62 protein-coding genes and 1 tRNA gene (2 of these 63 running past the window's edge) are annotated in these 53,933 nt (G+C 56.4%); 37 read left to right on the forward strand and 26 right to left on the reverse strand.

Annotation, left to right across the window (positions count from 1 at the left end; genetic code table 11):
* Positions 1-574, reverse strand: the 5' end (the start) of a protein-coding gene (gene glnA, locus MWU60_RS01300; RefSeq protein WP_247225240.1) for a type I glutamate--ammonia ligase. It extends 833 nt beyond the left edge of the window; 574 of the gene's 1,407 nt are visible here — the first part of the coding sequence; it begins with the start codon at positions 572-574; its stop codon lies beyond the left edge, outside the window.
* Between the two features lie 32 nt (positions 575-606).
* Positions 607-945: a P-II family nitrogen regulator gene (locus tag MWU60_RS01305; protein WP_247225241.1), complete on the reverse strand. Its 339-nt coding sequence runs from the start codon at positions 943-945 to the stop codon at positions 607-609.
* A gap of 173 nt (positions 946-1,118) precedes the next feature.
* Between MWU60_RS01305 and MWU60_RS01310 the strand changes: the two genes are divergently transcribed.
* From MWU60_RS01310 to tig, 3 genes are all read left to right on the forward strand, one after another.
* The gene (locus MWU60_RS01310; RefSeq protein ID WP_247225242.1) at positions 1,119-2,726 is read left to right on the forward strand and encodes an NAD(P)H-hydrate dehydratase; all 1,608 of its coding nucleotides are present in this window, start codon (positions 1,119-1,121) and stop codon (positions 2,724-2,726) included.
* Positions 2,727-2,824: 98 nt separating this feature from the next.
* Positions 2,825-2,909: transfer RNA gene (locus MWU60_RS01315), tRNA-Leu, on the forward strand.
* A 24-nt stretch (positions 2,910-2,933) separates the two neighbouring features.
* Entirely contained in the window at positions 2,934-4,265 is a 1,332-nt protein-coding gene (gene tig / locus MWU60_RS01320; protein WP_247225243.1) for a trigger factor, read from the forward strand.
* Positions 4,266-4,333: 68 nt separating this feature from the next.
* Here tig and MWU60_RS01325 read toward each other — a convergent pair whose 3' ends face one another.
* The 6 genes from MWU60_RS01325 to rpsF form a co-directional block, all read right to left on the reverse strand.
* A complete protein-coding gene (locus MWU60_RS01325) occupies positions 4,334-6,292 on the reverse strand; it encodes a bifunctional 2',3'-cyclic-nucleotide 2'-phosphodiesterase/3'-nucleotidase (protein ID WP_247225244.1) in 1,959 nt (652 codons plus the stop codon).
* A gap of 170 nt (positions 6,293-6,462) precedes the next feature.
* Positions 6,463-7,098, reverse strand: a complete 636-nt coding sequence (locus tag MWU60_RS01330; protein WP_247225245.1) for a pyridoxamine 5'-phosphate oxidase family protein — start codon at positions 7,096-7,098, stop codon at positions 6,463-6,465.
* A 73-nt stretch (positions 7,099-7,171) separates the two neighbouring features.
* On the reverse strand, positions 7,172-7,744 hold the full coding sequence (locus tag MWU60_RS01335) for a hypothetical protein (protein ID WP_247225246.1): 573 nt from the start codon (positions 7,742-7,744) through the stop codon (positions 7,172-7,174).
* Between the two features lie 150 nt (positions 7,745-7,894).
* Complete coding sequence (rplI, locus tag MWU60_RS01340; RefSeq protein WP_247225247.1) at positions 7,895-8,527, reverse strand: 50S ribosomal protein L9; 633 nt, start codon at positions 8,525-8,527, stop codon at positions 7,895-7,897.
* Between the two features lie 12 nt (positions 8,528-8,539).
* Positions 8,540-8,767, reverse strand: coding sequence for a 30S ribosomal protein S18 (rpsR, locus tag MWU60_RS01345; RefSeq protein WP_008235217.1), 228 nt, complete (start codon positions 8,765-8,767; stop codon positions 8,540-8,542).
* A 27-nt stretch (positions 8,768-8,794) separates the two neighbouring features.
* On the reverse strand, positions 8,795-9,148 hold the full coding sequence (gene rpsF / locus MWU60_RS01350; RefSeq protein ID WP_247225248.1) for a 30S ribosomal protein S6: 354 nt from the start codon (positions 9,146-9,148) through the stop codon (positions 8,795-8,797).
* Between the two features lie 269 nt (positions 9,149-9,417).
* On the opposite strand from rpsF, the gene MWU60_RS01355 reads away from it, so the two are divergent.
* Both MWU60_RS01355 and MWU60_RS01360 read left to right on the forward strand, forming a co-directional pair.
* Positions 9,418-10,008 carry a hypothetical protein gene (locus MWU60_RS01355; protein ID WP_247225249.1) on the forward strand — a complete coding sequence of 197 codons (591 nt, stop codon included), beginning with the start codon at positions 9,418-9,420 and terminating at the stop codon, positions 10,006-10,008.
* Between the two features lie 123 nt (positions 10,009-10,131).
* Entirely contained in the window at positions 10,132-10,710 is a 579-nt protein-coding gene (locus MWU60_RS01360) for a YceI family protein (RefSeq protein ID WP_247225250.1), read from the forward strand.
* A gap of 62 nt (positions 10,711-10,772) precedes the next feature.
* On the opposite strand, the gene MWU60_RS01365 is transcribed toward MWU60_RS01360, so the two are convergent.
* A complete protein-coding gene (locus tag MWU60_RS01365; protein WP_247225251.1) occupies positions 10,773-11,960 on the reverse strand; it encodes a cytochrome b/b6 domain-containing protein in 1,188 nt (395 codons plus the stop codon).
* A gap of 162 nt (positions 11,961-12,122) precedes the next feature.
* Between MWU60_RS01365 and fabD the strand changes: the two genes are divergently transcribed.
* From fabD to MWU60_RS01380, 3 genes are all read left to right on the forward strand, one after another.
* Positions 12,123-13,061, forward strand: coding sequence for an ACP S-malonyltransferase (fabD, locus tag MWU60_RS01370; RefSeq protein ID WP_247225252.1), 939 nt, complete (start codon positions 12,123-12,125; stop codon positions 13,059-13,061).
* A 19-nt stretch (positions 13,062-13,080) separates the two neighbouring features.
* Complete coding sequence (fabG, locus tag MWU60_RS01375) at positions 13,081-13,818, forward strand: 3-oxoacyl-[acyl-carrier-protein] reductase (RefSeq protein WP_247225253.1); 738 nt, start codon at positions 13,081-13,083, stop codon at positions 13,816-13,818.
* A gap of 205 nt (positions 13,819-14,023) precedes the next feature.
* Positions 14,024-14,257 (forward strand): acyl carrier protein, encoded by a 234-nt coding sequence (locus MWU60_RS01380; RefSeq protein WP_100367011.1) that lies wholly within the window; start codon positions 14,024-14,026, stop codon positions 14,255-14,257.
* Between the two features lie 17 nt (positions 14,258-14,274).
* Here the strand turns inward: MWU60_RS01380 and MWU60_RS01385 are convergent, their stop codons facing one another.
* On the reverse strand, positions 14,275-15,018 hold the full coding sequence (locus MWU60_RS01385; RefSeq protein WP_247225254.1) for a hypothetical protein: 744 nt from the start codon (positions 15,016-15,018) through the stop codon (positions 14,275-14,277).
* Between the two features lie 339 nt (positions 15,019-15,357).
* Here MWU60_RS01385 and fabF point away from each other — a divergent pair, with 339 nt between their 5' ends.
* The 21 genes from fabF to cysE all read left to right on the forward strand — a co-directional run bounded on the left by fabF (position 15,358) and on the right by cysE (position 32,967).
* Positions 15,358-16,617, forward strand: coding sequence for a beta-ketoacyl-ACP synthase II (gene fabF / locus MWU60_RS01390; protein ID WP_247225255.1), 1,260 nt, complete (start codon positions 15,358-15,360; stop codon positions 16,615-16,617).
* Positions 16,617-17,774 carry an endolytic transglycosylase MltG gene (mltG, locus tag MWU60_RS01395; protein ID WP_247225256.1) on the forward strand — a complete coding sequence of 386 codons (1,158 nt, stop codon included), beginning with the start codon at positions 16,617-16,619 and terminating at the stop codon, positions 17,772-17,774. The genes fabF and mltG overlap by 1 nt, the downstream gene beginning before the upstream one ends.
* 115 nt (positions 17,775-17,889) lie before the next feature.
* Complete coding sequence (locus tag MWU60_RS01400; protein ID WP_247225257.1) at positions 17,890-18,354, forward strand: hypothetical protein; 465 nt, start codon at positions 17,890-17,892, stop codon at positions 18,352-18,354.
* The gene (locus MWU60_RS01405; RefSeq protein WP_247225258.1) at positions 18,284-19,564 is read left to right on the forward strand and encodes a terminase family protein; all 1,281 of its coding nucleotides are present in this window, start codon (positions 18,284-18,286) and stop codon (positions 19,562-19,564) included. The genes MWU60_RS01400 and MWU60_RS01405 overlap by 71 nt, the downstream gene beginning before the upstream one ends.
* 112 nt (positions 19,565-19,676) lie before the next feature.
* Complete coding sequence (locus MWU60_RS01410; RefSeq protein ID WP_247225259.1) at positions 19,677-20,858, forward strand: phage portal protein; 1,182 nt, start codon at positions 19,677-19,679, stop codon at positions 20,856-20,858.
* Entirely contained in the window at positions 20,848-21,060 is a 213-nt protein-coding gene (locus MWU60_RS01415) for a hypothetical protein (RefSeq protein WP_247225260.1), read from the forward strand. Before MWU60_RS01410 ends, MWU60_RS01415 begins: the two co-directional genes overlap by 11 nt.
* Positions 21,057-21,587, forward strand: a complete 531-nt coding sequence (locus MWU60_RS01420; RefSeq protein ID WP_247225261.1) for an HK97 family phage prohead protease — start codon at positions 21,057-21,059, stop codon at positions 21,585-21,587. Before MWU60_RS01415 ends, MWU60_RS01420 begins: the two co-directional genes overlap by 4 nt.
* A gap of 32 nt (positions 21,588-21,619) precedes the next feature.
* Complete coding sequence (locus MWU60_RS01425; RefSeq protein ID WP_247225262.1) at positions 21,620-22,801, forward strand: phage major capsid protein; 1,182 nt, start codon at positions 21,620-21,622, stop codon at positions 22,799-22,801.
* A gap of 171 nt (positions 22,802-22,972) precedes the next feature.
* A complete protein-coding gene (locus MWU60_RS01430; protein ID WP_247225263.1) occupies positions 22,973-23,572 on the forward strand; it encodes a hypothetical protein in 600 nt (199 codons plus the stop codon).
* Positions 23,569-23,907 (forward strand): head-tail adaptor protein, encoded by a 339-nt coding sequence (locus MWU60_RS01435; protein ID WP_247225264.1) that lies wholly within the window; start codon positions 23,569-23,571, stop codon positions 23,905-23,907. The genes MWU60_RS01430 and MWU60_RS01435 overlap by 4 nt, the downstream gene beginning before the upstream one ends.
* Positions 23,904-24,317 carry a DUF3168 domain-containing protein gene (locus MWU60_RS01440; RefSeq protein ID WP_247225265.1) on the forward strand — a complete coding sequence of 138 codons (414 nt, stop codon included), beginning with the start codon at positions 23,904-23,906 and terminating at the stop codon, positions 24,315-24,317. Before MWU60_RS01435 ends, MWU60_RS01440 begins: the two co-directional genes overlap by 4 nt.
* Positions 24,318-24,345: 28 nt before the next feature.
* On the forward strand, positions 24,346-24,762 hold the full coding sequence (locus MWU60_RS01445; protein ID WP_008235178.1) for a phage major tail protein, TP901-1 family: 417 nt from the start codon (positions 24,346-24,348) through the stop codon (positions 24,760-24,762).
* A complete protein-coding gene (locus MWU60_RS01450) occupies positions 24,762-25,076 on the forward strand; it encodes a gene transfer agent family protein (protein WP_247225266.1) in 315 nt (104 codons plus the stop codon). Before MWU60_RS01445 ends, MWU60_RS01450 begins: the two co-directional genes overlap by 1 nt.
* Before the next feature lie 3 nt (positions 25,077-25,079).
* The gene (locus MWU60_RS01455) at positions 25,080-25,274 is read left to right on the forward strand and encodes a rcc01693 family protein (protein WP_247225267.1); all 195 of its coding nucleotides are present in this window, start codon (positions 25,080-25,082) and stop codon (positions 25,272-25,274) included.
* A complete protein-coding gene (locus MWU60_RS01460) occupies positions 25,258-25,926 on the forward strand; it encodes a phage tail tape measure protein (protein ID WP_247225268.1) in 669 nt (222 codons plus the stop codon). The genes MWU60_RS01455 and MWU60_RS01460 overlap by 17 nt, the downstream gene beginning before the upstream one ends.
* Positions 25,927-25,934: 8 nt before the next feature.
* Positions 25,935-26,567 carry a DUF2460 domain-containing protein gene (locus tag MWU60_RS01465; RefSeq protein WP_247225269.1) on the forward strand — a complete coding sequence of 211 codons (633 nt, stop codon included), beginning with the start codon at positions 25,935-25,937 and terminating at the stop codon, positions 26,565-26,567.
* Positions 26,564-27,448 carry a DUF2163 domain-containing protein gene (locus MWU60_RS01470; RefSeq protein WP_247225270.1) on the forward strand — a complete coding sequence of 295 codons (885 nt, stop codon included), beginning with the start codon at positions 26,564-26,566 and terminating at the stop codon, positions 27,446-27,448. Before MWU60_RS01465 ends, MWU60_RS01470 begins: the two co-directional genes overlap by 4 nt.
* Positions 27,445-27,876 (forward strand): NlpC/P60 family protein, encoded by a 432-nt coding sequence (locus tag MWU60_RS01475; protein ID WP_247225271.1) that lies wholly within the window; start codon positions 27,445-27,447, stop codon positions 27,874-27,876. Before MWU60_RS01470 ends, MWU60_RS01475 begins: the two co-directional genes overlap by 4 nt.
* Before the next feature lie 6 nt (positions 27,877-27,882).
* Complete coding sequence (locus MWU60_RS01480) at positions 27,883-31,779, forward strand: glycoside hydrolase TIM-barrel-like domain-containing protein (protein ID WP_247225272.1); 3,897 nt, start codon at positions 27,883-27,885, stop codon at positions 31,777-31,779.
* A 2-nt stretch (positions 31,780-31,781) separates the two neighbouring features.
* Positions 31,782-32,075 carry a hypothetical protein gene (locus MWU60_RS01485; protein WP_247225273.1) on the forward strand — a complete coding sequence of 98 codons (294 nt, stop codon included), beginning with the start codon at positions 31,782-31,784 and terminating at the stop codon, positions 32,073-32,075.
* A gap of 82 nt (positions 32,076-32,157) precedes the next feature.
* Positions 32,158-32,967: a serine O-acetyltransferase gene (gene cysE / locus MWU60_RS01490; protein ID WP_247225274.1), complete on the forward strand. Its 810-nt coding sequence runs from the start codon at positions 32,158-32,160 to the stop codon at positions 32,965-32,967.
* Positions 32,968-33,018: 51 nt separating this feature from the next.
* Here cysE and MWU60_RS01495 read toward each other — a convergent pair whose 3' ends face one another.
* The 5 genes from MWU60_RS01495 to MWU60_RS01515 all read right to left on the reverse strand — a co-directional run bounded on the left by MWU60_RS01495 (position 33,019) and on the right by MWU60_RS01515 (position 37,403).
* A complete protein-coding gene (locus MWU60_RS01495) occupies positions 33,019-34,311 on the reverse strand; it encodes a pyruvate dehydrogenase complex dihydrolipoamide acetyltransferase (RefSeq protein WP_247225275.1) in 1,293 nt (430 codons plus the stop codon).
* Between the two features lie 12 nt (positions 34,312-34,323).
* Positions 34,324-34,602, reverse strand: coding sequence for a DUF5076 domain-containing protein (locus MWU60_RS01500; protein WP_247225276.1), 279 nt, complete (start codon positions 34,600-34,602; stop codon positions 34,324-34,326).
* Positions 34,603-34,610: 8 nt separating this feature from the next.
* Positions 34,611-35,975, reverse strand: coding sequence for a pyruvate dehydrogenase complex E1 component subunit beta (locus tag MWU60_RS01505; RefSeq protein WP_247225277.1), 1,365 nt, complete (start codon positions 35,973-35,975; stop codon positions 34,611-34,613).
* Between the two features lie 3 nt (positions 35,976-35,978).
* Positions 35,979-36,980, reverse strand: coding sequence for a pyruvate dehydrogenase (acetyl-transferring) E1 component subunit alpha (pdhA, locus tag MWU60_RS01510; protein ID WP_247225278.1), 1,002 nt, complete (start codon positions 36,978-36,980; stop codon positions 35,979-35,981).
* Positions 36,981-37,103: 123 nt separating this feature from the next.
* On the reverse strand, positions 37,104-37,403 hold the full coding sequence (locus tag MWU60_RS01515) for a septum formation initiator family protein (RefSeq protein ID WP_247225279.1): 300 nt from the start codon (positions 37,401-37,403) through the stop codon (positions 37,104-37,106).
* A 274-nt stretch (positions 37,404-37,677) separates the two neighbouring features.
* Here MWU60_RS01515 and MWU60_RS01520 point away from each other — a divergent pair, with 274 nt between their 5' ends.
* Complete coding sequence (locus MWU60_RS01520; RefSeq protein WP_247225280.1) at positions 37,678-38,064, forward strand: VOC family protein; 387 nt, start codon at positions 37,678-37,680, stop codon at positions 38,062-38,064.
* A 76-nt stretch (positions 38,065-38,140) separates the two neighbouring features.
* On the opposite strand, the gene MWU60_RS01525 is transcribed toward MWU60_RS01520, so the two are convergent.
* From MWU60_RS01525 to MWU60_RS01535, 3 genes are all read right to left on the reverse strand, one after another.
* Entirely contained in the window at positions 38,141-39,070 is a 930-nt protein-coding gene (locus MWU60_RS01525) for a class I fructose-bisphosphate aldolase (protein WP_247225281.1), read from the reverse strand.
* Between the two features lie 111 nt (positions 39,071-39,181).
* Positions 39,182-39,364, reverse strand: coding sequence for a hypothetical protein (locus MWU60_RS01530; protein ID WP_247225282.1), 183 nt, complete (start codon positions 39,362-39,364; stop codon positions 39,182-39,184).
* Between the two features lie 92 nt (positions 39,365-39,456).
* Positions 39,457-40,632 (reverse strand): phosphoglycerate kinase, encoded by a 1,176-nt coding sequence (locus MWU60_RS01535; protein WP_247225283.1) that lies wholly within the window; start codon positions 40,630-40,632, stop codon positions 39,457-39,459.
* Between the two features lie 132 nt (positions 40,633-40,764).
* On the opposite strand from MWU60_RS01535, the gene MWU60_RS01540 reads away from it, so the two are divergent.
* From MWU60_RS01540 to MWU60_RS01555, 4 genes are all read left to right on the forward strand, one after another.
* Complete coding sequence (locus MWU60_RS01540; RefSeq protein ID WP_247225284.1) at positions 40,765-41,271, forward strand: peptidylprolyl isomerase; 507 nt, start codon at positions 40,765-40,767, stop codon at positions 41,269-41,271.
* Positions 41,264-41,809 (forward strand): peptidylprolyl isomerase, encoded by a 546-nt coding sequence (locus MWU60_RS01545; protein ID WP_247225285.1) that lies wholly within the window; start codon positions 41,264-41,266, stop codon positions 41,807-41,809. Before MWU60_RS01540 ends, MWU60_RS01545 begins: the two co-directional genes overlap by 8 nt.
* A 91-nt stretch (positions 41,810-41,900) precedes the next feature.
* Positions 41,901-42,866, forward strand: a complete 966-nt coding sequence (locus MWU60_RS01550) for a DUF3179 domain-containing protein (protein ID WP_247225286.1) — start codon at positions 41,901-41,903, stop codon at positions 42,864-42,866.
* Between the two features lie 107 nt (positions 42,867-42,973).
* Entirely contained in the window at positions 42,974-43,873 is a 900-nt protein-coding gene (locus tag MWU60_RS01555; protein WP_247225287.1) for a DMT family transporter, read from the forward strand.
* Here the strand turns inward: MWU60_RS01555 and MWU60_RS01560 are convergent.
* From MWU60_RS01560 to MWU60_RS01575, 4 genes are read right to left on the reverse strand one after another with little or no spacing between them, the layout of a single operon-like run.
* Positions 43,848-45,251 carry a protein adenylyltransferase SelO gene (locus MWU60_RS01560; protein WP_247225288.1) on the reverse strand — a complete coding sequence of 468 codons (1,404 nt, stop codon included), beginning with the start codon at positions 45,249-45,251 and terminating at the stop codon, positions 43,848-43,850. The genes MWU60_RS01555 and MWU60_RS01560 overlap by 26 nt on opposite strands.
* Position 45,252: 1 nt before the next feature.
* Positions 45,253-46,194: a nucleoside hydrolase gene (locus MWU60_RS01565; protein WP_247225289.1), complete on the reverse strand. Its 942-nt coding sequence runs from the start codon at positions 46,192-46,194 to the stop codon at positions 45,253-45,255.
* A gap of 59 nt (positions 46,195-46,253) precedes the next feature.
* Positions 46,254-46,463 carry a hypothetical protein gene (locus tag MWU60_RS01570; RefSeq protein WP_247225290.1) on the reverse strand — a complete coding sequence of 70 codons (210 nt, stop codon included), beginning with the start codon at positions 46,461-46,463 and terminating at the stop codon, positions 46,254-46,256.
* The gene (locus tag MWU60_RS01575) at positions 46,460-47,614 is read right to left on the reverse strand and encodes an aromatic ring-hydroxylating dioxygenase subunit alpha (protein WP_247225291.1); all 1,155 of its coding nucleotides are present in this window, start codon (positions 47,612-47,614) and stop codon (positions 46,460-46,462) included. The genes MWU60_RS01570 and MWU60_RS01575 overlap by 4 nt, the downstream gene beginning before the upstream one ends.
* Positions 47,615-47,943: 329 nt before the next feature.
* Here MWU60_RS01575 and MWU60_RS01580 point away from each other — a divergent pair, with 329 nt between their 5' ends.
* Together MWU60_RS01580 and MWU60_RS01585 are read left to right on the forward strand one after the other, a co-directional pair.
* Complete coding sequence (locus MWU60_RS01580; RefSeq protein WP_247225292.1) at positions 47,944-48,186, forward strand: hypothetical protein; 243 nt, start codon at positions 47,944-47,946, stop codon at positions 48,184-48,186.
* A 240-nt stretch (positions 48,187-48,426) separates the two neighbouring features.
* On the forward strand, positions 48,427-48,666 hold the full coding sequence (locus tag MWU60_RS01585; protein WP_247225293.1) for a hypothetical protein: 240 nt from the start codon (positions 48,427-48,429) through the stop codon (positions 48,664-48,666).
* A 24-nt stretch (positions 48,667-48,690) separates the two neighbouring features.
* Here MWU60_RS01585 and ilvN read toward each other — a convergent pair whose 3' ends face one another.
* The 4 genes from ilvN to yghU all read right to left on the reverse strand — a co-directional run bounded on the left by ilvN (position 48,691) and on the right by yghU (position 53,072).
* A complete protein-coding gene (gene ilvN, locus MWU60_RS01590; protein WP_247225294.1) occupies positions 48,691-49,251 on the reverse strand; it encodes an acetolactate synthase small subunit in 561 nt (186 codons plus the stop codon).
* Positions 49,252-49,331: 80 nt separating this feature from the next.
* Complete coding sequence (locus MWU60_RS01595) at positions 49,332-51,086, reverse strand: acetolactate synthase 3 large subunit (protein WP_247225295.1); 1,755 nt, start codon at positions 51,084-51,086, stop codon at positions 49,332-49,334.
* Between the two features lie 294 nt (positions 51,087-51,380).
* A complete protein-coding gene (locus tag MWU60_RS01600) occupies positions 51,381-52,055 on the reverse strand; it encodes a hypothetical protein (RefSeq protein ID WP_247225296.1) in 675 nt (224 codons plus the stop codon).
* 171 nt (positions 52,056-52,226) lie between these two features.
* Entirely contained in the window at positions 52,227-53,072 is an 846-nt protein-coding gene (gene yghU / locus MWU60_RS01605; protein WP_247225297.1) for a glutathione-dependent disulfide-bond oxidoreductase, read from the reverse strand.
* A gap of 273 nt (positions 53,073-53,345) precedes the next feature.
* Here yghU and MWU60_RS01610 point away from each other — a divergent pair, with 273 nt between their 5' ends.
* A protein-coding gene (locus MWU60_RS01610; protein WP_247225298.1) for a LysM peptidoglycan-binding domain-containing protein crosses the window boundary here: on the forward strand, positions 53,346-53,933 show its 5' portion. Its footprint extends 495 nt past the window's final position; only the first 588 of its 1,083 coding nucleotides appear in the window; it begins with the start codon at positions 53,346-53,348; the stop codon falls past the right edge of the window.

Consider the following 53,933-nt stretch of genomic DNA (forward strand, 5'->3'; position numbering starts at 1 on the left):
TTTCCTGCGCGTCGTCGATCGGGTTGACGGGGAAGTAGCCGCCCTTGACGCCGGGACGGTGGCCAGTGTTGCCCATCTCGTATTCGGTGTCTGTGTTCCATGCACCGTCGATTGCGTCGACCTCATAGGACACTTTGTTCATTGAGACGCTGAAGCGCACATCGTCAAAGACGAAGAATTCGGCTTCGGGGCCGAAGTAGGCGACATCACCAATGCCGGAAGATTTGAGATATTCCTCTGCCTTTACAGCGGTACCACGTGGGTCGCGGTCGTAGGCTTCCATTGTGTCCGGCTCTACGATGTTACAGTTAATGCAAACTGTTTTTTCTGCATAGAACGGGTCGACATAAGCGCTTTCGGCCTGTGGCATCAGTTTCATGTCGGACTGGTCAATTGATTTCCAACCGGCAATTGATGATCCGTCGAACATGAAACCTTCTTCAAGGAAGTCTTCGTCAACCAGATCGGCCACAACAGTGACGTGTTGCAATTTGCCGCGCGGATCAGTGAAACGGATGTCGACGTAGTCGGCTTCCTCGTCTTTGATCAGTTTCAGAACAGCTTTGTTGTCCATCTATGATGTCCCTTTTTAGCGTAAGTTTTGGATTAAAGTGCGTCGTCGCCGGTTTCGCCGGTGCGAATGCGAATGGCTTGTTCGATGGTTGAAACAAAGATTTTACCGTCACCGATTTTATCAGTTTTGGCGGCTCCGATGATCGCCTCTATGGCTGCATCAACCTGGTCGTCCGCAAGGACAACCTCGATCTTTACTTTGGGTAGGAAGTCGACAACGTATTCAGCGCCGCGGTACAGTTCCGTATGGCCTTTCTGGCGGCCGAAACCTTTGACTTCCACGACGGACAGGCCCTGAACGCCAACCTCTTGCAAGGCTTCTTTCACTTCGTCGAGTTTGAACGGTTTGATGATCGCTTCGATCTTTTTCACGGCCGCGACTCCCCCTTTGGTGTTTCGTCAGTGGTCAGACCATTTCTCTTGCATCGGGACAATTCGTGGCGGAACCTGATCGCAAGCTGGCCGGGTGAAAGACTACACGTTGCACAAATTTTGTGCAATTTGTGCGTTTGGCGGGCATTTTGTGAACTTTGGATGCTGAAACCATGACCGAACTACTGACCGCTGCCCAAATGCGCGCCATCGAACAGGCCGCGATTGCCTCGGGTGAGGTAACTGGGCTGGAGTTGATGGAGCGCGCGGGGCGGGGTGTGGTCGAGGCCGTGTTTGAGGAGTGGACCGAGCTGGCGGAAGGGGCACATCGCGCTGTGGTGCTGTGCGGGCCGGGGAACAACGGGGGCGACGGGTTTGTCGTGGCCCGGTTGTTGAAAGAGGTAGGCTGGGAGGTTGAGGTGTTTCTTTATGGGGATGCCCAGAAGCTGCCGTCAGATGCGAAGGCGAATTATGAGCGGTGGGTGGATATGGGGGAAGTGGCCGCACTTGGTACGATCAAGCGTGATTACTATCACAATGCGGAACTAATAATTGATGCTTTCTTCGGGACTGGGCTATCACGCCCCCTCGAAAGCGAGTGCTTGATACCGTTGCGTGACGCGCGGATCAACAATGATGAGCCAAATGGTCCCCTTATTGTGGCGGTTGATGTGCCAAGCGGCTTATGCGCTGACAGCGGGCGCACCATCAAACTGCCTGACGATCACGGTTTATATCCTTTTGCGCATCTGACAGTTGCGTTCCACGGCTTTAAGAATGGTCACTATATGGCGCGAGGTGCTCGCCATTGCGGGAAACTGGTTCTTGTAGACATTGGACTGCCGTCGATTGAGCGGCGATGGGTCAGAGGTAAGGGGTTTCAACCGCCTAACGGCTCTGCATCGTTGTTGTCGCCCGACAATCGACGGTTCCGGCGCAATCAGCGTGGATTGAAGAAAATTGGTCTCGACACCCACAAATACTCACACGGCCATGCTCTTATCCAATCCGGCGGTGTCGGCAAAGGTGGAGCTGCCCGTCTTGCCGCGCGCGGTGCGCTGCGTGTCGGGGCAGGGGCTGTCACCCTTGGATGCCCGCCTGCCGCTTTGATCGAGAACGCGGCGCAGTTGAATGCGATCATGTTGCGTGCGGTGAAGGGTGTGGATGGGGTGGACAACATCCTAGAGGACGACCGCATCAACGCGCTTTGTATGGGGCCGGGGATGGGGGTGAGCGATGAAAGTCGTGGTCTTGTTGAGGTAGGCCTGCAGAGCGGGCGGGGGCTGGTTTTGGATGCGGATGCGTTGACGCTTATCGGGCACGATGCGCCTCTCTTTGGTTTGTTGCACAAGGAGTGCGTCCTGACCCCGCACGCCGGTGAGTTCGCGCGGTTGTTTCCTGATGTTGCTGAGAAGTTGGCGGCACCTGCAACCAAGGGGCCTGCTTACTCCAAGGTCGATGCGACGCGGGAGGCCGCCAAGCGGGCAGGGTGTGTTGTGTTGTTCAAAGGGCCGGATACCGTGATTGCTGATCCCTCTGGGCGGTGCAGTATCAATGGCTCGGTCTACGAGCGCAGCGCGCCGTGGCTGGCCACTGCCGGATCAGGCGATGTTTTGGCGGGATTCATCACGGGCCTTTTGGCGCGCGGTTTTGCCCCGATGCAGGCCGCTGAAACCGGCGCCTGGCTGCATACCGAATGCGCGCTTTCCTTTGGTCCGGGGCTGATCGCGGAGGACTTGCCCGAAGAATTGCCGAAAGTCTTTCGTGCATTGGGTATCTAGGGGGAATTTAGACGATTTTTCCTCTCGCATCCTGTCAATTCGTTTGCTAGACAGCGCGCAACCGGGGGCAGGCCCAAAACCTGCCCCTTTTTGATCATGCGGGTGTGGCGGAATTGGTAGACGCACCAGATTTAGGTTCTGGCGCCGCGAGGCGTGGGGGTTCGAGTCCCTTCACCCGCACCAAGTTTGAAAAAAGAAGGACAGCACATGCAGGTCACCGAGACCCTGAACGAAGGCCTTAAGCGCGGATACGCCATTACCGTGACCGCCGCCGAACTGGACGCCAAGGTTGAAGAAAAGCTGAAAGAGGCGCAACCGACGGTCGAGATGAAGGGTTTCCGCAAAGGCAAGGTGCCAATGGCGCTGCTGCGCAAGCAATTTGGTCAGCGCCTGATGGGCGAAAGCATGCAGGAAGCCATTGATGGTGCGTTGTCTTCGCATCTGGAAGAAACCGGTGATCGTCCGGCGGCCCAGCCTGAGATGAAGATGACCAACGAAGATTGGAAAGAGGGCGACGATGTCCAAGTGGACGTGTCCTATGAGAAGCTTCCAGAGATCGAAGACGTCGATTTCAGCAAGGTGAAACTAGAGCGTCTTGTGGTGAAGGCTGACAAGGATGCGGTGAAAGAAGCGCTCGATAATCTTGCTGAAAGCCCGCAAGCTGCAAGCTATGAACCCAAGAAAACCCAAGCCAAAGATGGCGATCAGGTTGTTCTGGATTTTGTTGGTAAAGTCGACGGCGAGCCGTTTGAAGGTGGCGCTGCCGAGGATTATCCGCTGGTGCTGGGGTCCAACTCTTTCATCCCCGGTTTCGAGGATGGCCTGCTGAAGGTTAAAGCGGGTGACGAAAAAGACGTCGAGGTGACTTTCCCCGAGGATTATCAGGCAGAGGCGCTTGCTGGTAAGAAAGCGGTCTTTTCCTGCACGATCAAGTCAGTAAACGGCCCTAAAAAGCCAAAGATGGACGATGAGCTGGCCAAGAAATTTGGCGCGGAAGATCTTGATGCGCTCAAGGCGCAGATTACTGAGCGTTTGGAAGCAGAGTACACCGGCGCTTCACGTGCCGTTGCCAAGCGCGGCCTGCTGGATGCCCTGGACAAGAAGGTGAAGTTTGATCTGCCCGCGTCCTTGGTTGAAGCTGAGGCTAACCAGATTGCCCACCAGCTGTGGCATGAAGAAAACCCTGAGGTCGAAGGCCATGACCACCCTGAGATCAAGCCAACGAAAGAACACACCAAACTGGCCGAGCGTCGGGTGAAGCTGGGTCTTTTACTGGCTGATATTGGTCAGAAAGCCAAGGTGCAGGTCACCGATCAGGAAATGACCCAAGCGATCATGAACCAAGCCCGCCAGTATCCCGGCCAAGAGCGTCAGTTCTTTGAGTTCGTGCAGCAGAACGCCCAGTTCCGCCAGCAAATGCAAGCGCCGCTCTTTGAAGACAAGGTCGTTGATCACATCTTTGAGCTGGCCGCGGTGAAGGACAAAGAAGTGTCTAAAGAAGACCTGCAAAAGGCTGTTGAGAAGCTCGAAGAAGAGTAGTTCTCAAATGAATTATGAATGAAAAGGCGCCCTTTCTGGGCGCCTTTTCTATGTTGACGGGTTTGCCGCTACATCTCGATACGGAACAGCGCGAAACCGCTATCGCTGGTCCCTGCTGGTGTGATGGCCATACCTTCAACGCTGTCGGCATAAGCCGCACCCGCCGGGCCGGTTTCAAACATCAGCGATGTGCCTGGCATTGGTGCGAATGACCAATTCGCATCCGCCTTTGGGTCAATCGTCCCTTGTTCCACAATGTAGCGCACAATGACATCGCGGTTCGTGTCAGGGCCTTCGAAGATGATCGTGTCACCCAACGCGCCGGGGAAGCTGCCACCGCCAGAGGCGCGGTAGTTGTTTGTTGCAACGATGAATTCCTGATCTGGATCAATGGGTTCCCCGTCAAACTGTAAGTTTACGATACGGTTGGCATCAGGGTTCACCACAGCCCCATCGCGGTCAAACTTTGATGGCTGAGTCAGGTCAATTTGGTACGTCACCCCGTCCATTACATCGAAGTTGTAGCTGGGGAAGTCAGGGTTCAACAGAATGGCGTCAGTTGCACCCGCGGCGACCTGATTGAACATACCAGCCGAGCGTTCCAGCCAATCCTTGACCTGTGCGCCGGTGATTTTCACAGCGCGAACCGTGTTAGGATAAAGGTAGAGGTCGGCCACGTTTTTGATTGCCACATCACCCACGGGGACATCGGTGAAATACTCCGGCCCGCCTCGACCGCCCGCCTTGAAGGGAGCGGCGGCCGAAAGGATGGGTAGCCCTTCGAAGTCTGTGCCGATCAGTTGGTCCGCAATGTACCAGCGTTGTGCGTTCGAGACGATTTGCACCGATGGATCGTCCGCGACCAGCGCGAAATAGCTATGCAGCGGCGCTGCGGTCTTGCCCACAGCGGTGCGTACATAGGCGAGCGTTTCATCATGCACGTCTTGCACTGATGCCAGCACGGGTGTGAAATCTTCGACCAGCGGTGTGATGCTGCGGTCTTCTTCGCGGCGCGAAATGGGCCGCGCTTCAGAAGTATGCGACAAGATATGCCAGCCTGATCCGTCCCGTTCAAGCAGCAGATCGACAAGGCCCATATGGCTGCCCCAAAAACCCGCCATGACGCCGGGTTTGCCGCCGATGGTGCCTGCGGCGACATCGACCCCAGCCCAATCGTCATAGTTGGAGGACGGGAAAACCAGATGGCTGTGACCTGTCAGGATAGCATCAATGCCATCGACCGCAGCGAGGGGGATAGATGCATTTTCCATACCGTCCTCGGCGTCTGCAGCACCGATCCCCGAGTGGGAAAGCGCGATAATGATATCGGCCCCTTCCTCTTTCATTTGTGGGACATAGGCGCGGGCGCTTTCGATGATGTCGCGCGCCTGCACATTTCCTTCCAGATGCTTGCGGTCCCAATTCATGATCTGTGGCGGCACAAAACCGATCAGGCCGATCTTGATGGGTGCAGCAGTGCCATCGCCATCCACGATCTCGCGTTCCAGGATCGTATAGGGTGGCAGTAGGGTGGTGTCGGCGGTGGGCGATGCGCCCATTTCTTTGACTACGTTCGCAGATACGACCGGGAAGGCGGCACCGGCTACGGATTTCATCAGGAAGGATATACCATAGTTGAATTCGTGGTTGCCCAGTGTGGACGCATCGAACCCCAGCGTGTTCATCGCTGTGATCACCGGGTGCATGTCGCCTTCTTTCATGCCCCGCTCATAGGCGATGTAGTCACCCATCGGGTTCCCTTGCAGGAAATCCCCGTTGTCGAGCAGCAGTGAATTGGTGGATTCGGCACGGACGCCTTCGATGATGCTGGCGGTGCGCGACAGCCCGACGGTATCGACCGGGCGGTCCGCATAGTAATCATATGGAAAGACGTGCACGTGCAGGTCTGTGGTTTCCATCAGCCGCAAATGCGCTTGCCCCGTGGCTGCGTTTACTGAAAACGGGTGCAGTGCGACAAGTCCAGCAGACCCTGCGATAAAGTGACGACGATTAAGACGTAGTGACATGTGAACCCCCAGTTTTGATTGATGATGTCAGTAAACCCCCCGGTCAGTGATGTGGCAAGGGTGGGTTAGGCCAAGATCTGCTGGTCGGCGGTTGGTTTCTGGTTTGGGGGCAGCGTGGATGTTGTGGAGGCGGACCGTGTGACGCGCGGATAGTCTAGGTCCCGCGCGCCTCACTCATCATAAAGCCGGTTTTCGTCGTTATGCTTTAAGCGCGCTGCGATCTCTTCATGGCTGAGGCCACTTTTGGCTTGCGCAAAAAGCGCTTCGCCATAGGTCGGCAGCCCATCTACTGTGGCCGCTTCGTCCGGTGACCAAAGTTTTGAGCGGATGATCGCTTTGCCACAGTGATAGAATGCCTCTTCAACATTCACGACAATCGCAAAGGCAGGGACGCGTCCCTTGATTGCCATGCTTTCGCGTAATGCAGTGTCGCGGACGATCTGCGCGCTGCCATTGACGCGCACAACTTCGTTTCTGTTTGGCACCATAAAAACCAATCCGATGCGACCAGTTTGCAGGATGTTTTGAAAGCTGTCGAACCGATGATTTCCGGGGCGGTCCGGGATGGCGAGGGTTTTTTGATCAACGATCTTCACAAAACCGGCGGGATCGCCCTTGGGGGACGCATCAAGGTTGCCCCGCGTATCGACGGTTGACATGACAATGAATGGGCTGCGTTCAATCCAGACGCGGCAGTATGTGTCGATATGGTCCAGCACCTTAAGCTGCTGCGCCTTATGGATACCGTCAATGACTGCCCTGACCTCTGCCATCGTTGTCAAAACAGTTTCCGGTTTGTAAGACATGCGGCCCCTCTGATGCTGTGTTCACGAAACATCAGGGGGGCACCATGCCCGATAGTCAAGAGGAGGGCGTTGGCTACATCAGGGCATTCAAGTTGATCCCAACTGTCAATGCGCCAATCGCAACGCCGGTGTCGTGGTTGACGATCGTCATGGAAACTTGTGCTTGTGCCTGCTGCGTTGATGCGTCCAATTCGACGTCGCCAAAATGTACGGCGGTTTCGCCAACCAAGAATGTCTGCTGGAACTTGGCTTCGTCTCCTTGCCAATAGTCGGACGTTGGCAGCGATGCTGCGACGTTCAGACCTCGGGCGTCCATCACGAAAGCCTCGGTGATGGCACCGCCTGATTGTTCGACCTGAGCACGTAAGAAATCTGCTGCTGGTGTCCTGATGACACTGGCGATTATTTCGGCATCATCAATGCCAAAAAAGCCGCGCCATAGTCTATCGAGCTCGTCGATTTTTGCCTGATCAAACCCAGAGGTTTCGATGTTCTGCGCTTCAATCGCGGCGATTATTGTGGGATCGGAGGCCCAGCTGACGATGTTATCTGTCAGGAAGGCCTGCATCGCTTGCTGCGTTTCATCGGCGTGGACTGGTTGCATGGCTGCGATTGCGATCGCAAGACCGGACATAAGTTTTTTCATCATCGCTCCTTTTTATGTTGCGTGCAGGAACATCGCGCATTGGAGCTAAAAAAAAGTGAATTTGGCTTGTTTCCATTCTATTACGAGCAAAAAACAAAAGGCCGTCCCCCGAAAGGGACGGCCTGATGCTTTGCAATTTTATCAGAAGGCTTAGTCTTCTTTGGTCTCTTCTGCAGGTGCGTCTGTTTCAACGCCGGCAGATTCTGCCAGATCATCGTCTTCAGATGCTGCTGCACCGATATCGTCAAACAGTTCCTGAATTTCGAATTCAGCGGCTGCTTCTTCTTCGGCGGCCAGTTCGGCGATGGATTTGCCGGCGGCTTGCAGTTCGGCTTCCTCGACTGAGCGTGCAACGTTCAGTGTGATTGTCGCAGCGACCTCTGGGTGCAGTTCGACGGAAACGTCGTGCAGGCCCAGTTCTTTGATCGTGCCCAGCAGAACAACCTGCTTTTTGTCGACAGAGAAGCCAGCTTCGGTTGCAGCTTCGGCGGCGTCACGTGTGGTGACAGAACCGTAAAGCGAACCCGCGTCAGATGCAGAGCGGATGATGATGAATGTTTCACCGTCCAGCTTTTCAGCCAGCGCTTCTGCTTCTTTCTTGGTTTCCAGGTTGCGTGCTTCCATCTGGGCCTTTTCAGCCTCGAAACGTGCCATGTTGGCTGCGTTCACCCGCAGAGCTTTGCCCTGTGGCAGAAGGAAGTTACGTGCATAACCTTGCTTGACGGACACAACTTCGCCCATCTGGCCAAGCTTTGCCACGCGCTCAAGTAGAATAACGTCCATGTGCTTTGCTCCTTACTTGACGGCGTATGGCAGCAGGGCAAGGAAACGGGCACGCTTGATCGCACGGGCGAGGGCGCGCTGGTTTTTTGCACCAACAGCAGTAATACGGGCGGGAACGATTTTGCCGCGCTCAGAGATGTAGCGCTGCAAAAGGCGGGTGTCTTTGTAGTCGATCTTGGGGGCGTTATCGCCCTCAAACGGATCGGACTTACGACGGCGGAAAAATGGTTTAGTAGCCATGATGGGTGTCCTTTCTTAGATCAACGATTAGCGGCGCTCGCGGCGGTCGCCACGTTCTTCGCGTTTTTGCATTTGCACGGAAGGGCCTTCCTGGTGTGCGTCGACTTTGATGGTCAGCACACGCATGACGTCTTCGTGCAGGCGCATCAGGCGTTCCATTTCCTGCACAGCAGGGGCGGGCGCGTCTGTGCGCATAAAGGCATAGTGCCCTTTGCGGTTCTTGTTGATCTTATAGGCCATCGTCTTGACGCCCCAGTATTCGTTTTCCAGCAGCTTGCCGCCGTTGTCGGCAAGAACGGTTCCGAAATGTTCGATAAGGCTTTCAGCTTGCGTGTTGGACAAATCCTGACGCGCAATCATGACATGCTCGTATAGCGGCATGCTTACTCCAGTTCATATATCGGCGCATTTCAAAGGATGGGCGGTTAACCTTGCGTGCGTCCCATCCACGAGAGGCTGCGCAGTTCATAAGTTGTGCAGCAAGGATGCGGCCTTATACAGGGGCGATAGTGTGATGCAAGCCTTGAAACACTGCGAAAAGAGTCCTTTGGGCAACAATCGCAGATTTCTTAACCACGCCTTGACCTTGCCCCTTTATTGCCCCCTTTGCCAGACAGTTTACTGCAAGACGACAAGACGGAGAGAGCCCTATGACCGATATGAATGCATCTACCGCGGATTTTGCTGGCAACATCGCCCGTAAAGCACCTTTCACGGTCGAAGATATCTTTTGGGGCTACAAAATACGCTCTGGCAGCGGTGTGCCGCTTGCGGTGATGCTCGGTCAGGCAGTTTGTTTCTTTTTCGGTGTTTGCCTGATGACCGCCAGTTTTGGCGTTCTGGTGCTGCCAACCCTGTTTTTTGATGGTGGTGCTGGCATCATGCGCATCGGTGCGGCCACTTTGATGGGGGCTGCGGCTTTTTATCTGCTGTGGTTTGCCAGCCGCGGGACCTTGGCTGAGGTGCATGTTGACACCAGCCTTGATGAAATCCGCGAAGTTGTGTGCAATCGCGCGGGCAAGCCAACGACTGTTGCAGCCTATGGCTTTGAAGAGATCGGCGGTGTTTTCATTGAGGAAAACGACGAAACCGGACGGTCACAGTTGATTATGCGGTACCGTAATACATCGCAGACCGTTTTGGTTGCCGAAGGCACGCAGGCACAGCTGATGCCACTGCGCGATCAGTTGGCCCACGATCTGTTGGGCACAACAATCCCGATGCATCGCGACGCCGCTTAAGCCTTGTCAACGCCGCACTACTATGTGTTGCTGAACAACTTGTGTTCATTTTTGAAGCTTTGATCTGCGACAATTTGCGCTATCTCCTGCGGTACATAAACTCACCCGCTTGGAGAATTGTTCATGAAAACGCTTATCGCTTCGGCAGCGCTTGTCGCCGCTACACTCACGACCCCCGCTTTCGCCGCATCGGAAAACTATGTGCTGGATGCCAGCCACAGCCAGATTGTGTTCACCTATGATCACCTTGGCTATTCCACGACATATGGCATGTTCTCTGGTTTCGAAGGCGAAATTGCATTTGATCAGGAAGATCCTGCTGCATCTTCAGTAAACGTCTCGTTCCCTGTCCGCAGCATGTTCACCGGTTGGGAAGCGCGCTTTGATCACTTCATGGGCGGCGACTTTTTCGGTGCCGATGAAGACGAGATGGTTACATTCGCGTCAACATCTATCGAAGTGACTGGCGAAGATACCGCCTTGATCACTGGCGATCTGACACTGAATGGCATTACAAAGCCAGTGGTTCTGGATGCTAAGCTCAACCAAGTTGGCATGCACCCGATGGCCGAAAAGCCTTGGGCTGGCTTTGATGCGACAACCACGGTTTTGCGGTCTGATTTCGAAGTAGGCGCGTTCGCCCCCTTCGTCAGTGATGAGGTTGAGATCCTGATTTCAATCGAGGCGATGCAGGCCGAATAAGCCTGACAAAAACCAAGTACTATTTTGGCCGCGCCCTTGCGAACAGGGCGCGGCCTTTTTCTTTAGCGCGTTGCTGTCAGTGCGATATCGACGGTGACGGCAAAGGCAAGGTTGCTTTCATCGCTCATGCTTTGGCCAATCTGGAACGTCCGTCGATCAATCACGACCGAACCCGCCATTTCTGCGGTGTCGCCGTCTAACGTCAAACTGAATGGCAGGCTGATCGGCGCTGAGATGTCTTTGATCGTCAGGGTCCCATCAGCGATGTAGTTGTCGCCATCCGCTGTGATCTCTCCGGCAAACACGGCTGTCGGGAAGTTGGCCGCGTTGAAAAAGTCGCTTCCAAGCGCGTCATTTGTTACTGATCCGATCTTCAGTGAACCAATGGAAATTGTGGTTTCGACGTTGCCCAGCACGCCGGTCGCATTTTCATCAAAAGTGATGGCGGAGGTCCATTCTTCGAATGCGCCGCTAACGGGGCTGTTGAACTGGGTGATTGTCAGGCCGATTTCACCAGTGGTGACCGTCCATTCCGAAGATACCTCGGCCAGATCTGCTTGGACGATGTCTGACTTCGCTGTGTAAAGGCCTGCTGCGGCGCCTGCGCCCGTCGCTGCGGCGTATATCACCAAAGCAGCGATTGGGGCGGCCAGATTGCCTTGATGTGACCCATCTGTGCCTGCATCTGATGTGCCAAACCACATGCGGCGCAGGGTGGCGTCTTTGTCGATGAAGTGGTGTTTCAGTGCGCCCGCGATGTGCAGTAGAATCGCCCCGACCATTATCTTGCTCCAGACCCAATGCAGACCGGCAAAGAGTTTTGCCACGCTTTCATCGTTTGGCACAAAAGGCAGATCTTGACCCATCGGCAGCAAGTGGGGCGCAAAACCTTCTGTCGCGGCGTGGTGAATCCAGCCGGTCAGGGGAACAGCAACCAACGAGATATAAAGCAGCCAATGCACCAGTTCGGCCAACATCGTCTCGGCCTTGCGGTCAGGGTGCAGCCCGGCTGGTTTTGTTTGCGTCAGCGCCCAAATGATCCGCGCCAGTGCTACCGCAAAAACAAGAAGCCCCAGCGTTTTATGAAACGAGAAAAGCTGCGCCTTGAAGGCAAGCTGTTCGTTGGTTTCATACGGCAGCCGGTTGGCAATCGCTCCCAGCGGAATCACTGTCAGAATGAAAAGCGCTGTCAGCCAGTGAAAGGTTTTGGTGACGGTGCCGTAGGTTGTGGATGAATGTGTAGTGGACATGCGGGTCTCCGAGATCTGCCTTGGTTTTGCTTAGCATCTTGCTAGGCTTACGCACAGGGTGTGGTTTTTCTTCTCTGATCCGCTCAGATTATGGGATTGCTTGTGCGTATTGCCTTGGCGCGGTAAGCCTCGGAGAACAAAAACAAAGTCGAGGGACGTGCCATGCACGCATTTGTATTTCCGGGCCAAGGGGCACAAACCATTGGAATGGGTAAGGCATTGGCTGATGCTTACCCGGCTGCAAAAGCCGTGTTTGATGAGGTCGATGCGGCCTTGGGCGAAAACCTGTCGGGTTTGATCTGGGAAGGCGCGATTGAAGATCTGACCCTGACCGCCAATGCACAACCTGCACTGATGGCGACCTCAATGGCCGTCATGCGTGCGCTTGAGGCAGAAGGTGTGGGCGTTGATGCTGCCTCTTTTGTGGCAGGTCATTCGCTGGGCGAGTATTCGGCTTTGGCTGCCGCTGGTGCTTTGTCTGTTGGTGATACCGCGCGGCTGCTGCGCGTCAGGGGCAATGCGATGCAAGAGGCCGTGCCCGTGGGCGTCGGCGCGATGGCGGCTGTGTTGGGGCTGGGGCTTGATGCCGTCAAGGAGGTGGCTGAAGAGGCCGCACAGGGTGAGGTATGTCAGGCCGCCAATGACAATGATCCTGCGCAAGTCGTGGTGTCCGGTCACAAGGGGGCCGTTGAACGTGCCGTCGACATTGCAAAGGCCAAGGGTGCCAAGCGTGCGCTTTTGCTGCCAGTGAGCGCACCGTTTCATTGCAGCCTGATGCAGCCAGCCGCTGATGCGATGGCGCGGGCGCTTGAGACGGTCGCGCTTATTGAACCGAAGGTGCCGCTTGTCGCCAATGTTCTGGCCGAGGCTGTGACTGATCCAGCGAAAATACGCAGCCTGCTGGTTGATCAGGTCACCGGTGCGGTTCGTTGGCGCGAAACCGTGATCTATATGGCGGCGCAGGGCGTCACCGAGATTTATGAAATTGGTGCAGGCAAGGCCCTGTCGGGTATGGTCAAACGGATTGATCGTGACGTGGCCGCTTCTGCTGTGGGTACACCGGATGATGTTGCTGCGTGTATCGCTGCTATTGCGAATTAGAATAAAGAAGGGCTTTTAAATGTTTGATCTAAATGGAAAGAATGCTTTGGTAACCGGGGCCTCTGGTGGTATTGGCGGCGCAATTGCGAAGGCCCTTTATGATGCGGGTGCAACGGTTGCCTTGTCCGGTACGCGTGTTGCTCCGTTGGAGGAGCTTGCCGCGTCATTGGGTGACCGCGCACATGTGTTGCCGTGCAACCTGAGCGATGCGGAGGCTGTGACGGCTTTGCCGAAACAGGCGGCTGACGCGATGGGATCGGTCGATGTGCTGGTGAATAACGCAGGCATCACCCGTGATAACCTGTTCATGCGGATGTCGGATGATGAATGGGCCTCGGTTTTGGAGGTGAACCTGACTTCGACGATGCGTTTGTGCAAAGGAGTGATCCGCGGGATGATGAAGGCGCGTTGGGGCCGGATCGTGAATATCTCATCCGTTGTTGGTGCGACAGGTAATCCCGGCCAGGCCAATTATGCGGCATCAAAGGCCGGTATGGTGGGGATGTCGAAGTCAATTGCCTATGAGGTGGCAAGCCGTGGGATTACTGTCAATTGCGTGGCCCCTGGTTTCATCACGACAGCGATGACCGACAAGCTGACTGATGATCAAAAGTCCGGTATTTTGACCCAAGTGCCTGCGGGTCGCATGGGTGACGCCGAAGAAATTGCTGCGGCGGTTTTGTATCTTTCCAGCCCAGAGGCTGCTTATGTCACCGGCACGACCTTGCATGTGAATGGCGGCATGGCCATGTTGTGATCAGTCGTTCGATTTGGACGGTGGAAAGCGTTTGCCATTATGGATTTCTCTGTTATAGGCCACGCAGATTTGCTGAAAGGCGCGTTTGACGTTACGTCAGATAATGTGCTTCGCAGATGAGACAGCGGCCCACATGGGACGTAAGAGTTTGGGCGCAAGCCTGAGGAACAACGGGTGTAAGCCCAGAAAGACATGAGGAATTAATATGAGCGACGTTGCAGACCGCGTACGCAAGATTGTTGTAGAGCATCTTGGTGTTGAAGAAGACAAAGTGACCGAAGCTGCGTCCTTTATTGATGATCTGGGCGCCGATAGCCTTGATACTGTTGAGCTTGTCATGGCTTTTGAAGAAGAGTTTGGGATCGAAATCCCTGATGACGCAGCCGAGACAATCCAGACATTTGGCGACGCTGTTAAGTTTATCGACGGCGCGAAGTAAACGCCTGATAGATTGCGTTAAGCGGCGTCCTTTGGGGCGCCGTTTTGCGTTTCCGCTGCTTGCGAGGACGCGCGTACCTGTTCGACGGCCGACAGCGATATTGATTTGCCGAACTGGACCCCGCTGTAATGCGCATTGCCCCACATAACGGTTCCGGCGATCCATTGGTTGCATATCGCAATCTCAATATCGCTGCCCTGGGGCAGAGGGGCACCTGTCGCATGCCGCAACTTGGTGCCAAAGCAATTGATGTCGATCAGCATGCCCCCGGTTTCGCGACCGTTCCATTTGTAGGGTGTTTCATAGGTGGTGTTGTGTCGCTTGGCACGGCGTCGCTGCAGTATCCGCCAACGGCGCAGGACGGGGAGTGCTGCCATCACTACCATGACGACGGCTGCTGCGATTGCCAGGGTACGCAGTTGAAATACCTCGTTCGCCAGCGTTTTCAGGTTTTCGGCGACTTCCGCCAGATCGTCTGCGTCGCTATCCCCGCCACGCCGGCGTTCTGCTGCGGCCCGCGTATCCACCGCGACTTGTTCGTCCGTGCATTGTAAGTCTCTGAGGTGTTGGCTGATCTCAGCAAGGTTATCACGCGTAGATTTGCCAAAATGCATGCGTATTGATTGTGGATCATCAAGGCTGGCACTTTGCAGCAGGGACCTTGTGTTTTGCAAGAATCGGATGAAGTCCGCGCCATGCCCGGTAAAGCGGTTTCCGTCGACCGCGTCCAAAGTCGCGCGGTCGCTTATCCCGCCGCTCATACCGCGTATTTGCCGGATGTCTGTGGCAAAGAGTGCTGAGCCAGGGTCCCGCGCCAGCCGAGATTGAATAGTATGCAGTTTGCCCAACGTGTCCATCAACACGCAATCTGCATGTGCGGGCGCTGCCACGCCCAGCATGCTGATGAGCAAGATAGAGACCAATCCAAACCGCCGCAAAACTGTGTCCTTTTCACAATTGCGATGGTCCTACGCCAAACGCCTTAAGCACTGGTGAAATGCCATCGTGCATTCCTTGCCGATCTGGATTGCTGCTCTTGCCCCTGTGGTGGTCGCTGCGCTATCAGTGACGCTAAACACGCCAAGAGGTGAGGGCAGAATATGCGTCGAGTTGTTGTGACAGGTCTGGGGTTGGTCACACCCCTTGCAGATGGTGTTGAAAATACGTGGGAGCGGATTTTGGACGGCCAGTCTGGCGCTGGCAAAATCACCGGTTTTGACCCCAGCCGATTGACAACCCAATACGCGTGTGAAGTGCCTTTGGGCGATGGTTCGGACGGGACGTTCAACGCGGACGCCTATATGGAACCCAAAGAGCAGCGTAAGGTCGATACCTTTATTTTGTTCGGCATGGCCGCAGCACAGCAGGCCGTTGAAGATGCCGGTTGGATGCCTGAGGACCGCGAAGCGCAGGAGCGGACCGGTGTTCTGATCGGTTCTGGTATTGGTGGGTTGAACTCAATCGCCGATACGGCGGTGATGATGGCCGACAAGGGTCCGCGTCGAGTGTCGCCATTTTTTGTGCCCGGTGCGTTGATCAACCTGATTTCTGGTCAGGTGTCGATTAGGTATGGGTTTCGCGGGCCTAACCATTCTGTTGTGACGGCCTGTTCGACAGGTGCGCATGCGATTGGTGATGCGTCCCGATTGATCCAGCATGGTGATGCGGATGTGATGATTGCCGGTGGTGCTGAGGCGGCTATTTGTGAATTGGGCATGGCCGGCTTTAATGCCTGTAAGGCATTGAGCACAAAGCATAATGATGATCCGACAGTGGCGAGTCGTCCGTGGGATGCGGATCGCGATGGGTTTGTCATGGGTGAGGGCGCGGGGATTGTTGTGCTTGAGGAGTATGAGCACGCTAAGGCGCGCGGTGCGAAGATTTACGCCGAAGTGCTGGGGTATGGTTTGAGTGGCGATGCGCACCATATTACGGCGCCGCCCCCTGATCACGAAGGGGCTGAGCGTGCGATGCGTGCAGCTTGCCGCAATGCCGGGATTGAGCCGAGCCAGATCAATTATGTCAATGCCCACGGTACATCGACGATGGCTGATACGATTGAATTGGGTGCTGTTGAGCGGTTGGTGGGGGATGCTGCCAAATCGTTGAAGATGTCTTCGACTAAGTCGATGACCGGGCATCTTTTGGGGGCTGCGGGTGCGATTGAGGCGATATTCTCGATCTTGGCTATTCGCGATCAGGTGGCTCCGCCTACCATCAACCTCGATACTTTGGATTGTGAGACGGTTGTCGATCTTTGCGCCAATGGGAAAGTTCCTGCGAAGATTGATGTGGCGTTGTCGAACTCCTTTGGTTTTGGCGGCACGAACGCTAGCGTTGTGTTTGGGAAACTGGACTGATGTGGCGTCATATTGCTGCGAATGCTTTTACGTTTTTGATTGTTGGCCTGTTTCTGATGGCTGGCGTCGTGGCGTGGGGCACGCGGCAATACAGTGCCGCTGGTCCATTGGATGCGGCGATATGCCTTGAGGTGCCGAGCGGCGGCACAATGCGCCGGTTGAGTGCTGATTTGGTTGAAAGGGACGCGATCTCTTCGGCCTTCATTTTTGAGACTGGTGCGGATTATACCGACAAATCTGGGTTGCTGAAGCAGGGGCGCTTTCGTGTCCCGGAGCAGGCTTCGATGGAGGAGATCATCGATATTGTGACTCGGGGTGGGCGCAATACCTGTGGCGCTGAGGTGATCTACCGTGTTGGTATTAACCGCACGATTGTGGATGTGCGTGAGCTTGATCCCGCAACGAATGAATTTATTGATCTGGCGAGCTTTCAAGCCGGAGAGGCCGAGGTGCCTGAAGCTTACACTGAAGTACGTGCCGATGGCGAAGCGACCTACCGCATTGTGATCGCTGAGGGTGCTACAAGCTGGCAGATTTTGAATGCCTTGGGCCAGATGGATATTCTGCAATCTGACATCACTGATGTACCCGCTGAGGGGTCTTTGGCCCCGCAGGATTATATTGTGCGAGAAGGGGATACGATTTCGTCTGTTTTGACCCGGATGCGCGATACGCAGGCCGCAATCATGACGACCGCTTGGGAAAATCGGGTGGAGGGTCTACCGCTGTTGTCCGCGGAAGAGGCGATGGTGTTGGCTAGTATTATCGAGAAAGAGACCAGCGTACCTGAAGAACGCAGACAGGTTGCAAGTGTTTTCGTGAACCGTTTGAACCGTGGTATGCGTCTGCAAACAGACCCGACAGTGATCTACGGTATCACCCGTGGCGAGGGTGTGCTGGGCCGTGGTCTGCGCCAAAGCGAGCTGCGCGGCGCGACCCCGTGGAACACTTATGTGATTGAGGGTTTGCCGCCGACGCCAATCGCCAACCCCGGCAAGGCCGCGATTGAAGCAGCACTGAACCCGGATACCACAGAGTATATTTTCTTTGTGGCTGACGGCACTGGCGGCCATGCGTTTGCAACCAATCTGGACGATCACAACCGCAATGTTGCGCGCTGGCGCGAGATAGAGGCCGAACGCGCGAGTGACGGGTAAGGTGTTGCTTTCGTTAATGAAAGCTTAATTATCCGCACTGGCGCGAGTATTGTCCAAATTGACTTTGGGCAGTGTCTGGCGTAGTTTACACATGCTAGAAGACCGGGATCAGTGAATGCGATCCTTGCCGCTCGACCGTAACGGAAGTTTCCTTACAGGTCTGAATTTTACAATGAATGAACAAAAAGATGCGGGGCTTAGTCCCGAATTCCTTGCTGCCGAAAGACTGGCTGAGGTTGATTTGCTATCACGCGATATTCGTAAGCTGCTGGAGCAAATGATTGCCGCTTTCAAGGCGGATGAGGATGTGGCCCTCAAAGACGTTCTGACCAAACTTAATCAATTACATGCGGCACACCTGCAGGTGGTGACCGCTGAGGAGCGTTTTCATGCAAAACTCGGAAGTGACCCAGATGAAGATGCCATCGACTATGACGCAGTCCGCTTTGATGTCGGGTGCCGACTTAATCGCCTCCGCCAAAGCCTCTTGGCAGACGGATTTCCTTGCGATGCTGACACCAGAGCAGCTTGTAACGCTGCCCTATCTGTTCGACTTCTGGGCGATGCCGCATCAGATTGAACCGAGCGGTGATTGGCGGACCTGGGTGATTTTGGGCGGTCGTGGTGCGGGGAAAACTCGTGCCGGTGCCGAATGGGTCCGCAAGATGGTGGAGGGCGCGTTGCCTCATGCGCCCGGTGCGGCCCGTCGTGTGGCCTTGGTCGGCGAAACCATGGATCAGGCCCGTGAGGTGATGGTGTTTGGTGACAGCGGGATTTTGTCTATCTGTCCCCCTGATCGCCGTCCTGAGTGGATTGCGGGTCGTCGCATGCTGGTTTGGCCGAACGGGGCCGAGGCGCAGGTGTTTTCGGCGCATGATCCGGATAGTTTGCGTGGTCCGCAATTTGATGCGGTTTGGGCGGATGAGTTGGCTAAGTGGCGCCGTGGCGACGAAGCGTGGGATATGTTGCAGTTTGCGCTGCGACTGGGCGATAGCCCGCGTGCTTGTGTCACCACCACGCCGCGCAAGTCGCAGATGCTGAGTGATTTATTGGAGCGGGATACGACTGTGGTGACCCATGCGGCGACGCAGGCGAACCGCGCGAATTTGGCAGATAGTTTTCTCAAAGAGATTGAGGGGCGCTACGGCGGCACGTCATTGGGGCGTCAGGAGATGGACGGCGTGATGCTGACCGAGGTCGAGGGCGCGCTGTGGACCTCTTCCGATCTTGCGCGGTGTCAGGTGGCTGAGGTTCCGGCCCTTGACCGGATTGTCGTGGCAATCGATCCGCCGGGAACGTCGCATGCGGGGTCTGATGAATGCGGGATCATTGTGGCCGGGGTGTCCATGAAGGGCGATGTGCATGATTGGCATGCTGTCGTGTTGGAAGATGCCAGTATGGCCGCTGCGCGTCCGACGGCTTGGGCAGAGGCTGCGATTGTGGCGATGCGCAGGCATGGGGCGGATCGTTTGGTGGCCGAGGTCAATCAGGGCGGTGACATGGTGGAGGCTGTCTTGCGCGGCGTTGATGCGATGGTGCCTTACCGGTCGGTGCATGCCAGCAAGGGCAAGGTCGCGCGGGCAGAGCCGATCGCGGCGCTTTATGAGCAAGGGCGCGTGAGCCATGTACGTGGGCTGTCAGAGCTAGAGGATCAGATGGCGCAGATGACCAGCCGTGGGTTTGACGGCAAGGGATCACCTGACCGTGTCGATGCCTTGGTCTGGGCCCTGTTTGATTTGATGATCGAACCTGCTGCAAAGTGGCGTAACCCCAGTATTCGTGGGCTTTGAGGGTGTTGCGCGTGCTGTCGCACGGTGCTGTCTCAATTTCCTAATCCCGCTGAGGCAAATTGTTTTTCGTGAACTGCAGATGGTCACCACCGGCCGGCACTAGGAGTTTTGAATGTTTGAATTTTTAAACCGTACCAAGCCAGATGCGGCACCTGTTGAGGCCAAGGCCTCGGCTACGGGTCGTGTGATGGCGATGTCTAGTGCCGGTCGTGTTGCCTGGTCGCCGCGCGATGTGGTGTCGCTGACGAAGGCTGGGTTCTCAGCTAACCCGATTGGGTTTCGTGCGGTGAAATTGATTGCGGAGGCGGCTGCGGCTTTGCCGGTGGTCGTGCAGGATGATGCGCGTCGCTATGAGGCGCATCCGGTGCAAGCGCTGTTGGCGCGTCCTAATGCGGGGCAGGGCCGGGCGGAACTGCTGGAGGCTTTGTTTGGCCAGCTGTTGTTGACCGGCAATGGCTATCTGGAGGCGGTCGCTGATGATGCGTTACCGGCTGAGATGCATGTGCTGCGCTCTGACCGGATGTCTGTTGTGCCCGGCGCCGATGGTTGGCCTGTGGGCTATGAGTATATGGTGAATGGGCGGAAGCATCGCTTCAACGTGAGCGAGGGCTTGAGCCCGATTTGCCATATCAAGAGCTTTCACCCCCAAGATGATCACTACGGGTTCTCGGCGCTTCAGGCGGCGGCCTCGGCCATTGATGTGCATAATGCGGCCTCGCGCTGGTCGAAGGCTTTGCTGGATAATGCGGCCCGTCCGTCTGGTGCGATTGTGTATCGCGGCGCGGATGGTCAGTCTTCGCTGAGCAATGATCAATATGATCGGTTGTTATGCGAGATGGAGACGCAGCATCAGGGTGCCAAGAATGCGGGTCGTCCGATGTTGTTAGAGGGCGGGCTTGATTGGAAACCGATGGGGTTCTCGCCGTCTGACATGGAGTTTCAGAAGACCAAAGAGGCTGCCGCACGTGAGATTGCGATTGCCTTTGGGGTGCCGCCGATGCTGTTGGGTATTCCCGGTGACGCGACCTACGCCAACTATCAGGAAGCCAACCGCGCGTTTTATCGTTTGACGGTCTTGCCGCTGGCGACCCGTGTGATGTCTGCGATTGCTGTTTGGTTGTCGGATTATGCAGGGGAGGACGTGATGTTGCGCCCTGATCTGGATCAGATTTCCGCTTTATCGGCCGAACGGGATGCCCAGTGGCGCCGTGTGAGTGAGGCTGCGTTTTTGACGGATGCAGAGAAACGTTCGTTGCTTGGATTGCCAGCGCTGGAGGTGGGTGATGGATCCTAAAGTTATTGAAATGGATGGCAAGCCGCGCCGGGATACACCGCCGCCTGTATCTGATTTCTGGTTTGCGCAGGTCGATGTTCGCTTGGGTCGGATTGAGTTCATGGTGACCCGGCTGGAATGGCAGATATGGATGATTGTCTGTGGCTGTGCTGGTTTGTTGGTTTTTGAAATTGTTAAAGCGCTGAGTGGAGCTGCATCATGAATTTAGAACATAAGTTTTGTGCGCTTGGCACTGAGGTGACCGTTACAGACGGCACGGTGATCAGCGGATATGCGTCCCTGTTTGGTAAGTCTGATCAAGGCGGCGATACGGTTGAGAAGGGCGCTTATGGCGTATCACTTGCCAAAGGGCGCGGTGTGAAAATGTTGTGGCAGCATGACCCGGCCCAGCCGATTGGTGTGTGGGACGAGGTGCGTGAAGATGCCACCGGATTATGGGTCAAGGGACGGTTGCTGACAGATGTGGCTAAGGGCCGTGAGGCGGCGTCTTTGATTGCTGCCAAGGCGATTGATGGCCTGTCCATCGGCTACCGGACCGTGAAGGCCCGCAAGGACGACAAAGGCGGACGCCTTTTGTCTGAGCTGGAGCTTTGGGAGGTGTCTTTGGTGACGTTCCCGATGCTTCCTGATGCGCGTGTGGGGGCGAAGGGCGATGATCCGGCAGCCGCTGCAATGCGCGAGATGGCTGCGGCATTCGAGGGTGCGCGCCAAATGATGGCGCGGGACTGAGCCCGCCCGAGCAACGATCAAAGGATTGATTGATGAGTAAGACTGAGACCACGTCTCGGGCCGGGGAAGATATGTCTCCTGCCCAGTCTCTGAATACGGCGATTGCCGGGTTCATGAGCGATTTCAAAGACTTTTCCCACGGCGTGAATGCCAAACTTCAAAAACAGGATGACCGGATGAACAAGCTGGACAGAAAGACAATGATGACCTCGCGCACGGCACTTGCCCATGCGGCATCTGAGGATGCACCACACCAGAAAGCCTTTGCCGCTTATCTGCGCTCTGGCGATGATGATGGCTTGCGTGGCCTTGAGATGGAAGGCAAGGCAATGGGCACGGCAGTGGCTGCTGATGGCGGTTATCTGGTTGATCCACAGACTGCGGATACTATTCAAAGCACCTTGTCTTCGACCGCTTCGATCCGGTCTATTGCTGCGGTTGTGAACGTGGATGCGACCTCTTACGACGTGCTGGTTGACCATTCTGAGATGGGCGCCGGATGGGCCACTGAGGCCACCGCTGTTGGCGAAACGGATACGCCGAAGATTGAGCGTATTTCAATTCCTTTGCATGAACTCTCTGCATTGCCAAAAGCCTCGCAGCGTTTGTTGGATGACAGCGCGTTTGACATCGAAGGTTGGTTGGCTGGCCGGATTGCGGATAAGTTTGCCCGCTCTGAGGCAATGGCATTCATCAGCGGTGATGGCGTGGACAAGCCAACGGGTATGCTGACTTATCCAACTGTCGACAATGACAGCTGGGCCTGGGGCAGCCTTGGTTATGTACCATCTGAGACAGCCGGTGGCATCACCCGCGCTGATCCGATCATTGATCTGGTCTATTCGCTGGGTGCTGAGTATCGCGCCAATGCGACTTTCGTCATGAACTCCAAAACCGCTGGTCATATTCGCAAGCTTAAGGACAATGACGGTCGCTTTGTCTGGGTTGATGGCATTGCGATGGGTGAGCCTGCGCGTCTGATGGGTTACCGCGTGCTGATTGCTGAAGACATGCCGGATATTGACGACAATTCGCTGTCGATTGCCTTTGGTGATTTTAATGCAGGCTACACTGTGGCTGAGCGTCCTGATCTGCGTGTTCTGCGTGATCCGTTCTCTGCCAAACCGCATGTGTTGTTCTATGCCACCAAGCGCGTTGGTGGTGCTGTGAGCGATTTTGCGGCGATCAAATTGCTGAAATTCGCGGCCAGCTAAACGCTGAGTTCGTGAGTGGGGTGCTGCGTGTTTCACGCGGTGCCCAGCCCGGGCGCACATTGAGACAATCCTCGCATTGTCTAGCAGTTCCCTTCCGTCCGAGCAATGCGGGGGGCGGGTGCGCCCGGGGTCTGTCGCCCGATGTGGTATAAGATTTTTCGGAGTAATTCCATGATGTTAGTCGAAGAGACCACCGTGCCCATGTCGGCGCTTCCGGTCGCCGCGTTTAAAGACCATTTGCGCCTCGGGTCGGGTTTTTCCGACGATGGAGTTCAGGATGCCGTGCTGGAAAGCTATCTGCGTGCGGCGATGGCCGCGATTGAGGCCCGTACGGGTAAGGTCTTGATTGAGCGCGAGTTTAGCTGGACTTTGACCGCTTGGCGTGACGCCCGCCGCCAGCCACTGCCCGTGGCTCCGGTGAATGCCATCAGTGATGTGACGCTGTTGGATATGCAGGGGCAAGAGACGGTTGTGGATGCGGGTAGCTGGTATCTGGAGCCTGATATGCAGCGTCCGAGTTTGCAGCCGGCTGGTACGTGTTTGCCAGCGCTTGCGACAGGTGGATCAGTACGTATTGGTATGTTGGCGGGTTTTGGTCCCGAGTGGACTGATTTGCCGAGCGATCTGGCACAGGCGGTCATGCTGCTGGGCGCTCACTTTTATGAGTATCGCCATGATGTATCCCGTAGCACCCCTGCGATGCCGATTGGCGTGCTGGCTTTGATTGAAAGCTATCGCACCGTTCGTTTGTTCATGGGTGGCCGCGTATGACCGCGCCGCAATTGAATCGCTCGCTCGTGCTGGAGGCCCCGTTGAAGGTCGCTGACGGTGCCGGTGGCTATACCCGCGATTGGGAGCCTTTGGGCGTGGTGTGGGCCGAGGTGAAGGCCGGGTCTGGACGTGAGAAGGCCGAGACAGCGGCGACTTTTTCCCGTGTGCCTTACCGGATTACCGTCCGTGCGGCCCCTTACGGTGCGCCTTCGCGCCCCGTGGCAGGCCAACGCTTTCGCGATGGGGCGCGGGTGTTTGAGATTTACGCTGTGGCCGAAGCTGGCGTGCAGGCCGCCTATCTGACTTGCCATGCGCAAGAGGAGGTGGCCCCATGAGTTATGGTGTTGCGGCGGCCTTGCAACGGGCCGTGTTTCAGCGGTTGCGCGCGGATAGTGCCTTGGATGCTTTGGTGGGTGTGCACATCTACGATGCATTGCCCACGGGGGCTTTGCCGCCGCTTTATGTGGTGCTGGGGGCCGAGGATGTGCGGGACGCGTCCGACAAGACCGGAGCCGGGGCCTGGCATCAGTTTACGGTCACTGTCGTGACCCAAAGTGCAGGCTTTGCCACTGCCAAGGCGGCTGCTGCTGCGGTGAGTGATGCGCTGATTGATGCGCCATTGGCGCTGGATCGTGGATCGCTGGTTTCCTTGCATTTTCTGAAGGCCAAGGCCGCCCGCGTGGGCAGTGGTGCTGTCCGCCAGATCAACCTGATTTTTCGTGCCCGCGTGGCGGATGACACGTAACCAATCCAATTCTTGAGGAGTACGCCAGATGGCTGCACAAAATGGTAAGGACCTGTTGGTCAAAATTGATATGACCGGCGGCGGTATGTTTGAAACGGCTGCCGGGCTGCGCGCAACACGGATCAGTTTGAACGCTGAAACGGTGGATGTGACCAGTCTGGAAAGCACAGGAGGTTGGCGCGAGTTGCTGGGTGGGGCTGGTGTGAAGACCGCCGCGATCTCGGGCTCTGGCGTCTTCAAGGACGAGGCGACGGATGAACGTGCGCGCCAGATTTTCTTTGATGGGGAAACGCCTGATTTTCAGGTGATTGTCCCAGGGTTTGGCACGCTGCAAGGGCCATTTCAGATCACGTCTGTCGAGTACGCGGGATCGCATAATGGGGAGGCGACTTATGAGTTGTCGCTGGCTTCCGCTGGTGCGCTGACCTTTGTGGCGTTGATCTGATGGCGAACCCTTGGACTGGTGAAGTGGCGATTGTGATTGATGGGGTGTCCCATGATTGCAAGCTGACGCTGGGTGCCCTTGCTGAATTGGAAGCGGCCCTTGGTGAGGGGTCATTGGTTGATCTTATTCGCCGGTTTGAGGGAGCGGCTTTTTCGGGTGCTGATGTGATGGCTGTTGTTGTTGCGGGTTTGCGTGGTGGCGGATGGACGGGCACCGCAGCAGATCTGATGACGGCTGAGATTGCGGGTGGTCCGGTCGGTGCGGCGCAGGCTGCCGCGTTGATGCTGGCGCGTGCGTTTGCGGTGCCGGAATAGCCGATGGACTGGGCAGGTTTGATGCAGAAGGGGTTGCACCAGTTGCGCCTCACCCCCCGTGATTTCTGGGCGCTGACCCCGGCAGAGTTGCAGATCATATCGGGTGCGACCGGTGCGCAGGCCCCGATGCGCCGCTCGCAGTTTGATGCTCTGCTGCGCGATTTTCCTGATGACGTGAAGGATGAAGATGATGGATGACATCGACAAGATTGATGCGCTTGAAAGCGATGTAGGTGGGTTGGGAGACACGCTTGCTGATACCGCGGCAATGACGGCTGCATTTGAGGATCAGTTACGCTCTGTCCAGGGATCTTTGGGTGATACGACGCGTGACCTTGGCAATCTGCAACGCGGGTTTAGCCAAGGGTTGCGATCGGCTTTCGATGGGCTGGTCTTGGATGGTCAAAGCCTGACAGATGTGTTGGGTGGCTTAGCTGCGAAGATGGCTGACACGGCCTATGCGGCGGCGGTGAACCCGGTGACGAACCATCTTGGCGGGTTGCTGGCAGGTGGATTGAATTCAGCGATATCAGGCCTAATGCCCTTTGCTGATGGCGGGGCGTTTACCCAAGGCAGGGTTATGCCATTTGCCAAGGGCGGTGTTGTCAGCAGCCCCACAAGTTTTCCGATGCGCGGCGGCACTGGTCTTATGGGTGAAGCAGGCCCAGAGGCGATTATGCCGCTTGCCCGTGGTCCTGACGGCCGCTTGGGCGTGCGTGGCGCGGGCGGCGGGGCAGTCACAGTGAACATGAATATCACCACCCCGGATGTGCAGGGGTTCCAGCGCAGTCGCGGCCAGATCGCCGCACAGATGTCCCGTGTCTTGGGCCGTAGCGAACGCCATAGGTAGGAGCCGATATGACTTTCCATGATGTGAGATTCCCCGCGTCCTTAAGCTTTGGCGCGCTGGGTGGGCCGGAACGCCGGACCGAGATTGTGACGCTGGCGAATGGCTTTGAAGAGCGCAACACGCCATGGGCGCATGCTCGCCGTCGCTATGACGCGGGGATGGGGCTGCGGTCCTTGGACGATGTTGAAACGCTGATTGCTTTCTTTGAGGCCTGTCAGGGCCAGTTAATCGGCTTTCGTTGGAAGGATTGGAGCGACTATCAATCATGCCGCCCATCCTGTGCGGTTGACGCGTCCGATCAGTTGGTTGCCGTCGGTGATGAGGTGACTTCGGTGTTTCAGCTTTGCAAGACCTATCGGTCAGGCAATGCTGCCTATACCCGCCCGATTGCCAAGCCTGTGCCGGGCTCTGTCCGTGTTGAGGTGGGCGGTGATGCCTTTCAGCAAGGCGTTGATTACGCGGTGGATTACGACAGTGGCCTGCTGACCTTCACGAACCCACCCGACGCAGGTGCTGAGGTGCGTGCAGGGTTTGAATTTGACGTGCCCGTGCGCTTTGACACTGATGTGATCATGACCTCGGTTTCGAGCTTTCAGGCCGGCGAAGTGCCCAATGTGCCAGTCGTGGAGATCCGGCTATGACCCAGTCTGCTTTGTTGGATCACCTGGGAACCGGAACCACACATGTCTGTCATTGCTGGTCTGTCAGACGGCGGGACGGGAGAGTGTTGGGATTTACCGACCATGACCGCCCGCTGGTCTTTGACGGGATCACATTTACGCCCGAAACCGGGCTGAGCGCCCGTGCGGTGGCAAGTGCCACCGGATTGTCTGTTGATAATACCGAAGCTGTTGGTGTGCTAAGCGCCGATGCCATCACGGAACCGGATATCCTGGCGGGGCGCTATGATGGCGCAACGGTGCTGACCTGGCTGGTGTGTTGGGATGACGTGGCGATCCGGCAGTTGCGCTTTCGCGGGACATTGGGTGAGATTACGCGTGCGGCAGGTGGGTTTCAGGCAGAATTGCTTGGCTTAACGGAAGCGCTGAACCAACCGCAGGGGCGTTCATACCTGAAGAAATGCAATGCGATACTGGGTGACCAGCGCTGTCGCTTTGTGACGGATCACCCATCTTATGTGTTCGAGTATAATGTGACGGCACCGACCGACGGTCAGCGCTTTGCTGTGACGGGCAGCGACAGTTTTAATGCCGGTTGGTTTGAGGGTGGACAGCTTGAGGTTTTGAGCGGAGATGCTGTCGGTCTTAGCGGACTTATCAAGGCGGATGTCGGCGGCACAGATGACCGTCAGGTGACGCTTTGGGTGCCGATTTCAGCGCCAATTGCTGTTGGTGATCGTCTGCGATTAACAGCAGGTTGCGACAAGCGTGCCGAAACCTGCCGCGAGAAGTTTGACAACTTTCTCAACTTTCAGGGGTTTCCCGACATTCCTGGCGATGACTGGCTGGTGAGTGTACCACGCTCGGACAAGCCCAGTAGCGGCGGGAGCCGGAGCCGATGAGCGCGGATGTCGTTGCACTTGCCCGCGGTTGGATTGGCACGCCGTATTTGCATCAGGCCTCGGTCAAGGGTGTGGGATGCGACTGTCTTGGTTTGCTGCGGGGTGTCTGGCGCGAGGTTCACGGCGCAGAACCCGAGCAGATCCCGGCCTATACCGCTGATTGGTCAGAGCCGCAGGGGCAGGAGCTGTTAATGGATGCCGCATTGCGACATTTGCACCCTGTCGGGGATGCTCCGCTGGTTGCGGGGCAGGTGCTTTTGTTCCGTATGCGCAAAGGTGCCGTGGCCAAGCATGTGGGTATTTTGGCCTCTGCTGATGCCACCCCGAGTTTCATTCACGCCTATTCCGGTCACGGTGTGGTGCAAAGCCCGCTGTCTGCCCCTTGGCGCAGGCGTATTACGGCACGTTTTGCTTTTCAAAAAGGATAGTTTCTGATGGCGACAATTGCACTTTCTGCGGCTGGAATGGCGTTTGGTGGGTCGATTGGTGGCTCGATCCTGGGGCTGTCGATGGCTACGATTGGCCGTGCGGCTGGTGCCGCTATCGGGCGCCGCATTGATCAGCAACTGATGGGGTCCGGCAGTGAACCGGTTGAAACTGGGCGCATTGATCGCTTTCGGGTCACCGGCGCGAATGAGGGCGCCGACATCCAGCAAGTCTATGGCCGGATGCGTGTGGCCGGGCAGGTGATCTGGGCGTCGCAGTTTCAGGAAAACAGCGCAACATCAGGCGGGGGCAAGGGCAGTTCGTCTGCGCAGCCGACCACGACGACTTACTCCTATTCGGTCAGCCTTGCCGTTGCCCTTTGCGAAGGCGTAATCAGTCGTGTTGGACGGGTTTGGGCCGATGGCGAGGAGATCTCGCCTGAAAACCTGAATATGCGTGTTTATGCTGGAACGGCAGACCAACTCCCCGATCCAAAGATTGCGGTGCTTGAGGGGGCAGAGAATACGCCTGCCTATCGCGGAACTGCTTATGTTGTATTAGAAGACTTGGCCTTGGGCCAGTTTGGCAATCGTATCCCGCAATTGACATTTGAGGTGATGCGCGCGGCACCTGATGTGGGCATGGAGCTGGCGCAGAGGATTACCGGAACGGCGCTGATGACCGGGACCGGTGAGTATGCTTTGGCCACGTCGCAGGTGTACCAGTCTAAGGGATTTGGCAGCCGTTCGGCTGTCAATACGAACTCGCCCGTGGGCGGCAGTGATTTCACCGCGTCCATGGATGCGATGCAGGGTGATTTGCCTGCCTGTGGGTCCGTTGTTTTGCCGGTGGCATGGTTTGGTGATGATCTGCGCTGCGGCGACTGCACTGTCATGCCCAAAGTCACCCAAGGGGGTGCCGATGCCCCCGCGATGCCGTGGCGTGTCTCAAGCGTGCTACGCAGCGTTGCGGACACCGTGGCGCAGATTGATGATGCGCCCGCCTATGACGGTACGCCCGCTGATGCCGCTGTGATCGAGGCGATTACAGATTTGCATGCGCGAGGGCTTGAGACTGTATTCTACCCGCTGATGTTGATGGAACAGATCGAGGGCAATGCGTTGCCTGATCCATGGATCGACGTGCAGGGTCAGCCCATCCTGCCGTGGCGCGGCAGGGTTACGACGTCGCGTGCGCCGGGGGTTGATGGCACGCCAGACGGCACATCTGTAGCCGCTGCAGAGGTTGCCGCGTTTTTGGGGTCCGCAGCGATTGCGGATTTTTCGATTTCTGGCAGCGTTGTGAGCTACAACGGACCGACAGATTGGGGCTATCGCCGCTTTATTCTGCACTATGCCAATGTTTGTGCGGCAGCCGGGGGGGTCTCGGCCTTTTGCCTTGGATCGCAAATGGTCGGGCTGACGCAGGTGCGCGGGCCTGGTAACAGCTTTCCTTTTGTCGATGCGCTGCGGGCCCTGGCGGGCGACGTACGCACGATCCTTGGACCGGATTGCAAGATCAGCTATGCGGCGGATTGGACCGAATACCACGGCCACACCCCGACGGGCACGCAGGACAAGTTCTTTCATCTTGATCCGCTTTGGGCGGATCCCGACATCGACTTTGTGGCGATTGACAACTTCATGCCGCTGGCTGACTGGCGCGACACTGATGACCACTTGGATGCGCAGGCCGGGTCGATCTACAGCGCGGCCTATCTGAAAGGAAACGTCGCGGGTGGCGAAGGCTTTGACTGGTACTATACCACGCCAGAGGCGCGGGCCGCGCAGCGGCGGACAGCGATTACCGATCCACATGATGAGCCTTGGCTGTGGCAGCAAAAGGCATTTGCCGATTGGTGGCGCAATCCGCATCACCAGCGCGTTGGCGGGGTTCGCGATGTGACAGCAACGGCTTGGGTGCCAGAAAGCAAGCCGCTTTGGTTCACGACCCTTGGATGTCCTGCCATTGATAAAGCGGCCAATCGGCCCGGGCGGATCCTTGATCCGCGCTCTGACGATGCTGTGCTGCCCGATCAGTCGACTGGCAATCGTGATGACATGATGCAAATGCAGTATCTGACGGCCGTTTTTGAGCACTTTGTTGAAAGCCAGAACAACCCGATGTCATCCCAATACGCAGGGCGCATGCTTGCCACCGATCGAATGCACGTTTGGGGGTGGGACGCGCGGCCCTATCCATTCTGGCCCGGCAATCGCAGCCTTTGGGCTGATGGTAGTGACTATGCGCTGGGCCATTGGCTTAATGGTCGGGCGACGAACCGGTCTTTGGCATCGGTGGTTGCAGAGATTTGCGAGCGATCTGGTGTGCAGGATTATGATGTTTCCGCTCTATTTGGCGTCGTGCGTGGCTACACCGTGAACGACGCAGGGACTGGGCGTGCGGCATTGCAGCCTTTGATGCTGGCCTATGGTTTTGACGCTGTCGAACGTGATGGCGTTCTGGTGTTTCGCGGACGCACAGGGGCCGTCGACCACCAATTGACCGACGACACGCTTGCCTTAAATACGGAAAGTGATCAGTCGCTCGCGCTGACCCGTGCTGCCGCAGCCGAGATAACGGGTCGTGTTCAACTGGCCCACGTCCATGCGGATGGTGACTATGATGCGATCGCAGCCGAGATCGCCTTGCCTGATGAGGTGAGTTTCGCCACCACGCGGAGCGAGGTACCTTTGGTCCTGACCCGCGGCGAAGGTGAAAGAATCATCGCGCGTTGGCTGCAAGAGGCACGGATTGGCCGTGATACAGCCAGCTTTGCCGTGCCGCCGTCGCATCTGGATGTGGGTGCAGGCGATGTGGTGGAACTGGACACCAAGGGGCACAAAGGAACCTATCGGGTGGACCGGGTTGAGGACGCAGGCTTGCGCTTGATCGAAGCGACCCGGATTGAGCCTGAGGTTTACCGCCAGCAGATTATGCCGGAAGAAGCCGTGGTGATGCAGCCTTTTGTAGGACCGGTGCCTGCCGAATTGGTCTTCATGGATTTGCCCTTGTTGACCGGCGATGAATTACCGCATGCGCCCTATGTTGCCGTCTCTGGCCGTCCGTGGCCAGGCAGCATCGCGGTCTACGGAGCACCTCAGGATAGTGATTATGCCCTGCACCAGACCTTGAATGAGGCAGCGACGCTTGGCATGACGCAGACAGCTTTAGCCCGTGGACCTGTGGGTGTCTGGGACAGGCAAGCGGCGCTTGAAGTGGCCTTGGTCAACGGTGCTCTCAGCTCAGCGACCCAGGATGCTTTGCTCGCAGGCGCGAATACCATCGCGATTGGTGACGGTTCTGTGGACCAATGGGAAATCATGCAGTTCCAGAACGCACTGCCGATTTCTGAACGTGGTTATGCGTTGACGGGGTTCTTGCGTGGGCAGGCAGGGACAGGGGGAATGATGCCTGATGTTTGGCCTGTCGGATCGCGTGTCGTGTTGATGAATACGGTGCCCACGCAGATCGTTCTACCGACAGCATCGCGTGGTAACCAGCGACACTTCCGTTTTGGCCCGGCCAAACAGCCGATCACCGACCCAAGTTACCGTTATGAAGCCCACGCTTTTCAGGGCAACGGGTTGCGGCCTTATCCGGTGGTGCATTTGCGAACCAAGAGTATCGGCGGAGATCTCGGCGTGTCGTGGATCAGGTCAAGCCGCATTGATGGCGGTCTTTGGGCGGATGGTGAAATTCCACTTGGCGAGGATAGTGAGGCTTATGTGCTGCGCATCAGGCAAGGAGCGGCGATACGCCGTGAGGTGAATCTGACCAGCACCAACTGGACATATTCTGCCGCGGATCGGACAGCTGATGTTGGCAATACACCTTACGTGCTTGAGGTCGCACAACTCTCTGATCGTTTTGGCGCCGGGCCGTTTGTCGGCGTGCAGCTTTAGCCATGCGCCCAGTGCAACTAGCGGATATCGAGATGGCCGCCCGGGTCTTGCTGGCGCATGATCCGGGTGACCGGGTGGGCATTATGGTAGGCTTGCTGCGCAAGGCCGATATCGCTGATCGCTATCGTAAGAAGACTGGGAAGCGACACCGAAGCTTTGGGTGCGGCACGCTGATGTCTGCGGCAGCAGGTTACCGCCAAGCGGGGCGACCGGCGCAAATCGGTCCCGAAACCCTATCTGCATTGCGCGTCGTTATCGAAGGCCTTCTTGCGGACCGCAGTGATCAAGATCTGTGAAATGAACCATCACAGGTTTGTTCTTGGCTTAGCGGCCCAATCTGATCTAAAGATAGGGTCCTAACCAAGCGAGGTACGTGTGATGGCACATCCACAACCAAGTCTGACAGAAATTGACCCGGTCTGGCATCGCATCTGCGAAGAGGCTGAAACAGCCATTGCGGATGAGCCTTTGATGGGGGGCTTGATCCATGCGGGCGTATTGCACCACCGGTCGTTCGAAAGGGCGCTGGCCTACCGGATTTCGATGAAACTGGCATCGCCCGAGATGTCAGAGCAGATTTTGCGCGAGATTGCGGATCAGGCCTATGTCGCGGCGCCAGAACTGGTGTCAGCGGCTCGCGCCGATCTTGTGGCAATCTTTGACCGTGACCCGGCTTGCCATCGGTTCATGCAGCCACTGATCTTCTTCAAAGGTTTTCAAGCTGTGCAGGCCTACCGTCTTGCTCATTGGCTTTTGAACAATGATCGTCGTGATCTGGCCTATTTCATCCAGATGCGCACAAGCGAGATGTTTGGCGTTGATATTCATCCCGCTGCGCGTATAGGGCAGGGGATTATGATTGACCATGCGCACTCGATTGTTGTGGGCGAGACTGCGGTTGTGGGCGATAATGTCTCGATGCTGCACTCGGTCACGTTGGGCGGCACTGGCAAAGAAGACGATGATCGCCACCCCAAGATCGGCGATGGCGTGTTGATCGGTGCCGGTGCAAAAGTGCTGGGCAACATCAAGGTTGGGCATTGCAGCCGGATCGCTGCGGGGTCTGTGGTTCTGGAAGAGGTGCCACCAATGAAGACCGTCGCGGGGGTGCCAGCCAAGATTGTCGGTGAGGCAGGGTGTTCGCAGCCTTCGATCTCAATGGATCAGATACTGAAGACGTCGAAATAGCAAAACGGCGGCTCAGTGATGCGCCGCCGTCCTTCGTTTCTGAAACCGTTTTTACGCCAGCATCGTCATCGGGTTCTCAAGGTTATCTTTGATTGCATTCAACAGGTTTGCACCCAGTGCGCCATCAATGACCCGGTGATCGACCGACAGCGTGGTCGACATGACCGTGCCTACTGTCAGCTCTCCATCCGCGCCAACAATTGGTTTCTTCGCACCAGCACCTACCGCAAGGATCGCGGCATGTGGTGGGTTGATGATCGCATCGAAGTTATCAATGCCGAACATGCCGAGGTTGGAAATTGCAAAGCTGCCGCCTTGGAATTCATGGGGTGCGAGTTTGCGTTCGCGGGCACGCCCGGCAAGATCCTTCATTTCGGATGACAGCGCAGAGAGTGATTTCATCTCAGCGTCGCGCAGCACTGGCGTGAACAAGCCGCCCTCAATCGCCACGGCAACGGCGACATCGGACTTTTCAAACCGCAACGTGCGATCACCGGCCCAGACGGCATTGGCTTCCGGCACTTGCTGCAGGGCAAGGGCACAGGCCTTGATGATGAAGTCATTGACCGACAGTTTCACACCGCGCGGTTCAAGCTGCTTGTTCAACTGGCTGCGGAACTTGAGCAGTGCATCCAACTGGATGTCGCGGCGCAGGTAGAAGTGCGGCACGGATTGCTTGGCCTCTGTCAGACGCGCTGCAATCGTCTTGCGCATTCCGTCCAGTTTGACCTCTTCGAATGGACGATCGGCGTAGGTCTTGAGCACAACATCCGTGTCCGGACCAGCGGCCATTGTCGCGGTGGACGCTGCTGCTTTTGGCGCAGGGGCTGCGGCTTTGGGCGCGGCAGTTGCGTTCTCAACATCAGCTTTGACGATGCGACCGTGGGGACCAGAGCCTGAGATTGCTGTCAGGTCCAATCCCTTATCAGCGGCAATCCGACGTGCGAGTGGCGTGGCAAAGATGCGCGTGCCATCCTTTATAGGGGCTGTCGGCGCGGGCTTCTCGGCCGCTGGCGCGGCACTCTGCGCAGGGTCAGGTGAAGACGGCGCGGCAGCGGCGGATGAACCGGCAGAGATATCACCGATATCGTCAGCGCTTTCGCCATCTTCCAGCAACACGGCGATCACATCGTTGACCTTCACGCCTTCGGTGCCTTCAGGCACGACGATCTTGCCCATCACGCCTTCATCGACGGCTTCAAACTCCATCGTGGCTTTGTCGGTCTCGATCTCAGCCATGATATCACCAGAGGAGACAGTATCACCCTCTTTGACGTGCCATTTGGCTAGCGTGCCTTCCTCCATCGTGGGGGACAGGGCAGGCATCAGGATTTCTGTGGGCATCTTATTGACCTTTCAACTTTCCATTTTGCCAGTTGGCGTATCTGTAGGATTATCTATTTCGGCTTGGTACATTGCTCGAATCTCTGCCAGCGCGCCATCCACGGATGAGGCCTTGCCAACATGCACCAATGCGTTCGCAAAATGCTGTTCAAAATCGGCTAATATAATTCCCGCCCAACCAGGGTTCTGGAGTTGATTTGCATCAATCCGGACGTTCAGTGAGCCGTCTTCCTCGAAAAACGCAACCATTAGCGGGTTCTCCAGCTCAATTTTCTTTTTCTTGCCAAACATCTTACACCTCAGCGGTAGGTTACTTTTTTGCAGGCCTCGACGACTTCGTCGGCGGTCAGCAAAGCGTGTTTTTCAAGGTTGGCGGCGTATGGCATCGGAACATCCTTGCCTGTGCAGGTGATGACCGGGGCATCCAGATAATCAAATGCCTCTTGCATGATCACACCGCTGATATAGCCACCGACGCTGCCTTGCGGCCAGCCTTCCTCAACGGTCACGCAGCGGTTGGTTTTGCGGACAGAGGCAAGGATCGTCGCCGTATCCATGGGACGGAGCGTGCGCAGGTTGATCACTTCGGCATTGATGCCTTCTTCCGCCAGCTTTTCAGCAGCAGCCAACGCATAAGTCATCCCGATCCCAAAGCTAACGATGGTCACATCATCGCCGGAACGCTCGATCTTTGCTTTCCCAAAAGGAATGGTGAAATCATCCATCACCGGCACATCGAAAGACTTGCCGTAAAGGATCTCATTCTCAAGGAAGATCACCGGGTTGGGGTCGCGGATCGCGGTTTTCATCAGGCCCTTGGCGTCAGCAGCGGAGTAGGGCATCACGACCTTCAGACCGGGAATCTGCATGTACCAGGCGGCATAGTCCTGGCTGTGCTGTGCGCCGACGCGCGCCGCGGCACCGTTTGGACCACGAAACACCATGGGTGCGCCCATCTGACCACCAGACATATAAAGGGTCTTGGCTGCAGAGTTGATAATATGATCAATGGCTTGCATGGCGAAGTTGAATGTCATGAATTCAACGATTGGCTTGAGACCGCCAAAGGCCGCACCCACACCGATGCCAGCAAAACCATGCTCGGTAATTGGTGTGTCGATGACGCGCTTTGCGCCAAACTCATCCAACAGACCTTGGGAAATCTTGTAAGCACCTTGGTACTCAGCCACTTCCTCACCCATAAGGAAAACATCCTCATCGCGGCGCATCTCTTCGGCCATCGCATCGCGCAGGGCTTCACGCACTGTCGTTTGCTTGACCTCAACATCTGCGTCCCAATCCGGGGTCGCATCTGCAACGGGAGCGGCAGGGGCCGCAGCAGCAGGGGCTGTGGCGGGTGCCTCTTGCGCAGCGGCTGCGGGTGCAGCAGCAGGTGCGGCACCGGCGGCAGGTACATCTTCACCTTCTTCAACAAGGATCGCGATGACCTCGTTGACCTTCACACCTTCGGTGCCTTCGGCGATGACAATCTTGCCAACGATGCCTTCATCGACGGCTTCAAACTCCATCGTGGCTTTATCGGTTTCAATCTCGGCCATGATGTCGCCGGACGATACGGTGTCGCCCTCTTTGACAAGCCATTTGGCCAATGTGCCTTCTTCCATTGTGGGAGAAAGGGCGGGCATAAGAATTTCAACGGCCATGTCTTACGCCTCCACTTCTGCGTAAATATCTGTCCAAAGCTCGTCCAAAGCTGGCTCTGGGCTTTCTTTCGAAAACTCGGCGGCTTCGTTCACAATGGCTTTGATTTCCTTGTCGATGGCCTTGAGGTCATCGTCGGTGGCATGTTTGCCAGTCAGCAGCATATCGCGGATCTGCTCAATCGGGTCACGCTCGTCGCGCATTTTCTGCACTTCTTCGCGGGTGCGATACTTGGCCGGGTCCGACATGGAGTGGCCACGGTAACGATATGTTTTCACTTCCAGAATGTAGGGCCCTTTGCCTGCACGGCAGTGCGCAACCGCACGCTCGCCAGCTTCCTTGACCGCTAGAACGGACATACCATCTACTTCTTCACCCGGAATGCCGTAAGCCGCACCGCGCTCCCACAGGGAAGGTGATTTCGTGGAACGCTGAACCGATGTCCCCATCGCATATTGGTTGTTCTCAATAACAAAAACGACGGGCAAGTCCCAAAGCTCAGCCATGTTGTACGTCTCGTAAACCTGACCTTGGTTCGCAGCACCATCACCGAAGTAGGTGAAAGTCACGCGGTCATTGCCTTTGTACTTGTCGGCAAAAGCAAGACCCGCACCCAATGGCACTTGAGCGGCCACAATCCCGTGGCCCCCATAGAAATGCTTCTCTTTCGAGAACATATGCATGGAGCCGCCTTTACCCTTCGAAAAACCACCTTCGCGGCCCGTCAGTTCGGCCATAATCCCCTTGGGGTCCATGCCACAGGCCAGCATATGACCGTGGTCGCGGTAGGATGTGACGCGCTTGTCGCCTTCTTCGGCTGCGGCCTCAAGGCCCACAACAACCGCTTCCTGTCCGATATAAAGGTGGCAGAAGCCGCCGATCAGGCCCATGCCGTAAAGCTGGCCTGCTTTCTCTTCAAATCGCCGGATCAGCAGCATTTCACGGTAATGTCCCAGCAGTTCCTCGGCTGAGACGTTGGGTTTCGCGGCGGCCTTCTTGGGCGGCATGTGCTATCCTCCAGCGTGTTCTTAAGTAGTTTAGTATTAAACTATCTTTTAGACCATGTGCAGAAAAAATGCGAGTGTGAAAGTGACCTACCGTCAAGTGCTGCCGGAATAGCCGCGTTGCGTTTAGCGAATAACGATTTCGTCCGCACGGATCATGCCCAGCACATCGCGCGCTTGTTGATCCAGCAGGTCCAGATCAAGGAAGTTATCAGACAGGCGCGATGTCAGGTTTTCCATCTGCGCTACCTCTTCCTGCAAGGCGGCAAGCTCAACAGCCAGGGCGTCACCTTCGGCCTTCACTTCGATCCGTTTGAACAGGCCATAGTCGCCCTGCACGGCAGCGAACGTGAAATAAAGCCCCAGCATGATCATGCCAAGGAAGTAGAAAAGAGCGCCAAGCTGTGGACGGCTGCGTCGGATCATTGATCTGCCTCAAGTGCCACCTCTGACGGGCGACTTCAGTCAGAATCGCACATCTGATTCGGAAAGGGAATCCCCTAAATGCGAAAGGTCAGTTTATGTTGGATCGGACTAGAATACCCTGTGAGAATGTCAGCTTTGAGCCCAAACCGACTGGGAAGGAGCTACAAGTTTAACTCGTATTCGCACTATCTCTCCCAATTTTTTAGCTCACGGCGTACGCTACCAAGACTACCGCATTTTGGCGGACTGTGAGGGGAATATTTTGATTGATCACATGGGAATTACGGTTAGTGGCCTGGCGAAAAGTAAGGAATTTTATTCGAAGACTTTGGCGGCTCTCGGCTATGTCCTTGTAAATGACAGCTCTAGTTCTGTTAGCCTTGCCGTTAAGGATGGGTACGGAAAAAGTGCCGATCCAGCGGGTGATATTTGGCTTTCCATGGGAAAACCGATGGTTCCGCGCCCTCATTTCGCGTTTAGCGCAGCTTCGCGAATGGCTGTCGATGCCTTCTTTGCAGCAGGCGTTGCAGCGGGCGGAACGGATAACGGTGCTCCGCGCATTCGCTCCCAATATCATTCAAATTATTATGCAGCGTTTCTGCTTGATCCAGACGGATATAACATTGAGGCGGTCTGCCATTCAGCCTCAGATCAAGTGTGATTGGCCCTATCCTGTCAATTGCGCGGAGGCAGGCAGTCTCAAACGTCGCTTTGTCCCGCAAAGCAGGCAAGCGGCTCTAGGCCTTCCCGCGATAAATCTCCACCAGTTTCCCCAACATCGCCAGCGCATCACCGCGTTCCCGCTGGAACGAGTTCCGTCCGATGATCGACCCATTGCCGCCGCCGTCACGAATGGCGCGGGCGTCGTCATACACCGCATCCGCACCTTTCGCAGCACCGCCCGAGAACACCATCAAACGGCGTCCGTCAAAGGCGCTTTGTACGCAGTGACGCACGCGGGCCGCTTGGGTGGCGATGTCGATCTCTTGAGACTCATAGACCTTCTTGGCCTCTGGCAGGCTCAGGTGGTCCGTGCTCAGCTTGATCTTGATGATATGCGCGCCCAGCAACGCCGCGATCTGCGCGGCATAAGCGCCGATATCAATGGCTGTTTCGCCGTCCTTGTCCAAAGCCTCGCCGCGGGGATAGGACCAGATGACCGTTGCAATGCCTTTGGCCGCAGCCTCTTTTCGCATCTCGGCGATATCACCAAACATATTCAGTGCGGCAGAAGAACCGGGATAGACCGTAAAGCCAATCGCGGAACAGCCAAGGCGCAGCGCGTCATCAACGGATGCGGTGATCGCCTGCGTCTTTGGGGCCTCATTCGGGATCAGTGAATTGGCCGAATTCACTTTCAGGATTGTCGGGATTTGCCCTGCAAAGGTATCCGCGCCAGCTTCGAGCATACCCAAAGGCGCAGCATAGGCATTTAGCCCGGCATCAATCGCCAGTTGGTAATGGTAGTGCGGGTCATAGCCGGGGGCATTGGGCGCAAACGACCGGGCCGGTCCATGTTCAAACCCCTGATCGACGGGCAGGATGATCATCTTGCCGGTGCCGCCCAATTTCCCGTTCATCAGGATGCTGGCCAGTTTGGCCTTCACACCGGGTGTTTCACCTTCGTAATTGGCTAGGATCTTCTGAACGGTTCTGGTGGTTTTCATCACTGGCCCCTTTTGGCGTCACTACATCTTAAAGCAGCGATAGGGGGCGATTGGCCCGGTTGCAAATGTGTTAGCGCAACCGGGCGCGATGTTATCGCAAACAGTGCGTGTTTAGTTCTGCGTCAGGTAACGACCGGGTAGATCGGCGTTGATCCAGTCGGTGATTGCGCGCTGCTGCATTTCGGCGGCAACGGCGTTCCAGGCCTGCGCCACCGCCACGCCGCGTGCGCCAAACCGTGCGTCGATGATAAGGGCGAGTGCGGTGGTTGCAGTCAGCTTCGAAATATGGGCCATGGTTCACTCCTTTGAATATGAACAGTGTTCAATTTACAAGAGATTTGAAAAATGACGCTGCTTATGCGTCTATTGCTTGAAAGCATTGTTGATTAGCCGAGTGCTGCGACGCCGGGCAATTCCTTGCCTTCCATCCACTCCAGAAAGGCACCACCAGCGGTCGAGATATAGGTGAAATCATCTGCCGCACCGGCTTGGTTCAGGGCGGCAACCGTATCACCGCCGCCCGCGACCGAGATCAGCTTGCCCGCTTTGGACAGTTCGGCAGCCTTTGCAGCCGCTGCATTTGTCGCCGCATCAAAAGGTTCAATCTCGAAGGCACCAAGTGGGCCATTCCAGACCAGTGTCTTGGCACCTTCCAGAGTCTCGTTGATGTAGGCGACGGTCGCAGGTCCCGCATCAAGGATCATCGCATCAGCAGGGCAGGCGTCAGGGGCAAGCGTTTCGCTTTCGGCACCTGCTTTGAATTCGCGCGCAACGACAATGTCGCGCGGCAGGATGATTTCGCAACCTGCGGTCTCGGCCTTGCCAAGAATTTCGCGGGCTGTTTCGGCCAGATCATGCTCGCACAGTGATTTGCCCACGTCGATACCTTGGGCGGCCAGAAACGTATTCGCCATGCCGCCACCGATCACCAAATGATCGACTTTGCCGACCAAGTTACCGAGCAGGTCCAGCTTGGTCGAAACCTTCGCCCCACCCACAACCGCAACGACAGGGCGTTCGGGCGTGCCAAGCGCTTTTTCCAAAGCACCCAGTTCTTCGGCCATCAAACGGCCCGCACAGGCGGGCAGCAAGCGGGCAATCGCTTCGGTGCTGGCATGGGCACGATGCGCGGCGGAAAAGGCATCATTCACATAGATATCGCCAAGCGTCGCAAGACGTTTGGCGAAGCCTGCGTCGTTCTTTTCCTCGCCGGGATTGAAGCGCAGGTTTTCCAGCAACAAGACCTCGTCGCCTTCCATCTCGGCTACGGCATCACCGTAGTCGGAATTGACCCAAGTGACTGGCAGGCCCAGCACATCAGCGACGGCAGGGGCGATGTGTTCCAACGACATCTCGGGCACAACTTGCCCTTTCGGACGGCCAAAGTGGGCCATCAGGATGACCTTGCCGCCTTTTTCCTGAATGTCGTCTACCGTAGGTATGATCCGCTCAATCCGGGTTGTGTCTGTGACCACACCATCTTCGACAGGCACATTGATATCCACGCGGACCAGCGCGCGCTTGCCTGCGAAATCCATATCATCAAGTGTTTTCCAAGCCATTTTCGTGCTCCTGTCGGTATCTGATTTCAGACTGGTGTTGCGGCAATCGCGCGCCCGCGTCAACCGGACCGGCTTGGCAATCGTGCAATTGGGCCATATGTGAGGGACAAACGCGAAATCAAGGAGTGCCCAATGGCCGATATCACAGACCCCGAGAACACAATCATCATGACGCTGAAAGACGGCGACGTTGTTATTCAGTTGTTGCCAGACGTGGCACCTGCACATGTGGCACGTATGAAAGAGCTCGCACGCGCGGGCAAGTACGACAACGTCTGCTTTCACCGGGTGATTGACGGGTTCATGGCCCAGACGGGCGATGTGGCCAACGGCAATATGGAAGACAACTTCAACATCGGGCGCGCGGGCACGGGTGGGTCAGATCTGCCCGACCTGCCAGCTGAATTCTCAAAAATTCCACATGCGCGTGGGTCTATTGGGGCGGCACGTTCGCAGAACCCGAACTCGGCCAACAGCCAGTTTTTCATCAACTTCAAAGACAATGATTTCCTGAACGGCCAGTATACCGTCTATGGGCAGGTCATGTCCGGCATGGAGCACGTCGATGCCATCATGCGGGGCGAACCACCAATGAACCCTGATCGCATGATCAGCGTGAAAGTGGCTGCCGATGTATAAGCTGGCCGCAGTTTTGGCCGTGCTGGCAGCGCCTGCTTTGGGTGCCGGTCTTGAGATCGACATCGAAGGCGAAGCCAACGGTACAATCGTCATTGATCTGTTTGAAGAGACAGCACCGCTACACGTTGCGCAAATCACGGCGATTGCAGAAGCGGGAAGCTATAACGGTGTGGTCTTTCACCGGGTGATTGATGGCTTCATGGCGCAAACCGGCGACGTCCAAAACGGCGTGATGGGCGGTGATCTGTCGCGCGCGGGCACCGGTGGGTCCGCGTTTGACGATATCCCGGCTGAGTTTTCCGACATCCCGTTTGAACGCGGTGTTATCGGTATGGCGCGTGCACAGAACCCGAATTCAGCCAACAGCCAGTTCTTTATCATGTTCGAACCGGGGTATTTCCTGAATGGGCAGTACACCGTCGTCGGTGAGGTGACCGAAGGCATGGAACTGGTCGATCAGATCAAACGCGGGACCGGTGCCAATGGCGCCGTGATCGGCAAGCCTGACATGATGGCAGCGGTCCGCGTCACCGACTAACGAAACAGTCCGGCCCCCTCACATATCCGCGAGGGGGCTAGGCGCACGGCACGCAATCGGACACCCTGCACCAAATTGTAAGGAGTGACCAATGCGCCTGATCCCCACAATCGCTGCATTTTGCACGGCGGCCAGCATGTCAGTGGCCAGCCCAGAGTTCTGGTCGTTCGAGTGGCCGAACACGGACTTTGAAAACACCAGCATCGACAACTGGGTGGAAATCATGTCCGGCGGCCCGCCCAAAGACGGGATCCCTGCGATTGATGATCCTTCCTTTGTGGCTGTCGCGGACAAACCCAACCTGGAGCCGCGCGAACCTGTCATCACGCTAGAAATCGAAGGGGAGGTCCCACGTGCCTATCCAATCCGATATCTGACATGGCATGAGATCGTGAATGACGAGGTCGGGGGTATTCCTGTCGCCGTCACCTTCTGCCCGTTGTGCAATTCAGGCATCACCTTTGATCGCCGGGTCGCGCAAGGCACGCTGAGCTTTGGTGTCTCGGGCAAGCTGCGCAACTCTGACATGATCATGTACGACCGCGAAACCGAAAGCTGGTGGCAGCAGGCCATTGGCGAGGCAATCGTGGGTGATCTGACCGGGACCGAATTGGTCAGCCTGCCAAGCTGGATGGAAAGCTGGGAGGCGTTTTCGACCCGCAATCCCGATGGGCTGGTGATGACGCAGCCAGCGTTCAACCGCAACTATGGGGCCAATCCCTATGTGCGCTATGACAGTTCCAACCGTCCGTTTCTTTATTCAGGTGAAATGCCACCTCATGACATTCCAGCACTCGCCCGTGTGGTGCGCGTGGGCGATCAGGCCTGGCCGCTGACGCGATTGGCTGAGGAGGGTGAACTGACTGAAGCGGGGGTCATGTTCAGCTGGACGCAAGGGCAGGCCTCGGCTTTGGACACAGCAAGTATTGGCGCGGGAAAAGAGGTTGGCAACGTGCGGGTGCGTGACGCGGCGGGCAACGATCTGCCGCATGACGTCATGTTTGCCTTTGCCTTCCATGCGTTCTGGCCTGAAGGCGAGTGGATGATTGGCAACTAGCGCCTGTCTGTGTTGAGGGGGGTGATGCCTCCGGCGGAAGTTTGAAGAGACGAAGAAAGTCAGGGGTTTGGCTTGACACTCTGACCTTGCGCGCATGATCTGCGCGGATGGAAAAGAAATCACAAATTGATCTGTTCGGGGCGGTGGCACTAACCAGCTTTGCACTTTTGTTGGCGTTTAATCAGGTCGTGATCAAAGTCACCAATGGTGGGTTACAACCGGTCTTTTTTGCAGGTCTCCGGTCGGCCGGGGCGGTGCTGTGTATCTGGCTTTGGCTGCGCTGGCGCGGCATTCCTTTGCGGTTTGAGAAGGGAACGCGCCTTGCGGGTTTCACGATGGGCGGCATTTTCGCGTTCGAGTTTCTGTGCCTGTTCGTAGCTCTTGATCTGACAGCTGTGAGCCGTGCGAGCGTGATCTTTTACTCAATGCCCGTATGGCTCGCGATCATGGCGCATTTTGTGATTCCTGATGACCGGGTGACACCGATAAAGGCGCTGGGTCTGGGGCTTGCGCTGGCTGGTGTGGCGCTCGCGATCCTGTCTCGGGACGACGGGGCAGGGAGTTTCTGGGGCGATCTGGCGGCTGTTGGTGCCGCTGTGGGTTGGGCGTTGACTGCACTTTTGGCCAAGGCTTCGTCACTGTCGCGGGTCCGTCCCGAGATACAGTTGATGTGGCAGGTGGGGGTGTCTGCGCCGATCTTGCTGATTGCAGCGCTGTTCTTTGGGCCATTTATCCGCGACCTTGAACCCATCCATATTGCCGGGTTGGTCTTTCAGATCGTGGTCGTGGTCAGTGCCGGTTTTATCTTCTGGCTTTGGCTGTTGTCGATCTATCCCGCCTCTGGTGTCGCGTCGTTCAGTTTCCTGTCACCTGTGCTGGCGGTTGGCCTGGGCTGGCTTTTGCTGGGCGAGGACATCGGGCCAAGCTTGATCGCCGCGCTTGTCTTGGTCGCATTGGGTATCTTGTTGATCAATCGTCCGCTTAAGTCCCGCAAAATGTTCGCGTAACCTGTTCATCTTTGCTGGGCGCACGCGCGAAGTGTGTCGTTTCATCTGTCAGCGGTGCATAAGGCGATGTGACAGCCGCCAAAAGCGCATGGAAAGGCGCAAAATCGCCATTGCGTCCTGCAACGATCACCTCCTCAACACGGTGATTGCGCGGGATAATCTGCGGGTTCGCCTGCGCCATGAGGTTTTCTGCATCCTCTGGCCTTCGCAGATGCCAACGGTCGGCCCAAACATCAAACGCGTCGCGGTTGATGAATTGGTCACGTGACAAGCTGGTGAAGGTGTTCGTAAAATCCGCCCCATCTTTGGTCATCAGATCCAACAGATCGGTGATAAGCGCACGGTCATCTTCGACCGGGTTTGCGATGCCCAGCTTTGCGCCAAAAACCTTCAGCCATTCCGCCTCGTAGAGCGCGGGCATTCGGTGCACGGCTGCCGTGAACTCCTCAATCGCGGCCTCACGATCGGGCATCAGCGGGATCAATGCGGTGGCGAACTGCGCCATGTTCCACGCCCCAATGCCGGGCTGGTTGGAATAGGCGTAGCGCCCGTATTGGTCGATGGCGCTGAAGACGCTGTCAGGGTGGAAGCCGTCAATGAAAGCGCAAGGGCCATAGTCGATGGTTTCACCGGCAATTGACACGTTGTCGGTGTTCATCACACCGTGGATAAAACCCAGCCCCATCCACTTGGCGATCAGTTTCGCATAGCGCGCGATCACCAGATCAAGCAGTTCTGCTGGGCCATTCGCCTGTGGATAGTGCCGCGCGATCACATGATCGGTCAGTGCGTGCAACGCCATCGTGTCGCCACGGCTGGCAAAGAACTGGAACGTGCCGACACGGATATGGCTTTGGGCGACGCGGGCGATGACGGCACCGGGCAGCCGTTCTTCGCGGTAAACATCCTCACCCGTCGTGACCGCAGCCAATGCACGCGTTGTTGGCACGCCCATTGCATGCATCGCCTCGCTGATCAGATATTCGCGCATCACCGGACCAAGCCACGCGCGACCATCGCCGCTGCGCGAATAGGGGGTTGGGCCAGAACCCTTGAGCTGGACATCGCGGCGGATGCCGTCCGCATCAATCACCTCGCCCAAAAGCACCGCACGACCGTCGCCCAGTTGTGGGTTCCAGTTGCCAAATTGATGGCCCGCATAGACCTGCGCAAGCGGGGCTGCCCCATCGGGGATGTGATTGCCGGCAAAGACCTGCGCGGCATCCGGTGCGGACAAATCGGCCGGATCAATCCCAAGGATCGCCGCAAGATCAGCATTGGCTACGATCATCTGCGGCGCTTTCACCGGCGTGGGCAGTTGCGCCGTGTACATCTGCGACGGCAGTTGCGCGTAGGAGTTATCGAACGGGATACGCATTCTAAAGCCGGGCCAGACGGGCGGCGAGCAGCGCGTAAAAACCGGAGGCATCAACGTCTTTGATAAACATCGCATTGGCCGGGCGGTCCGTGACGCGCCACCAGTCTGCAACTGTCATGCCGAGGGTCAGCTCGCTCTCGGTTTCGATTTCCACATTGATATGGCGGCCCTCGAACAATTGTGGTTCAATCAGGTAGGCAATGGTGCAGGGATCGTGCAGGGGCGCACCCTCAGAGCCGTATTTTTCCATATCGAAGCGTTCAAAGAAATCGGTCCATGCGGCGACCATGTCGCCCACTTTGGTATGCATGGAGCGGAACGCGTCAATGCGGTTGCGGGTGGTCAGCGCCTTGTGGGTGACGTCAAGTGGCATGACCACCAAAGGAACACCTGCGCCAAAGACGATCTTGGCGGCGTCAGGGTCCACGTAGATATTGAACTCGGCCGTCGGGGTGATGTTGCCCACCTCGAAATAGGCTCCCCCCATCAGCACGATCTCTTGCACGCGTGCAACGATGTCAGGGGCACGCTCGAATGCGGTTGCGATGTTGGTCAATGGGCCGATGGGGCAGAGGGTGACTGTGCCACATGGTTCATTTCGCAACGTTTCGATAATAAAGTCGACAGCGTGCTGGTCCTGCAGGGGCATCGTCGGGTCGGCCATTTGCGGGCCATCAAGGCCCGTCTTGCCGTGCACATGTTCTGCCGTGACCAGTTTGCGTTTCATCGGTGCATCACAACCCGCAAAGACCTTCGTCTCTGGCTTGCCCGCCAGTTCACACACAATCCGCGCGTTTTTCTGGGTCAGCGGCAGGGGCACATTGCCTGCAACAGCTGTAATCCCCAGCACCTCGATATCTTCGGGCGACGCAAGGGCGAGCAGGATCGCCACCGCGTCGTCTTGGCCGGGGTCAGTGTCGATGATGATCTTGCGGGGGGGCATCGCTGTGTCCTGTTCTGCTCATCTCTAAAGTGGGCCGAAGACAGGATGGGGGCAAGGGGTCAGACGCGTCCTTGGTCCTTCAGACGCCGATAAAGTGGCTGTTCGGCGGGATCGCCCAACTCAAGCGCGAAGATATAGGCGTGGGTGAGAAAGAAACACGCCGCGTCAACGTCACGGGTCGCATCCGCGGCTTCGGTGTACAGCCCAACCAACGCTGCGCGATCATTGCGGGCATGTGCGTCAAGCAACCGGTCTTGGAGTACGGTCATGGACCCGTCAGATGCGCCGCGATCTCGCCAGCCACCCAATCATGGAAGCAATGGGTGGGACCGTCCATTGCTGGGCTGAAGCGGCCACCGTCAAAATCGGGCGCATGGCGACCCTTTTGCATGCCTTCAACAACAAAGATGTCCTCTTCAAATATCTCGCGCCATTGCGCGGTGTTCTTGTGGCGCAGAACGTCGTCTGTTTTCGGGGCGGCATAGTAAAGGTGAACATGCTCGCGCGTCGTGTCATGGGTCACGGGCTCAAGCACAATCACGAAAGCATGGTCGCGCTGCACGCCAAGCAACACGTTGGGATAAACGGTGATGTATTCGCCGCCCTCTGTCCATTTGTCATCAAGATCCGCAAAATCAGGGAAGACAGCGCCATCGTTGCCCGTTAACTGGCGATAGACAAGCGTGCCCTGGCCCGAAAACTTGCCCGGCTCGTTGATATTATAGTGATCCTCCAACCGCGAATAGCTGTTCAGTCCGGGATGTATCCAAGGTAGGTGATAGCTTTCACAATAATTCTCGACGGCGAGCTTCCAGTTGGTTTTCACCTCAAGGACAAAGGTGCTGTCAGCACCACCATGATGCAGCGGCTGATCAAAGTCGGACCAGCGGGCGATTAAATCAGCGTGGACCTCCTCAAAGGGGGCGGCGTTGCCGTCGATGTTGATAAAGACTGTGTCAAACCAGATATGGCTGCGGACCTCGATCAAGCCCAGCAGGGATTTGTCGATAGCCTCATGCGTATTATGACCGGGGCCGCCGACGTGGGGCGTGCTGACCAGCTTGCCATCGGTTGAATAGCACCACGAATGATAAGGGCAGCGGATCGCGCCTTCGATCTTCTTGGGCTCGGAAACAAGGATCATCCCCCGATGACGGCAGATGTTCTGAAACACGCGTACCTGACCCTGACGGTCGCGGACAAGCAGCAAGGGTATCCCAAGAAATTCAATAGGTTTCGCATCGCCGGGCTCGGGCACATCGGCAGCCACCGCCAGCCCGGCCCAATTGGCGCAAAGAACAGCGTCTTTCTCAAGCGCAAAGATACCGGGATCAGTATAATGGGCATTCGGCAAGCCATTGGCCTGTTCAATGGGTTTGCGGACCGCATCAAGCGTGTTCAGGATCATATCCTTGGCCATTACATCCCTCCTTATGCTTGGGCTTTCATACCATTGCAGGACGGCGCCGGTCCGGTTCGGGCGCGACAGCAGCTTTTCTCACAGCGACATGAAACGGGGGCATGGGCCGTTTTTTGCCACTCGCCCCAAAGTGGCTAGGAAAAGAATTGCCTGTTGCGCGATTGCCGCAAATTGTCAGCGTGCTTTTGCGCATCACTGACACAGAATTTGGCGCAAGAGCGCCGCAAACCTTCTCTTTTCTCGGCAGCTATGGAAAGGTTGGGAAAGGACGACCAATTGTTTCGGTGAAGGCAACAAAGCCTTCTTCATGTCCTGATAGGAGAACTAAAATGACACGTACACTTAAGCTGATCGCACCAATTGCTGTTCTGACCGCGCTGGCTGTTCCCGGCTTTGCCCAAGACGCCGCGATCGATATCAACGGCGACGGTATGTACAGCTATCCTGAGCTTCAGGCAGTGATGCCTGAGATGACTGAAGATGATTTCACAGTACTCGACACATCAGGCGACGGCCTGCTGGATGCAGACGAGATCACTGTTGCGACAGAAGCTGGCCTTCTGCCAGCCTAAAGAGTGGTGCGCGGCTCAGATCAGCCTCTGATCTGAGCCGCATTCCGCGTCCCTCGCGTCACGCCCCAATCGGGCGCGGGGGGCTGCCAAGAGCCCATTCAACACCTCCCGTTGAATGGGCTTTGTCACGGGTTTGTGACCGACAAAAAACGATCCCCGAAACGTTGAATTTGTAGGTTCCGCAGGCGGCTTTATCGCCCCGGCGGTCCACTCACAACCAATGTCCGAAAGGGGCTTGATATGACTTTCTTCAAAATTGGTTCATTGATGATTTTGGGTGCTGTTGCGCTCGGTGGTTGCGGTACGAACGATTACTCATTCGACAACCCTTCAAGCGCGGAAGGCATGACCTATCAGGAAATGCGCTTCGCTTATGACGATTTGAGCCCGGTCGAGTTTTCAATCATCGACACCAACAACGATTACGTTGTCGATGCCGATGAGGAAGGACGGATCGACATTACCATCGACGATGACTGACCAGCGCGCTTGCCCGTTCTGGCGTCAGTTGCCGCGCGATAGGGCAGCGACGCCGGTGCGGGCAATTTCCTGCAGGCCCAAAGGCTGCATCAGTTCGGCGAAAGCGTCGATCTTTTCGGATGTACCTGTGATCTCAAAAACGAATGATTCCAAGGTGCTATCAACCACATTTGCCCTGAAAATGTCAGCCAGACGGATTGCTTCAATCCGGTGATCGCCGGTGCCCTGAACCTTGAAAAGTGCCAGTTCGCGTTCGACAGACGGGCCTTCGACGGTCAGATCATTGACCTTATGCACATCAACAATGCGGCCTAGCTGGGCCTTGATCTGCACGATGATCTGCGGCGTGCCGGTGGTGACAATCGTGATGCGGCTGCGATGGCCCAGATGATCCACCTCGGCCACGGTCAGGCTGTCGATGTTATAGCCGCGCCCTGCGAAAAGCCCGATGACGCGGGCCAGAACACCCGGTTCGTTTTCGACCAGAACAGCCAGCGTGTGTTGTTCTTCCTTGTCCGAAAACGAAGGCCGTAGGTCGTATGCAGAGTGGCTGGTGGCGCCTTTTTTGATTTTGAGCGGTGACATGTGCTGTCCCTTTTAAGCGTAATTTTCGTTGTGCAGATGGTGTACAGCACCTGTACAGATGCTGTACGTACAGTGTGGCATTACACCATCACCGCGCCATCGGACTTGATCGCATTCGCCACGTCCGCGTTCTCGCCCAACAGCATCTCATTGTGCGGCTTGCCTGATGGGATCATCGGGAAACAGTTTTCATGCTTTTCGACGAGACAATCAAACAGGACGGGGCCGTCATGGTTCAGCATCTCCATGATCGCGTCGTCCAGATCATCGGGATCGGAGCAGATGATGCCCTTCGCGCCAAATGCCTCGGCCAGTTTCACGAAATCAGGCAGGCTTTCTGACCAGCTGGATGAATAACGCTCACCATGCAGCAGTTCCTGCCATTGGCGCACCATGCCCAGACGTTCGTTGTTCAGGATGAACTGTTTGACGGGCAGGCCGTATTGCATCGCCGTGCCCAGTTCCTGCATGTTCATCAACCATGATGCCTCGCCTGCGACGTTGATGACCAGCGCATCAGGGTGGCCCATCTGCACACCGATGGAAGCGGGGAAACCGTAGCCCATCGTGCCCAGACCCCCGGAGGTCATCCAGCGGTTGGGGTCTTCGAACCCGAGGTATTGCGCGGCCCACATCTGGTGTTGGCCGACTTCGGTACAGATGTAGCGGTCGTGCTTTTTGGTCAGCTCTTCCAGTCTGGACAGGGCGTATTGCGGTTTGATCACCTTGCCTTTTTGTTCAAACGCCAGACAGTCGACTTTCTTCCAGTCGTTGATCTGGTGCCACCATTTCTGGACATTCTCTTTATCCGTCTTGCGGCCGCGCGCCTTCCAGACATTCAACAAATCCTCAAGCACATGGGCCACGTCGCCCAGAATCGGGATATCGACCTTGATCACCTTGTTGATGGATGACGCGTCGATGTCGATATGTGCTTTGGTTGAACTGGGGCTGAAGGCATCCAGACGACCCGTGATACGGTCATCAAACCGCGCGCCGATGTTGATCATCAGATCACAGTCGTGCATCGCCATGTTGGCCTCGTACAACCCGTGCATACCAAGCATACCCAGCCAGTTTTCGCCGGATGCAGGATAGCAGCCCAGACCCATCAGCGTAGATGTGATCGGGAAACCGGTTGCGGCCACCAGCTCGCGCAGCAACTGTGACGCTGCGGGGCCAGAGTTGATCACGCCACCGCCGGTGTAGAACAAGGGTCGCTTGGCCGTTTCCATCGCCGCCGCCAGTTCGGCGATCATTTCCATGTCACCTTTGACCTGCGGGTTGTAGTGCGTCTCGACCTGCCGTGCCTCGGTGTATTTGCCGGTGGCGAATTGCACATCCTTTGGAATGTCGATCACAACAGGGCCCGGACGACCGGATGTGGCGATATGGAACGCCTCGTGCATCACGGACGCCAGCTTATCAGTCTCTTTGACCAGCCAGTTGTGCTTGGTACAGGGGCGGGTGATGCCCACGGTATCGCATTCCTGAAACGCATCAGAGCCGATCATGAAGGTCGGCACCTGACCGGTCAGCACAACAATCGGAATGCTGTCCATCAAGGCGTCCGTCAGACCGGTCACGGCATTGGTTGCACCGGGGCCGGATGTCACCAGAGCAACACCGGGTTTGCCCGTGGACCGCGCATAACCTTCGGCGGCATGCACGGCCCCTTGTTCATGGCGGACCAGCACATGCTTGATGCTGTTTTGCTGAAAAATCTCGTCATAGATCGGTAGGACGGCACCACCGGGGTATCCAAAGACCGTGTCCACGCCCTGATCAATCAGTGCTTGAACAACCATTCTTGCGCCCGTCATGGCTTTTGTCATCTGTCTCGCGTCCTATCGCTTCTCTTTGCCGTAGTCATAAAAAAACCCCCGAGTGTGTCGGGGGCGCATGGGATCGTTATGGTCTTACCGTTACCGGCCCATGCGCGTTTTTCTCACAATTAGTACGACGTGTGTCATTGGGGTTCCTTCTCGTGAACAGACACTAATCCGGGCGCTGAGGGGGGTCAACAGTCCGAATGGAGAAAATGTCGTTTGAGGGCGGTTTTTTGCAACTTTGTTTCGGCTGGTGAGGCTCGGCTCTGGTCAAAGACTGCAAGGCAGCCGTGACTGCCTTTACACCACTGAGCTTGAGCGCTTCATATTCTTGCTGTGCCGGGGCGTTGGTTTGACGGGCTTTTCGACCGCTCTGGGCTGACTGATCCAGGCAAAAATATAGGCGGCGATAAGAATAGTCGCCAGTATGCCCGCATAGACCGCAAGGATCTGGAGCATCGGCACGCTGAAATTCAACTGCGGCAGGTTTGCGATCGCCAGCGGTCCATACCAGGACACAAAAGATACAGCGCCGACCGTAATCAGTGCCAGTTTGCGTTGCAGCGGAATACCGTCCATCAGCATATGACCGGTTCGATTGGTAATGAAGGGGCTGATAAACCGGTGCACGAAAACCCCATTCAGCGTCAGAATGCAGACAATCACCACCTTGGCCCAGACCTTCTCATTCATCAGCAGGTCGGGATCATAAAACTGATAGAACAGCAGGAAGCCAATGCCGGTGATCCACATCATTATGATGCCCACGAGCACCAAATTAGCGCAAAAGTGAAAAATTTCGCATCCGTTCGTCGATACCCGGCGCATCATGAAAAAGCGCAATACGATAAGATCAAGAACCGTCGCAGCACCAAGCCCAAGCGCGAGCCCTGCGAAATGAAACAGCCGTAATATGCTTTTCGCCATTTGCTGTGGATCGCTGGACAGGGCGTTGACGATTTCGGTGAATTGCATTCGGCAGGCCTTAGAAAAATATTACAGTAAAGCACCCGCTTGCAATGGCACCGGATCAAATGGTGCTAGGCGAACACTTGGAAATGCAACTCATCACGCTGAAAAAATCTTGACACATTTCAACCATAATTTGATTATCAAATTTCTGTCAACGATTAACGTCGAGTTAAGCTATGCGGTTTTGTCTTCAAAGTCAGAGGCTTCATGGCGTTCGTGCATTTGCTCGGACGGTTCGCCCCAGGCACGATTGACCTTCTTGCCACGCAAGTAAGCCGGGCGCGCCATTACCGTATCGGCCCAACGATTGACATGTTCATAGGACGCGACATCAAGGAATTCTGCTGCCTCATAGACCTGCCCCTTGACCAAGGCGCCATACCAAGGTGCCGTCGCCATATCAGCGATGGAATAGGCATCGCCGCCCAGGTATTCGCAGTCCTCAAGTCTTTGATCTAGCACATCAAGTTGACGCTTGGCTTCCATTGCAAAGCGGTTGATCGGGTATTCGAACTTTTCCGGGGCATAGGCGTAGAAATGGCCAAAACCGCCACCCAGATAAGGGGCGGAGCCTTGCAACCAAAAGAGCCAGTTCAATGTCTCGGTCCGTGCTGTGATTTCTGTGGGCAGGAAGGCTCCGTATTTTTCGGCCAGATACAACAGGATTGCGCCGCTTTCGAACACGCGCACGCCGGTGTCTTTGTCAAACAGGGCAGGGATCTTGGAATTCGGATTCACATCGACAAACCCACTGCTGAACTGATCGCCTTCCTGAATGTTGATCAACCAAGCGTCGTATTCAGCGGCGTGACCGGCGGCCAACAGCTCTTCCAGCATCACGGTGACTTTCACACCGTTGGGTGTGGCGAGCGAATGAAGCTGCAAGGGATGCTTGCCAACGGGAAGGTCTTTGTCGTGGGTGGACCCCGCTATAGGTCTGTTAATACTTGCAAATTTTCCGCCGCTTTCGGTGTCCCATGTCCAGACTGCAGGCGGGGTATAAGCGGGGGTTTCAGACATTATTCTTCCGATCTTGATATGGTTACTGGTTGCAATGTGGGACGGATTGTCGCGGGAGCAAGGCTCAAGCCTGAAACAATCACACCTAAGTGAAACGATTTAGAGGACGCGCACATGTGCAAGACACGCGGGTCGATTTGCATTAGCCGCGATTTCGTCAACATTTTGCCTTTTTCCGCCTGATAGTGCACGCTTATTAATAAGTGATGCGAGTATGGTCTGTTGATAATACAACCCGGCGCAGCTGCGCTTTGATTTCAAAAAGGAAAAATCATGACGAAAGGTTCGACTAGCGTCGCTATGGCTGTGACCGCGGCTGCAGGCTTTATGACATTCGGGGCCACGCAGATTCAGGCACAGGAACAATGTACAAACTACACTGTCGTGCGAGGCGACACGCTGAGCCGGATCGCGTCGGCTGCCGATGTTGAAGGCGGTTTTCAGTTTTTGTTCAACGCCAACACCAACGTCCTGGAAAACCCCAACCTGCTTGAGGTTGGTCAAGTGCTGCGCATTCCGTGTGCCGATGGTTCGCTACCAGACGCCACAACGACGACGGCTTCTTCTGTTGTAAGACCCGCCACACCTGCGCCGACCACCTCGACCCCCAGCCGCCCGCTGCGCATTACAACGGGCACCGGGTATGCGCCGTTCACGGATGAAGACCTGCCCGGTGGCGGGATGATTACGCGAATGGTGGAGCGGTCCATGGAACTGGGTAACCCTGATCAGGAGTACAACCTGATTTTCATCAACGACTGGGGCTCACATCTGGAAACGCTGCTGCCGACAGGTGCCATTGATATGGCGTTCCCGTGGTTCCTGCCAAACTGTGATCTGGTTGATAACCTCTCTGAGGCC

The sequence above is a fragment of the Yoonia sp. F2084L genome, from assembly GCF_023015625.1.
Taxonomy (GTDB): domain Bacteria; phylum Pseudomonadota; class Alphaproteobacteria; order Rhodobacterales; family Rhodobacteraceae; genus Yoonia.

What these genes read in the sequence shown, in the direction of transcription:
- MWU60_RS01525 (WP_247225281.1), bottom strand. Translation starts at nt 39,070, where the DNA reads ATGAAAACCACCAGAACCGTTCAGAAGATCCTAGCCAATTACGAAGGT.
- MWU60_RS01460 (WP_247225268.1), top strand. Translation starts at nt 25,258, where the DNA reads ATGAAGATGATGGATGACATCGACAAGATTGATGCGCTTGAAAGCGAT.
- rpsR (WP_008235217.1), bottom strand. Translation starts at nt 8,767, where the DNA reads ATGGCTACTAAACCATTTTTCCGCCGTCGTAAGTCCGATCCGTTTGAG.
- MWU60_RS01550 (WP_247225286.1), top strand. Translation starts at nt 41,901, where the DNA reads ATGCGCCTGATCCCCACAATCGCTGCATTTTGCACGGCGGCCAGCATG.
- MWU60_RS01565 (WP_247225289.1), bottom strand. Translation starts at nt 46,194, where the DNA reads ATGCCCCCCCGCAAGATCATCATCGACACTGACCCCGGCCAAGACGAC.
- MWU60_RS01535 (WP_247225283.1), bottom strand. Translation starts at nt 40,632, where the DNA reads ATGGCTTGGAAAACACTTGATGATATGGATTTCGCAGGCAAGCGCGCG.
- mltG (WP_247225256.1), top strand. Translation starts at nt 16,617, where the DNA reads ATGTGGCGTCATATTGCTGCGAATGCTTTTACGTTTTTGATTGTTGGC.
- MWU60_RS01425 (WP_247225262.1), top strand. Translation starts at nt 21,620, where the DNA reads ATGAGTAAGACTGAGACCACGTCTCGGGCCGGGGAAGATATGTCTCCT.
- fabG (WP_247225253.1), top strand. Translation starts at nt 13,081, where the DNA reads ATGTTTGATCTAAATGGAAAGAATGCTTTGGTAACCGGGGCCTCTGGT.
- MWU60_RS01560 (WP_247225288.1), bottom strand. Translation starts at nt 45,251, where the DNA reads ATGCGTATCCCGTTCGATAACTCCTACGCGCAACTGCCGTCGCAGATG.
- MWU60_RS01310 (WP_247225242.1), top strand. Translation starts at nt 1,119, where the DNA reads ATGACCGAACTACTGACCGCTGCCCAAATGCGCGCCATCGAACAGGCC.
- pdhA (WP_247225278.1), bottom strand. Translation starts at nt 36,980, where the DNA reads ATGCCGCCCAAGAAGGCCGCCGCGAAACCCAACGTCTCAGCCGAGGAA.
- MWU60_RS01555 (WP_247225287.1), top strand. Translation starts at nt 42,974, where the DNA reads ATGGAAAAGAAATCACAAATTGATCTGTTCGGGGCGGTGGCACTAACC.
- MWU60_RS01485 (WP_247225273.1), top strand. Translation starts at nt 31,782, where the DNA reads ATGCGCCCAGTGCAACTAGCGGATATCGAGATGGCCGCCCGGGTCTTG.
- fabD (WP_247225252.1), top strand. Translation starts at nt 12,123, where the DNA reads ATGCACGCATTTGTATTTCCGGGCCAAGGGGCACAAACCATTGGAATG.
- MWU60_RS01355 (WP_247225249.1), top strand. Translation starts at nt 9,418, where the DNA reads ATGACCGATATGAATGCATCTACCGCGGATTTTGCTGGCAACATCGCC.
- MWU60_RS01450 (WP_247225266.1), top strand. Translation starts at nt 24,762, where the DNA reads ATGGCGAACCCTTGGACTGGTGAAGTGGCGATTGTGATTGATGGGGTG.
- MWU60_RS01325 (WP_247225244.1), bottom strand. Translation starts at nt 6,292, where the DNA reads ATGTCACTACGTCTTAATCGTCGTCACTTTATCGCAGGGTCTGCTGGA.
- MWU60_RS01400 (WP_247225257.1), top strand. Translation starts at nt 17,890, where the DNA reads ATGCGATCCTTGCCGCTCGACCGTAACGGAAGTTTCCTTACAGGTCTG.
- MWU60_RS01470 (WP_247225270.1), top strand. Translation starts at nt 26,564, where the DNA reads ATGACCCAGTCTGCTTTGTTGGATCACCTGGGAACCGGAACCACACAT.
- MWU60_RS01545 (WP_247225285.1), top strand. Translation starts at nt 41,264, where the DNA reads ATGTATAAGCTGGCCGCAGTTTTGGCCGTGCTGGCAGCGCCTGCTTTG.
- ilvN (WP_247225294.1), bottom strand. Translation starts at nt 49,251, where the DNA reads ATGTCACCGCTCAAAATCAAAAAAGGCGCCACCAGCCACTCTGCATAC.
- rpsF (WP_247225248.1), bottom strand. Translation starts at nt 9,148, where the DNA reads ATGCCGCTATACGAGCATGTCATGATTGCGCGTCAGGATTTGTCCAAC.
- MWU60_RS01420 (WP_247225261.1), top strand. Translation starts at nt 21,057, where the DNA reads ATGAATTTAGAACATAAGTTTTGTGCGCTTGGCACTGAGGTGACCGTT.
- rplI (WP_247225247.1), bottom strand. Translation starts at nt 8,527, where the DNA reads ATGGACGTTATTCTACTTGAGCGCGTGGCAAAGCTTGGCCAGATGGGC.
- yghU (WP_247225297.1), bottom strand. Translation starts at nt 53,072, where the DNA reads ATGTCTGAAACCCCCGCTTATACCCCGCCTGCAGTCTGGACATGGGAC.
- MWU60_RS01495 (WP_247225275.1), bottom strand. Translation starts at nt 34,311, where the DNA reads ATGCCCACAGAAATCCTGATGCCTGCCCTGTCCCCCACGATGGAGGAA.
- MWU60_RS01475 (WP_247225271.1), top strand. Translation starts at nt 27,445, where the DNA reads ATGAGCGCGGATGTCGTTGCACTTGCCCGCGGTTGGATTGGCACGCCG.
- MWU60_RS01440 (WP_247225265.1), top strand. Translation starts at nt 23,904, where the DNA reads ATGAGTTATGGTGTTGCGGCGGCCTTGCAACGGGCCGTGTTTCAGCGG.
- MWU60_RS01385 (WP_247225254.1), bottom strand. Translation starts at nt 15,018, where the DNA reads ATGAGCGGCGGGATAAGCGACCGCGCGACTTTGGACGCGGTCGACGGA.
- MWU60_RS01330 (WP_247225245.1), bottom strand. Translation starts at nt 7,098, where the DNA reads ATGTCTTACAAACCGGAAACTGTTTTGACAACGATGGCAGAGGTCAGG.
- MWU60_RS01530 (WP_247225282.1), bottom strand. Translation starts at nt 39,364, where the DNA reads ATGGCCCATATTTCGAAGCTGACTGCAACCACCGCACTCGCCCTTATC.
- MWU60_RS01580 (WP_247225292.1), top strand. Translation starts at nt 47,944, where the DNA reads ATGACACGTACACTTAAGCTGATCGCACCAATTGCTGTTCTGACCGCG.
- MWU60_RS01515 (WP_247225279.1), bottom strand. Translation starts at nt 37,403, where the DNA reads ATGATCCGACGCAGCCGTCCACAGCTTGGCGCTCTTTTCTACTTCCTT.
- MWU60_RS01500 (WP_247225276.1), bottom strand. Translation starts at nt 34,602, where the DNA reads ATGTTTGGCAAGAAAAAGAAAATTGAGCTGGAGAACCCGCTAATGGTT.
- MWU60_RS01455 (WP_247225267.1), top strand. Translation starts at nt 25,080, where the DNA reads ATGGACTGGGCAGGTTTGATGCAGAAGGGGTTGCACCAGTTGCGCCTC.
- MWU60_RS01520 (WP_247225280.1), top strand. Translation starts at nt 37,678, where the DNA reads ATGGGAATTACGGTTAGTGGCCTGGCGAAAAGTAAGGAATTTTATTCG.
- MWU60_RS01600 (WP_247225296.1), bottom strand. Translation starts at nt 52,055, where the DNA reads ATGCAATTCACCGAAATCGTCAACGCCCTGTCCAGCGATCCACAGCAA.
- MWU60_RS01575 (WP_247225291.1), bottom strand. Translation starts at nt 47,614, where the DNA reads ATGGCCAAGGATATGATCCTGAACACGCTTGATGCGGTCCGCAAACCC.
- MWU60_RS01445 (WP_008235178.1), top strand. Translation starts at nt 24,346, where the DNA reads ATGGCTGCACAAAATGGTAAGGACCTGTTGGTCAAAATTGATATGACC.
- cysE (WP_247225274.1), top strand. Translation starts at nt 32,158, where the DNA reads ATGGCACATCCACAACCAAGTCTGACAGAAATTGACCCGGTCTGGCAT.
- MWU60_RS01335 (WP_247225246.1), bottom strand. Translation starts at nt 7,744, where the DNA reads ATGAAAAAACTTATGTCCGGTCTTGCGATCGCAATCGCAGCCATGCAA.
- MWU60_RS01505 (WP_247225277.1), bottom strand. Translation starts at nt 35,975, where the DNA reads ATGGCCGTTGAAATTCTTATGCCCGCCCTTTCTCCCACAATGGAAGAA.
- MWU60_RS01570 (WP_247225290.1), bottom strand. Translation starts at nt 46,463, where the DNA reads ATGACCGTACTCCAAGACCGGTTGCTTGACGCACATGCCCGCAATGAT.
- MWU60_RS01540 (WP_247225284.1), top strand. Translation starts at nt 40,765, where the DNA reads ATGGCCGATATCACAGACCCCGAGAACACAATCATCATGACGCTGAAA.
- MWU60_RS01365 (WP_247225251.1), bottom strand. Translation starts at nt 11,960, where the DNA reads ATGTCCACTACACATTCATCCACAACCTACGGCACCGTCACCAAAACC.
- MWU60_RS01595 (WP_247225295.1), bottom strand. Translation starts at nt 51,086, where the DNA reads ATGACAAAAGCCATGACGGGCGCAAGAATGGTTGTTCAAGCACTGATT.
- MWU60_RS01435 (WP_247225264.1), top strand. Translation starts at nt 23,569, where the DNA reads ATGACCGCGCCGCAATTGAATCGCTCGCTCGTGCTGGAGGCCCCGTTG.
- MWU60_RS01480 (WP_247225272.1), top strand. Translation starts at nt 27,883, where the DNA reads ATGGCGACAATTGCACTTTCTGCGGCTGGAATGGCGTTTGGTGGGTCG.
- MWU60_RS01360 (WP_247225250.1), top strand. Translation starts at nt 10,132, where the DNA reads ATGAAAACGCTTATCGCTTCGGCAGCGCTTGTCGCCGCTACACTCACG.
- MWU60_RS01380 (WP_100367011.1), top strand. Translation starts at nt 14,024, where the DNA reads ATGAGCGACGTTGCAGACCGCGTACGCAAGATTGTTGTAGAGCATCTT.
- fabF (WP_247225255.1), top strand. Translation starts at nt 15,358, where the DNA reads ATGCGTCGAGTTGTTGTGACAGGTCTGGGGTTGGTCACACCCCTTGCA.
- MWU60_RS01405 (WP_247225258.1), top strand. Translation starts at nt 18,284, where the DNA reads ATGCTGACACCAGAGCAGCTTGTAACGCTGCCCTATCTGTTCGACTTC.
- tig (WP_247225243.1), top strand. Translation starts at nt 2,934, where the DNA reads ATGCAGGTCACCGAGACCCTGAACGAAGGCCTTAAGCGCGGATACGCC.
- MWU60_RS01585 (WP_247225293.1), top strand. Translation starts at nt 48,427, where the DNA reads ATGACTTTCTTCAAAATTGGTTCATTGATGATTTTGGGTGCTGTTGCG.
- MWU60_RS01465 (WP_247225269.1), top strand. Translation starts at nt 25,935, where the DNA reads ATGACTTTCCATGATGTGAGATTCCCCGCGTCCTTAAGCTTTGGCGCG.
- MWU60_RS01415 (WP_247225260.1), top strand. Translation starts at nt 20,848, where the DNA reads ATGGATCCTAAAGTTATTGAAATGGATGGCAAGCCGCGCCGGGATACA.
- MWU60_RS01430 (WP_247225263.1), top strand. Translation starts at nt 22,973, where the DNA reads ATGATGTTAGTCGAAGAGACCACCGTGCCCATGTCGGCGCTTCCGGTC.
- MWU60_RS01410 (WP_247225259.1), top strand. Translation starts at nt 19,677, where the DNA reads ATGTTTGAATTTTTAAACCGTACCAAGCCAGATGCGGCACCTGTTGAG.